The organism is Polaromonas sp., from assembly GCF_029945685.1.
In the GTDB taxonomy this organism is placed as follows: Bacteria; Pseudomonadota; Gammaproteobacteria; order Burkholderiales; family Burkholderiaceae_C; genus Polaromonas.
Window position 1 is genome coordinate 265531 of the sequence record NZ_JAQSDA010000007.1, and the last position, 54144, is coordinate 319674.

Here is a 54144-nt window from a genome sequence, read left to right on the forward strand (position 1 = left end):
TGGTGTTGCCGTCATAGGTCTTGGCCGTCGCGGCCATGCCGGTGACGGTCAGGGCCTTGGCGGTGATCGCTGCATTGGCGCCGGTGTAGCCCAGCGCCGCATAACCCGTCGGGCCAGTCAATGTGCCTTGCGTGATGGCATAACTGCCGACATTGGCTCCGGCAGCGACGGCCAGTGCGCCCGTCAGTGCATCCTGCGTAAACACATTGCCATACGCCGCAGCGTCGATCAGGCCGGTGGTGGCATAAGTTGCAGCGGCCGAGGTGCTGCCGTCGTAGACCTTGGTCTGGGCGTTGGCTGCAACGTTGACGGTGGGTTGCTGGGCAAACACATAGCGGTTGCCGCTGGCAATTGTGGCTGGCGCGTTGCCAGCGTGGGTGGCGTTCCAGATCGCGTTGTTGCCCGAGGCCAGGCCGCCGAAGGTGTTGCCTGCCGGCGCATTGGAGTACACCAGCCAGCGGCCGTTGCCAGCCGTCAGCGCATTGGTGCCCGCGTTGTTGACAAAGGTGGTACCCGACAAAACGATGGCATCGCCCGTTGCGGTGGAGCTGATGGTGCCGCCGGCATTCAGAGTCATTGCGTTGCCGGCCAGCAGGTTCAGCTTGCCCCCCACGGTGACCGCGGAATTGACGGTGATGTTGTTGGTCGCCTGTAATGTCACGGTAGAGCCCGAGCCCGCCGCGTTGGCCAGCAGGGCCGGGTTGACGTTGGCGGTACCGCTGCTGTTGTTGATGGCCGCTGCTGTGTTGCCGGGGTCTGGCATCAGCCAGACGGCACCACGGTTGCCATTGAACGATGGACTGAGCGCCAGGAAATTGCCGTTGTTCAATGCAGCCCCGCCGCTGCCCAGGTTGTCGTTGGTCGTGGTGCCGACCAGCGAGTTGGCGGCCGAGACGGCTCCGCGGACACCCGCTGTACCGCTGCCCCAGGTGAGCGCACCTGCATTGACCGCGCCCGTGTTGTCCCAGCTGCTGCTGCGAACCACATAGTTTCCGTTGCTCAGCAGGGTGACGATATTGCCCACACTGTCGCTGGCCGTCGTGCCTACCAGTGAATTGGCGCTCGTTACGGCACCGCTGATACCGGTGGTGCCGCTGCCCCAGGTAAAGGCACCCGTATTAACGACGCCTGCGTTGTCCCACTGGGGACTGCGCACTAAGTAGTTGCCGTTGCTAAGGCCGAAGATGCTCTCGCCCACCACATCGCCGGCCGTGGTGCCAACCAATGAATTGGCGCTGGAGATGGCCCCACTGACACCGACCGTGCCACTGCCCCAGGTCGCTGCACCGGCGTTGACAACGCCGGCGTTATCCCAAAAAAAACTGCTTACGGCGTAGTTTCCGTTGCTCAAAGCCGTGACCCCACCGGCGCCGACCGAGTCGTTGGCCGTGCTGCCGACCAGCGAGTTGGCCGCCGAGACTGCGCCACTGACACCCGCCGTGCCGCTGCCCCAGGTCACCGCACCTGCACTGAGCGCGCCAGTGTTGCCCCAGCTTCGGCTGATCACCACGTAGTTGGCATTGCTGAGAGCGGTGATGCCGTCGCCCACGCCGTCGTTGGCCTTGGTGCCAACCAACGAGTTGGCAGCTGAGATGGCGCCGCTGATGCCGGTGGCGCCGTTGCCCCAGGTGGCCGCCCCTGCATCAACGACGCCGGCGTTGTCCCAGGACTGGTTTCGAACGACGTAGTTGCCATTGCCCAGTGTGGTGATGGCGTTTTGGCCCACAAGATCCCCGGCCGTTGTGCCGACGAGGGAGTTGGCTGCCGAGACGGCACCGCTCAGGCCTGCCGTCCCGCTGCCCCAGGTCACGGCACCTGCGTTGGCAGCCCCCGTGTTACTCCAGAATGGGCTGCTGACCACATAGTTGCCATTGCTCAGTGCGGCGACGCCATTGGAGCCTATCCGGTCATTGGCCGTGGTACCGACCAGGGAGTTGGCCGCCGAGACAGCGCCGCTGATACCCGTTGCGCCGCTGCCCCAAGTGACCGCACCTGCATTGACAACGCTTATGTTGTCCCAGTTCTGACTGCGAACGACGTAGTTGCCATTGCTGAGTACGGTGATGCCGCTGCCCACCTGGTCGCTGCCAGTGCTACCGACCAGCGAGTTGGCTGCCGAAACAGCACCGACGACACCCGTCGTGCCGTCGCCCCAGGTCACTGCACCTGCATTGACCGCGCCGGATTTGTCCCAATTGGGGCTGCTGACCACATAGTTGCCGTTGCCCAGCGCGTAAACAAAGCCGCTCCCGACCTGGTCGCTGCCTGTCGTGCCGACCAGGGAGTTGACTGCCGAAACTGCGCCGCTGACGCCTCCTGTGCCGCTGCCCCAGGTGACCGCACCTGCACTGGATACGCCGGCGTTGGTCCAGTTTTGGCTGGTCACCACATAGTTGCCATTTCCCAGCGCGGTGACGTTGGTACCTACTCGATCATTGGCTGTGGTGCCCACCAGAGAGTTTGTTGCCGAAACGGCACCGCTGATGCCCGCCGTGCCACTGCCCCAGGTGACAGCACCTGCAGCGGATGCCCCGGCGTTGTTCCAGTTCTGGCTGCTGACCACATAATCGCCATTGCTCAGGGCACTGACGAAATTCCCGCCCACCTGATCGCTGGCCGAGGTGCCGACCAGGGAGTTGGCTGCCGAGACAGCGCCGCTGATACCCGCTGCGCCGCTGCCCCAGGTGACGGCGCCCGCATTGACCGCGCCGGTGTTGTCCCAGTTCTGGCTGCGAACGACATAGTTGCCGTTGCTCAATGCGGTAACGCCGCCGATACCCACCTGGTCGCTGGCAGTGCTGCCGACGAGCGAGTTGGAACCAGATACCGCGCCGCTTATGCCGGCGACGCCACTGCCCCAGGTGACCGCGCCGGCATCGACCACGGCCGCGTTGTCCCAGACACTGCTGCGAACCACATAGTTGCCGTTGTTGAGCGCTGTGATGCCGGCGCTGCCCACCTGGTCATTGGCCGTGGTGCCGTAAAGCGCCGATATCAGCGCCCCGGTCGTGCCGTTGTAGAGGTACACAGCCCCTGCGCCGGTAGCGCCTGAGTTGTCGAGCTGGGACACCACCACGATATTGCCGCCACTGAGCTGGGTCGCCGACAGACCATGCTGGTCATTGGCAGTCGGCGTCGGGTCAGCCAGGTCGATGTAAAACGAAGCCGGTGCGACCGCATCAATCACGATATTGGTCGGGTCATACAGAATTTGCCCGCCTGTGCCCACCTCGGTGGTGCCGCCCAGGTTCAGCGTGCCTTTGGATGAAACCTCGATAAACCCCCGCTCGCCGGCCTGGGCCTTGCCAAAGTAGTTCGTGGTGTCGTCGGACCAGACCACGATGCTGCCATCTTTGCCGTTGGCCTTCAGCGAGGTGGCTCCGCTGACCGTGACCGTGCGGGCGTTGGTGATGTCGGTGTCCAGCCCGTGCGCACCGCCGCCGATACGGATGCGGCCAGCCGAGTCGGCTGCAGACGCTCCGGACGCGTCCAGCCGGGCGGCCGACAGGGTCATGGACTGGCCGGCCACGGTAATGTTGCCGCCGGCCGCCTTGCTGGCGCCACCGCTCGCATCCACGGTGCCCGACAGATACGCATGCTGCCCGCCGTCCAGCCGGATATCACCGCCCTCGGCGCGGATGCGGGCGTCCTGCGTCTGCACCAGTGCATAACTGGCGCTCAGGTTGACGCTGTTCGCCTCCACGGCGCCGGCCTGCAGCACGCTGCGGGCCTGCCCCTCCACCGCTCCGGCTTTCAGGGTGCCGGTGTTGGTGACAATGCCGGCGTTGCTGTCGCCCAGCAGCCGGATCACGCCGTCTTCAGCCTGCACGCCGCGCGCTTCAATCACGCCGCTGTTGTTCACCACCGCGCTGACCAGCCGGTCGGCGGCCTGGGCCGTCATCAGCACCTTGCCGCCTTCGGCCTGGATCAAATGGCTGTTGTCGGCCAGCGCGCCGACCACGCCCTGGTTCACCGTCAAGCCCAGCAGGCTGCCGTTGTTGAGGTTCAGCGTGATGTCACTGCCCGCAGCCAGCGACACATTGCCGAGCCGGGCCTGAATGACGCCTTCGTTTTTGGCTTGCGTCGCGAGCAGTGCCACATAGCCGCCGTCCGCAGCAGTGAGTCGGCCCTGGTTGACCACGGAAGCGGTGCTGCTGCCGCTGAAGCGGTGGTTGCCGGCCATGAAGTCGTCGTTGGACAGGCCCAGGGTTGAGGCCACCAGCCCGCCAACGTTCACCTGCGCTGTGCTGCCGAACAGCACACCGTTCGGGTTGATCAGGAAGACCTGGCCGTTGGACGAGAGCTGCCCCATGATCTGCGACGCGTCCTGGCCCGCCACGCGGTTCAGGGCAATGGCTGCGGCACCGGGCTGATTGAAGGTGACGGACGCCGCGTTGCCGATGTTGAAGCTTTGCCAGTCGATGGCTGCGCGGGCGCTGGCCTGGGTAATGGTCATGCTGGCGCCGGACGCCTGGATGCTGGCCTGCCCGGCACTGACCTGGCCGCCCGCCGGCAGGGCGCCGGGGTCCAGCGCCATTGCGTTGAGGGCGCTCAGCAAGCCGGCGGCCAGCATGGCGCGCTTGACCGTGCCGGAAGTTTTGCCGCGACCGCGGGCGGTTTCACAGACGGCGACCCAGAGTGACAGACGGACGTTCCAGACGAGGCGGTAGGCATGGTTCATGGGAGTCCTCCAGATGTTGGTGTCGCCGGCTTAAGAAAAAAGCGCTCTTTAGTCTAGGAGGAAGGGCTTCTGTAAAGAACCCCATGAACCAGGGATTGCCGCGCCAGGGGTCGGCGCGTACAAACCCTCATACAAGCAGCTTGGATAGCCGCGATGCATGCGTGCTGGCGCGCTCTTGCTGAAACCGCTTCCCCACTTGCTGTTGCACTTATCATCGGCTGCTGTGCAGCCCCTTCCAAAGATTTCACCCATGCCCGAATGGCGCGTACTGATTGTTGAAGACGATGTTCCGACGCGGGACTTCTTCGCGGACAGCGTGTCACGCTGTGGGCAATTGCATCTGGTTGCCGGTGTGGGCACTTTCGATGAGGCGCGGGCTCTGATCGAGGACAAGAGCCAGGCCATTGACATCCTGCTGACCGACCTGGCCTTGCCCGACGGCAACGGGCTGGACCTGATCCGGCTGGCCGGTCGCTTGCGGCCCTCGTGCGAGGCGCTGGTGATTTCGATGTTCGGCGACGAAGACAGCGTGCTGTCCAGCGTCGAAGCCGGGGCGCTCGGTTATATCCAGAAGGATTTCACCCCGGACAACATTGCCCACACCATTCTGGAGATGAAGGACGGCGCCTCGCCGATCTCGCCCATGATTGCGCGCCGGGTGCTGGCCAAGTACCGCGCGCTGCACCTGGTCGATCAGGCGCCGCCTGCCGTCGCGGCCGGGACGCCCGCGGGCGGCCCGGTGCGCACCTTGCTGTCCGTTCGTGAACAGGAGGTCCTGGAGCTGATCGCGCGCGGCTTTTCCTATGCGGAAATTTCAAAACTTAAAAGTGTGAGCGTGCACACCGTCCAGTCCCACATCAAGAACCTCTACACCAAACTTGCGGTGCACTCCAAAAGCGAGGCGGTTTACGAGGCGACCCGGTTGGGCCTGCTGCAGCCGCCGTCGGCGGCTGACCCGCACTGAGCCGTGGGGGCCTGAGTACATGCGTGTCCGCGGTCTCTGGTGCGGGCTGGTGTGCGGCCTGCTTTGGTGGGGCAGCGCCCAGGCCGAGGTGCAGGAGCTGCGCCAGGCCAGGGCCGTGGTCACACTGCAGGGCAGTGCGCCGGTGCAGTCCGGCGTCGACTTGCCCTACCACTGGGACCGGCGCCATCCCGGGCTGGCGGGCACCGCGTCTTTCGAGATCGACTTCGCTGCGCCCGCCACCGCAGCCGATGCCTACGCCATCTACATTCCCAGGCTGGGGAACGCCTATGAGGTCTGGCTCAATGGCAACCTGCTCGACAGGAAAGGCGATCTGTCACGTTATAACGGCAGCGACTTTGCCAAGGTGCCGCGCTTCATTCCGGTGGCGACGGACCTGCTGCGGGCCGAGAACCGCCTGCTGATCCGTGTGCGGACCGACGTTGGCCGGCGCGGCGGACTGGCCGCGTCCGTGCTGGGCCCCGACCAGGAGGTCGAGCTGCTTTTTAAGGACGACTACAACTGGCGCGCGACCGGCACGCTGGTGGTGGTGGTGCTCAGCTTTCTGGTCGCCATGGTGGCGCTGGCCCTGTGGATCACCCAGACCGACCCGACGCGTGCCTTCCGCGCGGTCCGCGACCCGATGTACCTGCTGGGCGGGCTGGCCGAGCTGTTCTGGACGGTGCGCGTCGGCGATGTGCTGATCGAAAACCCGCTGCTGCCGTGGCCGGCCTGGGGCATGGTGACGGTGATGATGACGGGCGGCTGGCTGACCTGCATGGGGAGTTTTTGCGTACGGGTGGCGGGCTGGTCCGAACTCAAGCCAGCGATCTGGTTCAACCGCATGAACTGGACACTGTTTGCCACCGGCCTGCCCTTGATCGCCTGGGCGCTGGTGTTTGCATCGCCGCAGGTGCTGACCGCCTGGTACGGTGCGTATGCCCTGACGTTCACCTGCTTTATCGGCTTTTTCAGCTGGCGCGCGCTTCGCCACGCCACCCCGTCGCACCGGGTGGTGGCCGCGGCGCTTTTTGTCAATGTGCTGGTGGGCCTGCGCGACTGGTTTGTTTTTCGCATCAGCCCGTCCTACGCCGACAACACCTTGCTGCGCTACTCCTCGGTGCTGTTCGGGCTGGCACTGGCCTACATCGTGATCACGCGGTTTCGCGAGGTCAGCGCCCAGGCGCGCGACCTGATGAACAACCTGTCTGCCCGCATCTCGCAGAAAGAGCGCGAACTGGGTCAGTCTTACCAGAAGCTTGAACAGCTCGCCCGCGAGCAGGAGCGCGTCAGTGAGCGCACCCGCATCCTGCGTGACATGCACGACGGTGTGGGCGCCCATTTGAGCGCCGCGATTCGGCAACTGCAGTCGGGCAAGGCCAGCACGGACGACGTGTTGCAGACGCTGCGTTACACGCTGGACCAGCTCAAGCTGTCCATCGACGCCATGCATCTGTTGCCGGGCGACATCGGCTCGCTGCTGGCCAATCTGCGCTACCGGCTGGAGCCGCGTTTTGCGGCGTCGGACATCGAACTGCAGTGGGTGGTCGGCCCCCTGGAGCCGGTGGCCCACATGGACGCCAATGCCATGCGCCAGCTGCAGTTCATGGTGTTCGAGGCGCTGTCCAATGTGCTGCAGCATTCACAGGCCACCACGCTGGCGATCGAGGCGGAGATGGACGGGGCCGGCGTCTGCCTGCGGGTTGTCGACAACGGGCGCGGTTTCGACGCCGCCGCCGCGCCGCGCAAGGGGCTGCTGGCGATGCGTGAGCGGGCAAGCGCGATCGGCGTGGTCATCGCCGTCCAGAGCCGGCCGGGGCGCACGGCGGTCGAAATACGGATTCCGTGACCGGTTTGCCACGCGGGGTGCTATGAAATCAGTAGCTGTCGGCGCACATGCATCAAGGGCCAGGCCCTGATTTGATCAATAAGAACGGGAAGTGGGCTCAGGGCAGCGCCGGTGTGTTGCTCGCCGCAATCACGCCGCCGCCCAGGCAGACCTCGCCCTGGTAAAGCACGGCCGACTGACCCGGGGTGACGGCCCACTGCGGCTCGTCAAAACGCAGCGCGGCATGGGTCAAGGACGGCGCCACCAGCTGGCAGGCTGCGTCGGCCTGCCGGTAACGCGTTTTCGCCGCCAGGGTGCCGGCCGCCGGCGCCGCGCCGGCAACCCAGCTGCAGTCCTGCACCTGCACCTGCGTGGAGAGCAGCCAGGGATGGTCGTGGCCCTGCACCACCCAGAGGGTGTTGGTCGCCATGTCTTTGCGCGCCACAAACCAGGGCTCGTGTTCGCCGACGCCGCGCTGGCCGAGCGCCTGCACCGCCTTGAGCTCGGCGCCGCGCGCCTTCACGCCGCCTATGCCCAGGCCCTGGCGCTGGCCCAGGGTGTAAAAACTCAGGCCCACATGTTCGCCCAGCACCCGGCCCTGGTCGTTTCTGATGGGTCCCGGCGCCTTGGCGATGTAGCGGTTCAGGAACTCGCGGAACGGTCGTTCGCCGATGAAGCAGATGCCGGTCGAGTCCTTTTTCCTCGCGTTCGGCAGGCCGATCTCGTCAGCAATGCGCCGGACCTCGGTCTTCTTCAGTTCACCGACCGGGAACAGTGTTTTGGCCAGCTGCGCCTGGTTCAGCCGGTGCAGAAAATAGCTCTGGTCCTTGGCCGGGTCCAGGCCCTTGAGCAGTTCGTGCAGGCCGGTGCTTTCGTTCTTGCGCACACGCGCGTAGTGACCCGTCGCGATTTTTTCCGCGCCCAGCCGCATCGCATGGTCGAGAAAGGCCTTGAACTTGATTTCGGCGTTGCACAGGATGTCGGGGTTGGGCGTGCGCCCGGCCTGGTACTCGCGCAGGAACTCGGCAAAGACGCGGTCCTTGTAGTCGGCGGCAAAGTTGACATGTTCGATTTCGATGCCGATCACGTCGGCCACCGCCGCGGCGTCCACGAAGTCGATGTTGGACGAACAGAACTCGCTGTCATCGTCATCTTCCCAGTTCTTCATGAAGATGCCGATGACTTCATGGCCCTGCTGTTTGAGCAGGTGCGCGGTCACCGCGGAGTCCACCCCGCCGCTCAAACCGACAACGATACGTTGTTTGTGCATTGCAGCATTTTAGGCGGTGACCCAATTCCGTGAGAGGCTCAGGGCCTGGCGTCGTAGACGCTGGGGTCGGTGGTCAGCAGGTCGACGGGGTAACGCTTGCCGGCCAGGTAGTCTTCCATGCAGGTCAGCAACAAGGGACTGCGGTGCAAGTGAGCGCAAGCCCTGATCTCATCGGGGCTCATCCACAGGGTGCGCACAATGCCTTCGTCCAGCGCCTGCCCCGCCACTTCCTCGCCCAGCGTGCCGCAAAATGCGAACCGCAGGTAGGTGATGTCCAGCGGTGTGTCCTGGCCAGGCACCGGTTTTTCGAAGCGCGACATATAGATACCCACCAGCGCCTGCGGCGTGAAGTGAAACGCGGTTTCCTCCAGCGTTTCCCGCGCGCAGCCCTGGATCGGACTTTCGCCCTCGTCCAGGTGGCCGGCCGGGTTGTTCAGACGCAGGCCATCCTGCGTGTGTTCCTCCACCAGCAAAAACCGGCCCTCGCGCTCGATGATGGCGGCGACCGTGACACTGGGTTTCCATCGTGTATTCATCGCCGCATTATCCGTGGGCAAGCGGTCCGCACGGGAGCCTGCGCGACTTCCAGAGAGCCGCGTCCAGAAAAAGCGCGGGAAACTCATGTAAGCTAGCTGACAGGTAACAATTTCACGTAGAACTACTTACGCAACGAGGAGACACCCATGCGAATCGGGGTACCGGCCGAAATCACGGCGGGGGAAACACGCGTTGCCGTCACGCCCGAGACGGCCAAAAAACTCAAGGGCCTGGGCCACACGGTCGTCATCCAGTCCGGTGCCGGCGTGGCCGCCAGTGTTCCTGACGAGGCCTATGTAGCCGCCGGTGCCGAGATCACCGATGCCGCCGGCGCCTATGCGTCCGACATCGTGCTCAAGGTACGCTGCCCGCTGGACAGCGAGATCGGGCTGGCCCGGGCCGGCACCGTGCTGGTCGGCATGCTCAACCCGTTTGATGCCGCCGGCCTGCAACGCCTGGCGGGTGCCCAGCTGACGTCGTTTGCCCTGGAAGCCGCGCCACGCACCAGCCGCGCGCAAAGCATGGACGTGCTCTCGTCGCAGGCCAACATCGCCGGTTACAAGGCGGTGATGATGGCGGCCGACAAATACCAGCGCTTTTTCCCGATGCTGATGACCGCCGCCGGCACCGTCAAGGCCGCCCGCGTGGTGATCCTGGGCGTCGGTGTGGCCGGCCTGCAGGCGATTGCCACGGCCAAACGCCTGGGCGCGGTGATCGAGGCCAGCGACGTGCGGCCCAGCGTCAAGGAGCAGGTCGAATCGCTGGGCGGCAAGTTCATTGACGTGCCCTACGAGACCGACGAGGAGCGCGAAGCCGCCGTCGGCGTTGGCGGTTATGCCAAACCGATGCCGCCCAGCTGGCTGGAGCGCCAAAAAGCCGAGGTCGCCAAACGCGTGGCCCAGGCCGACGTGGTGATCACCACCGCGCTGATTCCCGGCCGCGCCGCGCCGGTGCTGGTGACCGAGGACATGGTCAAGGCCATGAAGCCGGGCAGCGTGATTGTGGATCTGGCCGCGCCGCAGGGCGGCAACTGCCCGCTGACCGAGGCCGGAAAAACAGTCGTCAAGCATGGCGTCACGCTGATTGGCGAGACCAATCTGCCGGCGCTGGTGGCGGCCGACGCCAGCGCGCTCTACGCACGCAACCTGCTGGACTTCCTCAAGCTGGTCATCAGCAAGGAAGGCACGCTCAACATCGATCTGGAAGACGACATCGTGGCGGCCTGCCTGATGACGCAGGCCGGCGAAGTCAAGAAAAAATAACCAGGGCCGGCTGCTGCGCCGACCGACCAGGAGAAAAGACCATGGATGTCGTGTCCCCCACCATCATCAACCTCATCATCTTCGTGTTGGCCATCTACGTGGGTTACCACGTGGTGTGGACCGTCACGCCTGCGCTGCACACCCCGCTGATGGCCGTGACCAATGCGATTTCGGCGATTGTCATCGTCGGCGCCATGCTGGCTGCCGCGCTGACCGTCACACCGCTGGGCAAAACCATGGGCGTACTGGCCGTGGCGCTGGCCGCCGTCAATGTGTTCGGTGGCTTCCTGGTGACGCGCCGCATGCTCGAGATGTTCCGCAAGAAGGAAAAGAAAACCGTTGCGGCTGACGCAGCGGGCTCGGGAGCTGCCAAATGAGCATGAATGTTGTCACGCTGCTGTACCTGGTGGCCTCCGTCTGTTTCATCCAGGCGCTCAAGGGCCTGTCGCACCCCACGACCTCGATCCGCGGCAACCTGTTCGGCATGGTCGGCATGGGCATCGCCATATTGACCACCGGCGCCCTGATCGTGCAGATTTCCGGGGGCAAGGCCTTCGGCATGGTGTATGTGCTGGGCGCCCTGCTGGCGGGCGGCACCGCCGGCACGATCATGGCCAAACGGGTCGAGATGACCAAGATGCCGGAGCTGGTGGCCTTCATGCACAGCATGATCGGCCTGGCTGCGGTGTTCATCGCGGTGGCCGCCATGGCCGAGCCGGACGCCTTTGGCATCGTGGCTGCGGGCCTGCCCACGGCGGCGATTCCGGCCGGCAACCGGCTCGAGCTTTTCCTCGGTGCGGCCATCGGCGCCATCACCTTTAGTGGCTCGGTGATTGCCTTCGGCAAGCTCAGCGGCAAGTACAAGTTCCGCCTGTTCCAGGGCGCGCCGGTCACCTTTGCCGGCCAGCATATGCTCAACCTGGTGCTGGGCATCGCCACGCTGGCGCTGGGCCTGGTGTTCATGTTCACCGGCAACTGGACCGCATTTTTTGCGATGCTGGCACTGTCCTTCGTGCTCGGCGTGCTGATCATCATTCCGATCGGCGGCGCCGACATGCCGGTGGTGGTGTCCATGCTCAACAGTTATTCCGGCTGGGCCGCGGCCGGCATCGGCTTCTCGCTGAACAATGCCATGCTGATCGTGGCGGGCTCGCTGGTGGGCTCGTCGGGCGCCATCCTGTCCTACATCATGTGCAAGGCGATGAACCGTTCCTTTTTCAACGTGATCCTGGGCGGCTTCGGCGGCGAGGCGGGCACGGCGGCCGCCGGTGCCAAGGAGCAGCGTCCGGTCAAGTCCGGCTCGGCCGACGACGCGGCCTTCATCCTGGGCAATGCCGAAACCGTGATCATCGTGCCGGGTTACGGCCTGGCGGTGGCGCGTGCCCAGCATTCGGTGAAGGAACTCGCGCAGAAACTCACCGAGCGCGGTGTCAACGTCAAGTACGCCATCCATCCGGTGGCGGGGCGCATGCCTGGCCATATGAACGTGCTGCTGGCGGAGGCCGAGGTGCCTTATGACCAGGTCTTCGAAATGGAAGACATCAACGCCGAGTTCGGCCAGGCCGACGTGGCCATCATTCTGGGTGCCAACGACGTCGTCAACCCGGCCGCCCACGTCAAGGGCAGTGCCATCTACGGCATGCCGATTCTCGAGGCCTACAAAGCAAAAACCGTGATCGTCAACAAACGTTCGATGGCCGCCGGTTACGCCGGGCTGGACAACGAACTGTTCTACATGGACAAGACCATGATGGTCTTCGGCGATGCGAAAAAAGTGATTGAGGACATGGGCAAGGCGATTGAGTAATCCGCCGGCCGTTCGCCGCTTTTTCCGTGCAAAAGACGTGAGTTGGAGGGGTTTCCCTTCTGATTTGGCCGTTTCCTAAGGGAAAACGCAATAGCCCCGCAGAGGGTCGCGCCACGACAATCCGTGGCAGTTGTTCAATCGTCATCTGGAGAAGACAAGCATGAATGCATCCACCCTAGACCGCCCCTGGCTGAGCGCCTATCCTCCAGGCGTTCCTGCCGACATCGATGCGTCCCAGTACGCCTCGCTGGTGGCTCTGATGGAAGAGAGCTTCGCGAAAAACGCCGGCGCCGTCGCCTACAGCTTCATGGGCAAGGAGGTCACCTTCGGCCAGACGGACAGCCTGTCGCAGGCGTTCGCGGCTTACCTGCAGGGACTGGGGCTGGTCAAGGGCGACCGTGTGGCCATCATGATGCCCAATGTGCCGCAATACCCGGTGACAGTGGCCGCCATCCTGCGTGCCGGCTTTGTGGTGGTCAATGTCAATCCGCTGTACACCCCGCGCGAACTCGAGCACCAGCTCAAGGATTCGGGCGCCAAGGCGATTGTCATCATCGAAAACTTCGCCAACACGCTGGAACAATGTATTGCGAACACGCCGGTCAAGCATGTGGTGCTCACGGCGATGGGCGATCAGCTCGGCGTGCTCAAGGGCGCGCTGGTCAATTACGTGGTCCGCAACGTCAAGAAAATGGTTCCGGCCTTCAACCTGCCGGGCGCCGTGCGTTTCAATGACGCGGTGGCCCAGGGAACGCGCGGCAGCCTCAAGCGCCCCGACATCAAGCCTGACGACGTGGCGGTGCTGCAGTACACCGGCGGCACCACCGGTGTTTCCAAGGGCGCAGTGCTGCTGCACCGCAATGTGATTGCCAACGTGCTTCAGTCCGAAGCGTGGAATGGCCCGGCCATGGCCGGCATGGCGCCGGGTGTGCAGCCGACTTACGTTTGCGCGCTGCCGCTGTACCACATCTTCGCGTTCACGGTGAACATGATGCTGGGCATGCGTACCGGCGGCAAGAACATCCTGATCCCGAACCCGCGGGACCTTCCGGCCGTGCTCAAGGAACTGTCCAAACACAAGGTGCACAGCTTCCCGGCGGTCAACACGCTGTTCAACGGTCTGGCCAACCACCCGGACTTCAACACCGTGGACTGGTCACACCTGAAGATCTCGCTGGGCGGCGGCATGGCGGTGCAAAGCGCGGTGGCCAAACTGTGGCTTGAAAAAACCGGTTGCCCGATCTGCGAAGGTTACGGCCTGTCGGAAACCTCGCCGTCGGCCAGCTGCAACCCGACCAACAGCAAGGCCTTCACCGGCACCATTGGGGTGCCGATTCCCGGCACCTGGTTCAAGCTGCTTGACGACGACGGTAACGAGGTGCCGAACGGCCAGCCCGGCGAGATTGCCATCAAGGGCCCGCAGGTCATGGCCGGCTACTGGCAGCGGCCCGACGAAACCGCCAAGGTCATGACGCCCGACGGCTACTTCAAGTCCGGTGACATCGGCATTGTCGACGAGCACGGCTTCTTCAAGATCGTGGATCGCAAGAAGGACATGATTCTCGTCAGCGGTTTCAATGTCTACCCCAACGAAGTCGAGGACGTGATCTCCGGCATGGAAGGCGTGATGGAATGCGCCTGCGTCGGGGTGGTGGACGACAAGTCCGGCGAAGCCGTCAAGCTGGTCATCGTCAAGAAGAACCCGGACCTCACGGAAGCCCAGGTGCGCGAGTTCTGCAAGACCAACCTGACCGGCTACAAGCAGCCCAAGGTGGTCGAGTTCCGCACCGAGCTGCCGAAAACCCCGGTCGGCAAGATCCTGCGCAGGGAGTTGCGCGACAAGAAGTAAGACAGAGTCCTGCTTCTTTCAGCGCAGGCTGACCACTGTCCCGCTGGCAGGGCTGGTCATGCCGGAGCGACAGGGAGCGAGACACAGGCCGGAAACGGCGGCGGACAAAAGGCGACTCAGGTCGCCTTTTTTGTTTCATGTCGGGGTTCGGGCACACTCGGGTGATGAAACCTACCGCCATTCTGAGCGCGCTGGCTGAAGAGCAGCATGGCTTGATCGACCTGTTGCGCGGCGCGCACAAGACCCGTCACGCCGGCCGCGACTTCTGGCAGGGGGAACTGCATGGCCAGCCGGTGGTGTTGGCCTTGTCGAAAATCGGCAAGGTGGCCGCGGCCACCACGGCGACGGCACTGATCGAGCGGTTTTCCGTGGGACGCATGGTGTTTACCGGCGTCGCGGGAGGTGTGGGCAAGGGTGTGCAGGTCGGCGATGTGGTGGTGGCGACCGATTTTCTCCAGCACGACCTGGATGTCTCGCCGCTGTTTCCCCGGTATGAGGTGCCGTTTTACGGCAAAGCCCGTTTCGACGGCGATGTCGAGCTCACCGCGCAGCTTCATGCGGCGGCCTGCGCGGCGCTGGCTTCGGCCGACGCGCGCCAGCCGATGCAGCGATTTCCGCAGGCCCGCGTGCACCAGGGGCTGCTGGCCAGCGGCGACCGTTTTGTTTCGGGCGCGCAGGAATCGCGCGCGCTGCAGGCCACGCTGGCCGGGGCCGGACATGCGGTGCTCGCCGTCGAGATGGAGGGCGCCGCCGTGGCCCAGGTCTGCCTGGATTACGGCGTGCCCTTTGCCGCCATGCGCACCATTTCAGACCGCGCCGACGACAGTGCGCATGTCGACTTTGCCCGCTTTGTGGACGAGGTGGCCAGCCACTACGCGCAGGCCATTGTTGAGCGGTTTTTACTGTCGCTATCAATAAGGTAGCTGCTGGCGTCCGCCACATAAGTGCTGGAGATCGATTTGACTCACAAACACAGGGCGAACGGGCTACCGCGGGCAGCCGTGGGGACTCTTCATGCCGGCCCGCAGGCGCAGCGGCCCCCCGGTGGCAGGGAGTTACAGACAGTGAACGACCGTGGGGGCTACTTCAACCAGCCACGGCGCCGGAAGTACCACATCGGTACCACCGCACTCGCTGCCATCAGAGCCAGCGCATACGGATAGCCCAGCGCCCAGTCGAGTTCCGGCATCAGCTTGAAGTTCATGCCGTACACGCTGGCGATCAGCGTGGGCGGAAGCAAGGCAACGCTGGCCACCGAGAAGATCTTGATGATCTTGTTCTGGTTGATGTTGATGAAACCGACCGTGGCGTCCATCAGGAAGTTGATCTTATCAAAGAGAAAAGCCGTGTGCGAGTCCAGCGAGTCGATGTCGCGCAGAATCTGGCGCGCCTCCTCGAACTGCTCGCTGTTGAGCATCTTGCTGCGCATCATGAAGCTCACGGCACGGCGCGTGTCCATCACGTTGCGGCGGATGCGTCCGCTCAGGTCCTCGTGGCGGGCAATGGCGCCCAGCACCTCGCCGGCCATCACGTCCGTCACATCGCCCGACAGCACCTTGGTGCTGACCTTTTCGAGGTCGATGTAAATGCCTTCCAGGGTATCGGCCGAGTATTCAGCGTCGGCGTCGAACAGCTTGAGCAACACCTCCTTGGCGTCTTCGATCAGACCCGGCGCGCGGCGCGCGCGCATGCGCAGCAGGCGGAATACCGGCACGTCCTCGTCGTGAATCGAAAACAGCACACCCTTGCTCTTGAGGTTGTCATTGACCAGGTTCAGGATGAAAGCGACCCGCACGGTGCGGGGTTCTTCATCGTCGGCGATCAGGAAGTCGGAGCGGATGTGCAGCTCGCCGTTGTCTTCCTCGTAAAAACGCGCGGACTCCTCGATGTCCTCGTCCATCACGTCTTCGGGAATCGACAGGCCGTAATACTGCTTGATCCAGCGTTTTTCTTCGAGTGTCGGTGATTCCAGGTCGACCCAGATGGGCTGGAACCGGGAGAGTTCTTCGAGCGACTCGATCTCTTCCTGGAACAGGCGCCCGTTGGCGAGCGTGAAAATATTGAGCATGACTGGCTCCCAATCGGTTTGGGGGCGCCGGCACCGGGCAGGCGTCTGCCCGGCGTTGGCGGGGTTGTGGATGGTGGCATCGCTTTCAACCCCGGGATGACGCTGGCGTCAGTCTGCGGTGCTGAAAGCTAGCGACTGGGGCTGCTTTCCAAGGATTTCTCCGTATTGACCAAGCTGCGATTATGGCATTTTGGCCCGGAATTCACTACCTCTTCCGGCCCGGCGCCAGGTTCCCGGCGCGGGGGTCAAGGACCTTTTCCGACCGTTTCATTTTTTGTTGCGATGCACGGTTGCGTTTGCTCCGGTTCGGGCGCATAGTGAAAACAAGAGAGTTGTCCGTCCGCCGCCCGGCAGGCCTGCCAGGGCGGTGTTTTTAACCCCCCTCCAGCCATGGAAAAGGAGTCTCTTTATGAATTTGACGATCAGCGGTCACCACCTTGAAGTTACCCCCGCCTTGCGCGGCTACGTGACCAGCAAGCTGGATCGGATCACGCGGCATTTTGACCAGGTGGTGGATGTCAAGGTTCTTTTGACGGTGGATAACATGAAGGAAAAGGAGTTGCGCCAGAGAGCCGAGTGCAATGTGCATGTCAAGGGACGCGACCTGTTCGCCGAAAGCTCGCATGCTGACCTGTATGCAGCGGTGGATGACCTCGCGGACAAGCTGGACCGTCAGGTCGGCCGCTACAAGACCAAAACCCAGGATCACCACCACGTGACTGCCAAGCGGGAGATGTAAGCGACAAGGCAGGCGGCGGCCGGCGAACGAGCCACCCCGCTCTGCCGCCAGCGCCCTCCCCGAAAGCCGCCTCTGCCCTCAGGCGGCTTTTTTATGGCCCGGATGGCCGCCATGCACACGAAAGTGCATAATCCGGCGACCCCCACCTTGTTATGAACCGTCTTTCGCAAATATTGCCCCCTACCCAGGTTCTGGTCAGTGTCGAGGCCACCAGCAAAAAGCGTGCTTTTGAAGAAGCCGGCCTGCTGTTCGAAAACCTGCACGGACTGAACCGGGCGCTGATCACCGACAGCCTCTTCGCGCGTGAGCGGCTGGGCTCGACCGGGCTGGGCCATGGCGTGGCGATTCCGCACGGACGCATCAAGGGACTGAAGGCCCCGATGGCGGCGGTGTTCCAGCTGCACGCCCCGATCGGCTTTGATGCGCCTGACGAACAGGCCGTGGGCCTGCTGATTTTCCTGCTGGTGCCGGAGGCGGCCACCCAGAAACACCTTGAGATCCTGTCCGAAATCGCCGAACTGCTCAGCGACAGCGCCCTGCGCGAGCGGATCAAGGCCAGCACCGACGCGGCTGCGCTGCACCAGCTGATTGCCTCCTGGCAGTCCAGCCACGCCGTCAGCCCCTGACCCCGCGCGCGTGACCGTGATCGTGACGCAGACCCCTTCTCGCCCCCTGGCATGAAGCCCACCGTCGTCAGCGCCGACGTCCTGTTTGAGGACCATCGCGCCGCGCTGAAGTGGGAATGGGTGGCCGGGCTGGGCGCCTCGGAGAGGCGCTTCGACGAGGTCGCCGTGCGTGCGGCCCGTTCCGGCGCCGACCTGGTCGGTTACCTCAACTACATCCATCCCTACCGCGTGCAGCTGCTCGGAGAGCGCGAAGTCGCTTACCTGAGCAACGGCAGCCCGGAGGACTGCGCCCGCCGCATTTCGCGCATTGTCACGCTGGAGCCGCCGGTGCTGATCATTGCCGACGGCCAGGTGGCGCCCGACACGCTGCTGTCGATGTGTGAGCGCGCCCAGATTCCGATGTTCGCCACCCAGGAGTCGGCGGCGTTTGTGATTGACGTGCTGCGCGCCTACCTGTCCAAACATTTTGCCGACCGCACCTCCATGCACGGCGTGTTCATGGACATCCTCGGCGTCGGCCTGATGATCACCGGCGAATCGGGCCTGGGCAAAAGCGAGCTGGGCCTGGAGCTGATCTCGCGCGGACATGGCCTGGTGGCCGACGACGCGGTAGACCTGTACCGCATCAACCAGACCACCATCGAAGGGCGTTGTCCGGAGCTGCTGCAGAACCTGCTCGAAGTGCGTGGCATCGGCCTGCTCGACATCAAGGCGATTTTTGGCGAGACGGCGGTGCGGCGCAAGATGCGGCTCAAGCTCATCGTGCACCTGGTGCGGCGCGAAACGCTGGAGCGCGAGTACGAACGCATCCCCTATGAGCCGCTGACCCAGGACGTCCTGGGCATTCCGGTACGCAAGGTGATCATCCAGGTGGTGGCTGGCCGCAACATCGCGGTGCTGGTCGAGGCGGCGGTGCGCAATGTCATCCTGCAGCTGCGCGGCATCGACACCTACCAGGAGTTTGTCGAACGGCATCGCCAGGCCATGGAGCGGGGCGGCTGACTTGGGCCCCCAAGGTCGCTCACTTCGTGTAGCTCCCGAGGCCTTGCAGGCCGCGGCTCGCGAGACGCTTCGCCTCTGTCGCCTGTCCAAACCTGCTCAAGCAGGTATGGAGCCGCAGGCTCCAGCCCCTCGGGGGCCGCTGCGCCTGCGGCCCGGCGAAGCCGGTTCCGCGGCCCCTGCTTGAATTGAGAGCACCTTCGCTCGCCCACGTCGTGAGCGGTCCGGTGCGAAACCCTTGCTTCATATGTTGCTATTGAATTAATAGCTGTTTGCGCCCGTCAGTCAATGGTTCTCGCCCATTTCTATCAAAAATCAGCCGTGATGCGGATGCCGTGGCGACACGGGACGGTTCGGGCATTTGTCCTTGGTGCAGTTGGCATACATCGACAGCGAATGGTCGGCGATCGCAAACCCCTTGGCCTTGGCGACGGCGTGCTGGCGTTTCTCGATTTCGGCGTCGTAAAACTCCTCGACCTTGCCGCAGTCGAGGCACACCAGGTGGTCATGGTGCTGGCCTTCGTTGATTTCGTAGACCGCCTTGCCGGATTCGAAATTGCTGCGGTTGAGCAGGCCGGCCTGCTCGAACTGGGTCAACACGCGGTACACCGTGGCCAGCCCGATGTCGGACCGGTCTTCCAGCAACACCCGGAAAACATCTTCTGCCGTCATGTGCCGCTGCTTGCCGGCCTGGAAAATCTCCAGGATCTTCAGGCGCGGCAGGGTGGCTTTCAGTCCGGTGTTCTTGAGTTCGTCGATGTTGCTCATGGAGGAGACTTCCTGAGGAAAAGGGGCCGCAGTCGGGGCCTGTGCAGGCCCGGCATTCGGGGGCCGAAGGCGCGTACGCAGCGGCACCCAGCCGCTACAATGGCCAATCATATCGCTACACCCCCCTACTATGTCAGCCATGCGTGCAAATTACCGTCGCGGCCTCCAAACCGCTTTCGCCGTCCTGGCCTGCGCCGGACTGGCTGCCTGCGGCAGCGGCAAAGGCCTGACCGGGGGTTTGAGCGAAAGCAGGATCAACCCCGTCAACTGGATCACGCCGTACAAGATCGAGGTTGTCCAGGGCAACTTCGTCTCCAGGGAGCAGGTCGAACTGCTCAAGCCCGGCATGTCCCGGGAACAGGTGCGCCAGGTGCTGGGCACGCCGCTGCTGGCCAGTCTGTTCCATGCAGATCGATGGGACTATGTCTTCACCCTGAAGCGCCAGGGTGTGGAGCCGCAGGCGCTCAGGCTCACGGTTTTTTTCAAGGGTGATGCCCTTGAGCGGTTTGAGGGCGATGACATGCCCAGCGAATCGGACTTCGTCGCCAAGCTCGACTCGCGTCGCAAGCTCGGCAAGGTGCCTGTGCTTGAGCTGACCGAAGAGCAGCTCAAGGCCGCCGAAAAGAAACCGGCTGCGACAGCCGCCACCCCGACGGTGACGTCCCCCGTGTCCGCGCCTTCGGCTGCCAGCTACCCGCCGCTGGAAAGCCCGGCCCGGTGAGCACGCTGCAGCAGGCTCCTCTCTGTGTCGCGGTGGCCGGTGCCGGCGGCCGCATGGGCCAGATGCTGGTCGAGGCCGTGCGCAGCAGTGGCGACTGCCAGCTGACCGGCGCGCTGGATGTGGCCACCAGCCCGGGGCTGGGAAGCGACGCCGCAGGTTTTCTCGGACAGGCCAGCGGTGTGGTGATCACCGCCGACCTGGCCGCCGGCCTGGCCGGCGCCCAGGTATTGATCGACTTCACCCGTCCTGAAGGAACGATGGCACACCTGGCCAGATGCCGCGAGCTGGGCGTCAAGCTGGTGATTGGCACCACGGGTTTTTCCGATGCGCAAAAGGCTGAGATCGCCGCTGCCGCCAAAGACATCGCCATCGTCATGGCGCCCAACATGAGTGTCGGCGTCAATGTCACGCTGAAACTGCTTGAAATGGCGGCCAAAGCCCTGAACACCGGTTACGACATCGAAATCATCGAGGCCCATCACCGCCACAAGGTCGATGCGCCTTCCGGCACCGCGCTGAAAATGGGCGAGGTGATCGCTGGCGCGCTGGGTCGTGACCTCAAGGATTGCGCGGTGTATGCCCGGGAAGGCGTGACCGGCGAGCGCGACCCCTCGTCCATCGGTTTTGCGACGATTCGCGGCGGCGACATTGTCGGTGACCACACCGTGCTGTTTGCCGGCACCGGCGAACGTATTGAAATCACCCACAAATCCTCCAGCCGCGTCACCTACGCCCAGGGCAGCCTGCGGGCCGCGCGTTTTCTGGCCGGCAAACCCGCCGGCCTGTACGACATGTTCGATGTGCTGAACCTGAAGTGAGCGACTGAATGAACGTGCTCGCGTTGATGACTCAGGGCGACGCCGTGACCGGGCTGGTGGCGGCGCTGCTGCTGCTGATGTCGGTGGCCAGCTGGGTCGTGATTGTCTGGAAGGCCTGGCTGCTCAAACGCGCGGTCGGCGATGTGGCCCGCAGCACGGCCGTGTTCTGGCAGTCCGCTTCCGTCGAGGAGGCCCAGCCCAAGGTGGCTGCCTTCGACCGCGAGGCACTGGTGCTGCCGCTGATCGCCGCCACCAGGCTGCAGGCCGGCGGCACGCTGGCCTCGGCCGGCGACCGGTCCCAGCAGCTGACGCGGGTTCTGCGCGATGCGTTGCATGCGGTGCTGCACAAGTTGCAGTACGGCCAGGTGCTGCTGGCCACCGTCGGTTCGACCGCACCCTTTGTCGGCCTGCTGGGCACGGTCTGGGGCATCTACCACGCGCTGGTGGGCATTTCGGCGGCCGGCCAGATCACCATCGACAAGGTGTCCGGCCCCGTCGGCGAGGCGCTGATCATGACGGCCGCCGGCCTGGCCGTGGCCATTCCCGCCGTGCTGGCCTACAACATCTTTGGCCGCAACATCGGCCGCATCGAGGCGGACCTGGAAGGGTTTGCCTACGATGTTCGCGAACTGCTGGTGGCCCCCGATTCGCGCCCCCGGCCCGCGAATCGGGCCGCGGACGAGCAGGGCGCAAGCCCCGCCAGGCCATGAGTTTCGGCCGGCTTGAGCGCAGTGTTGGCGCGCAGCCCATGAGCGAGATCAATGTCACCCCGCTGGTGGACGTGATGCTGGTGCTGGTGGTGATCTTCATCATCACCGCGCCCCTGCTGGCCAGCTCGATCAAGCTGGACTTGCCCAAAAGTGATGCCGCCCGGCCGAACGAGGCGCCGCAATTCGTCACGCTGGCGGTCGACAGGGCCGGCCAGGCCTTCCTCAACGACCAGCCGGTTTCCGGCGAGCAACTGGACCAGCGCCTGCGGCAAAACGCGGCGCTGAACCCCGACACCGAAGTGCAGCTGCGTGCCGACGAGGCCGTGCCTTATGGCCGCATCGTCGAGGTCATGGGCATCGCGCAAAAAGCCGGCCTGAACCGCATCGGCTTCGTTGCCAACGCCCCCGCCACCACCACGCCTGCCCCTGCGACCCGGCCCTGAAGGCGCTCCGGCGCGGCAGGCCCGGCCCAGCGCCTAAAATCCCTGCAAGCGGCAGCCAGGGGCTGCTTCATTTTTCTTTCCATCTTCCGTGCGCCATGCAAGACAAATACAACCACCTCGACGTTGAGCGCAGTGCGCAAACCCACTGGACCGCGGCCGACGCCTACCGCGTCACCGAAGACACGTCCCGAAAGAAGTATTACGCCTGCTCCATGCTGCCTTACCCCAGCGGCAAGCTGCACATGGGCCATGTGCGCAACTACACCATCAACGACATGCTCACGCGCTACCTTCGCATGAAGGGCTACAACGTGCTCATGCCCATGGGCTGGGACGCCTTCGGCCTGCCGGCGGAAAACGCCGCGATGAAAAACGGCGTTCCGCCGGCGCAGTGGACGTACGACAACATCGCTTACATGAAAAAGCAGATGCAGGCGATGGGGCTGGCCATCGACTGGAGCCGCGAGGTCGCCACTTGTGACCCGAGTTATTACAAGTGGAACCAGTGGCTGTTCCTGAAGATGCTGGACAAGGGCATCGCCTACCGCAAGACCCAGGTCGTCAACTGGGACCCGGTGGACCAGACCGTGCTGGCCAACGAGCAGGTGATCGACGGCAAGGGCTGGCGCACCGGCGCCGTGGTGGAAAAGCGCGAGATTCCGGGCTACTACCTGAAGATCACCGATTACGCCGAAGAACTGCTCGACAGCGTCAGCCACAAGCTGCCGGGCTGGCCCGAACGCGTCAAGCTGATGCAGGAAAACTGGATAGGCAAAAGCGAAGGTGTTCGTTTCGCGTTTCCGCATGAGATCCGGGATGGCGCCGGCGACCTGATCGGCGACGGGAAGATGTACGTCTTCACCACCCGCGCCGACACCATCATGGGCGTGACCTTCTGCGCCGTGGCGCCCGAACACCCGCTGGCAGTCCATGCGGCGGCGTCGAATCCGAAGCTTGCCGCCTTCATCGAGGACTGCAAGTCCGGCGGCACCACCGAAGCCGAACTCGCGACGCAGGAGAAAAAAGGCGAGCGCACCGGACTGTCCGTCACGCACCCGCTGACCGGCGAGGCTGTGGAGGTCTGGGTCGGCAACTACGTGCTGATGAGTTACGGCGACGGCGCGGTCATGGGCGTGCCCGCGCACGACGAGCGCGACTTCGAATTCGCGAAGAAATACGCCTTGCCGATCAAGCAGGTCACGGACGTGAGCGGCAAGACCTACAGTGACGCCGCCTGGGCCGACTGGTACGGCGACAAGCAGCAGGGCGTCGCCATCAACTCCGGCAAATACGATGGCCTGGCCTTCAAGGCCGCGGTCGATGCGGTGGCCGCCGACCTCGCCGCGCTGGGACTTGGCGAGAAAAAAACCACCTGGCGCCTGCGCGACTGGGGCGTGAGCCGCCAGCGTTACTGGGGCACGCCGATTCCCATCATCCACTGCGAGGAGCACGGCGCGGTGCCGGTGCCGGAGAAGGATTTGCCGGTGGTGTTGCCGCAGGACTGCGTGCCCGACGGCTCCGGCAATCCGCTGCACAAGCACGAAGGTTTTCACGCCGGGGTGGTGTGTCCCGTCTGCGGCAAGCCGGCGCGGCGCGAGACCGACACCATGGACACCTTTGTCGATTCGTCCTGGTATTACATGCGGTACTGCGATCCGAAGAACGACGACAAAATGGTCGCGGAGGGCGCCAGCTACTGGATGCCGATGGACCAGTACATCGGCGGCATTGAACACGCCATCCTGCACCTGCTGTATGCGCGCTTCTGGACCAAGGTCATGCGCGACATGGGTCTGGTCCAGGTGGATGAACCCTTCACCAAGCTGCTGACGCAGGGCATGGTGCTCAACCACATCTACTCGCGCAAGGGCGAAAAAGGCGGCGTCGAATACTTCTGGCCGGCCGATGTGGACGACGTGCACGACGAAAACGGCAAGGTCACCGGCGCCAGACTCAGGAAAGACGGCTCCATGGTCAGCTACGAAGGCGTGGGCACCATGAGCAAGAGCAAGAACAACGGTGTCGATCCGCAGGACCTGATCGAGAAATACGGCGCCGACACCGCGCGCCTGTACACCATGTTCACCTCGCCGCCGGAAGCCACGCTGGAGTGGAACGACGCGGGCGTGGAAGGCTCCTACCGTTTCCTGCGCCGGGTCTGGAACTTCGGTGTCAAGCTGGATGCTATGAATTTAGGAGCTGCTGGCGCTCGTCCACTAAGGGCGGGGGCCGTATTTGACAAGGAAACGCAGGCGCTGCGCCGCGAGATCCACACGGTGCTCAAGCAGATCGACTACGACTACCAGCGCATGCAGTACAACACCGTGGTGTCGGGCGCCATGAAGCTGCTCAACGCACTCGAAGATTTCAAAGGCCAGACCTCGACAGGCGCAGCGTTTGCCCTGCGCGAAGGCATGGGCATCCTGCTGCGCTGCCTTTACCCCGCCACGCCGCATGTGGCGCACGCGCTGTGGGACGAGCTCGGTTTTGCCAGAGACCATGGCGAGCTGCTCGACGCACCCTGGCCGGAGGTGGATGCTTCTGCCCTGGTGCAGGACGAAATCGAGCTGGTGCTGCAGATCAATGGCAAGCTGCGCGGGTCGGTCACCGTGCCCGCCGGCGCCGACAAGGCCGCGATCGAGGCGGCGGCGCTGGCCTCGGACGCGTTTGTCAGGCAGGCCGACGGCGCCGCGGCCAAAAAAGTCATCGTTGTCCCGGGCCGCCTGGTCAACATCGTCGTCTGAAGGAAACCACCATGCAACGTCGCGTCTTCCTGCTGTCCGCCCTGTCGGCCTCGGTCCTGAGTGCCTGCGGCTTTGCCTTGCGCAAGGCGCCCAACTACGCGTTCAAGACCATTTACAGCGGTGCGGCTGAGACCTCGACACTGGGCACCGAGCTCAACCGCAACCTCGAAGCGGGCGGCACGGTGAAGGTGATCCGCGACCCGCGCCTGATCGGCGAGGCGGACGTGATTCTCGATGTGTTGCTCGACCAGCGGGAAAAAACCGTGGTCGGCATCAACGCCTCGGGCCAGGTGCGCGAGTTCCAGCTGCGCACACGTTTCAGGTTCCAGCTGCGCACGCTCAAGGGCAAGTTGCTGATCCCGCCGGCCGAGATCGTGCTGCAGCGCGACATCAGTTTCAACGAGTCCGCGGTGCTGGCCAAGGAAACCGAGGAGGCGCTGCTGTACCGCGACATGCAGAGCGACATCGTGCAGCAGATCCTGCGCCGGCTGGCCGCCGTCAAGGAGATCTGACGCTGCCGCCTGCGCTGCAGGCCGGAATACATGATGAAATCGGGCGTAAGCCCAATAGGGGCGGGCGCCAACAGCTATTAATTGAGTAGCATCGATTGGCCCCTGTCTTGTGAAGCTCAGCGCATCAGCGTGCTTTTGCCGAACAGGCTTTCGACCAGCTCCAGCACCACTTCGGCCGTGCCGTTGCGCACGTCCAGGGCCGGGTTGAGTTCCATCACGTCCAGCGAGGCCATGCGGCCGGTGTCGGCGATCATTTCCATGCACAACTGGGCTTCGCGGTAAGTCGGCCCGCCCTTGACGGCTGTGCCGACACCGGGCGCAATCATCGCATCGAGGAAATCAACGTCGAAGCTCACATGCAGGTGGGTCTGCGCATCCACGCCGGCCAGCGCCGCCGCCATGGTCTGCCGCATGCCCCACTCGTCGATGTAACGCATGTCGAACACTTCCATGCCCGACTGCCTGAGGAGATGTTTTTCGCCCTCGTCAACGCTGCGAATGCCAACCTGCCGGACGGCCGAGGCCTGGATCGCCGGAACCACAGCGCCGATGCCGGTCAGCTCGGCCGGGCCGTGGCCGCACAACACGGCCACAGGCATGCCGTGGGTGTTGCCGGTGGGGGTCAGGTGGTTGGTGTTGAAGTCGGCATGCGCGTCCAGCCACAACACACGTAGGGTCTGGCCGGTCTGGCGGCAGCGGCGCGCCACCGCGCTGATGGAGCCGATCGACAGGCAGTGGTCGCCGCCCAGCAGGAGGGGCAAGTCGCCCGCGCTCAGGGCCGAGAACACAGCCTCATGCACCGAGCGGTTCCAGGCGGCCACCTCGGCCAGATGGCGGTAACCCTGAACGGGCGGCTGCCACGGGTTGGGCGGGCCGCCCAGGTTGCCCTCGTCCTTCACCTGCAGGCCACGGCCTTCCAGCGTGGCCTGCAGGCCGGCCACGCGCAGCGCCTCGGGGCCCATCGACGCGCCGCGGGTGCCGGCGCCGATGTCGGTGGGCGCGCCAATCAGGCGAATAGCTTGTGTCATGGCAAGCAGTATGCCGTCAGCAGTCCGCGTCTGCCAGTGCGGCCGGGTCAGGAGGGCTTGATGCAAAACTCCCAGCCGCTAAACTGGGGCACCATGAACCTGGCGCCCGCCCAACTTTCCGACCATCTCCAGCGCGGGCTCAGGAGCCTGTACACCCTGCACGGCGACGAGCCGCTGCTGGTGCAGGAATTCGCCGACGCGCTGCGCGCCGCCGCGCGCGAGCGGGGTTACACCGAACGCACGGTGCACACCGTGGCCGGGGCCCATTTTGACTGGAGCGAGGTGCTGGCCAGCGGCGGCTCCCTGAGCCTGTTTGCCGACAAGCAGATTGTGGAGATCCGCATCCCCAGCGGCAAGCCCGGCAAGGACGGCTCGTTGGCGCTGCAGCAGATTGCCGAACGCGCGCAGGGCGACGACAGCACGCTGACCCTGGTGCTGCTGCCGCGCCTGGACAGCATGACGACCAAGGGCGCCTGGTTTGGTGCGCTGGAGAGTTTTGGCACCACGGTCAAGTTCGACGCGATTGACCGCCGCAACCTGCCGCAGTGGATCGCGCAGCGCCTGCAGCAGCAGGGCCAGCGGGTGGCGCAGGGCGAGGAGGGCCAGCGAACACTGCAGTTTTTTGCCGACCGGGTCGAAGGCAACCTGCTGGCCGCGCACCAGGAGATCCAGAAGCTGGGCCTGCTGTATCCCACCGGCCCGGGAGCGTCGGCGGAACTGGGTTTCGACCAGGTCGAAAACGCCGTGCTCAACGTCGCGCGTTACGACGTGTTCAAGCTTTCCGAGGCGGTGCTGGGCGGCCATGCCCTGCGCGTGCAGCGCATGCTTGACGGCCTGCAGTCCGAAGGTGAATCCGAGGTGCTTGTGCACTGGGCCCTGAGCGAGGACATCCGCAGCTTGAAACGCGTCAAGGACGCCCTGGGCGCGGGTCGGCCCATGCCGATGGCGTTGCGTGAAAACCGCGTCTGGGGTGTCAAGGAAAAACTGTTCGAGCGGGTGTTGCCCCAGATGGGTGAGACCACACTGGCCAATTTGCTGCATGCTGCGCACAAGGTTGACGGCATCGTCAAGGGTCTGAAGCAGCCCGACTGGCCGGCCGACGGCTGGCAGGCGCTGCAGCGCCTGGCCGGCATGGTGTGCAGCGCCTGCCAGCCATCGGCCGTTGCCCGCGGCGTGCGCCAGCCTCTGGGTGGCGCGCGGGGCTAGCGGCATGCAGTACACCGCCTCGCTCTCCAAAAAGTTCATGCGCATCGGGGCCAGCCTGCTGTTGGTGGCGCTGGTTTCCATCGGGCTGACCCTGTGGGTCACCTGGCAACTCGAAGGCGGCGCCGCAGCCGTCAACGAAGCCGGGCGCATGCGCATGCAGACCTGGCGACTGGCCAGCGCGGTGCAGGCCGGCGTCGAGCGCGCCGAACTGCAGGCGCTGGTGGACCGGTTCGACGAGAGCCTGGTCCTGCTGCGCGAAGGCGACCCTTCCCGGCCGCTGTTCGTGCCCTGGGACGACCAGGTGCGGGCGCGTTTTAACGATGTCGAGTCTCTCTGGCGTGTCGAGCGTCCGCTGTGGCTGGCTGTGCCAGCGGCGCCGGCACAGGACCTGATGAAGGCCGGGGCTGCGTTTGTGGACGCCAGCGACCGGCTGGTTCTGGTGATCGAGCAGCACCTGTCCCGGCTGACCGCCGTCCTGAACCTGTTCCAGTTGCTGATGATGTTGCTGGCCATCGGCGGGGCGGTCATCATGCTTTTCACCGGTTACATGTACGTGATCAATCCCCTGGCACAGCTCAGGCAGGGCTTGCGCAAGCTGGAGTCCGGGGATTTCAGGACACGCATCGAGGTCGACACCGTGGACGAGTTCGGCCAGGTGGCAGCCGGCTTCAACCACATGACGGCGACCCTGCAGTCGCTGTATGAAGGGCTGGAGGCCAAGGTCGAGGCCAAGACGCGCCGCATCGAGGCGCAACGCGCGCGGCTGGAGGCGCTGTACAAGGTCAGCGCCTTTCTGGCCCAGGCCGGCAGCATTGACGAGCTGGCACGCGGCTTTGCCCAGCGCGTACGCGCCGTGATGAAGGCCGACGCTGCCGCCGTCCGCTGGTCCGATGACGCCAACCAGCGCTACCTGATGCTGGCTTCCGATTGTTTCCCGCAGGAGCTGGTGGAGGAAGAGCGCAGCCTGCTGGCTGGCGCCTGTGCCTGCGGCAACCTGCGGCCGGACGCGCGCACCCGCGTGATTCCCATCCTCAGCCACGATGAAGCGCCGGTGCGCCACTGCGCCAAGGTCGGGTACGAAAGTGTGGTGGCGGTACCGATACGCCTGCAGCAACGCCTGCTCGGCGAGTTCAACCTGTTCTTCCGCACGCCCGTTCTGCTGAGCGCCGACGAGATCGAACTGCTCGATGCGCTGGCCAGCCACCTGGCCAGTTCGCTGGAAGGGCTGCGTGCCGACGCCCTGGACCGGGAGGCGGCGGTGGCGGAGGAGCGCGCGCTGCTGGCGCGCAACCTGCATGACTCGATCGCGCAATCCCTGGCCTTTCTCAAGATCCAGGTCCAGCTGCTGCGGGCAGCCGTGCAGAAGGGGCAACCGCTGCAGATGCAGGGCGCGCTGGATGAGCTGGACATCGGGCTGCGCGAAAGCATCAGCGATGTCCGGGAGCTGCTGGTGCATTTCCGTACCCGCACCAACACCGACGACATCGAACAGGCCTTGCAGGAGACCCTGCAGAAGTTCCAGAGCCAGACTGGTTTGTCGGCACAGTTGCAGGTCCACGGCCAGGGGTTGCCCCTGCCTTCGGACGTACAGGTGCAGGTGTTGCATGTGCTCCAGGAAGCGCTGTCAAATATACGAAAACATGCGGGCGCCACGCAGGTCGGCCTTGAAGTGAGCAAGGGTGCGCGCTGGCGTTTTGTGGTGCACGACAACGGCGCCGGCTTCGACACCGGCAAGCATCCCGGACAGTCCCATGTCGGCCTGAACATCATGCGCGAGCGCGCAGGACGCATAGGCGCCGAGGTGGAGATCGTTTCCAGGGCCGGCGAGGGAACCACCGTGACACTGACGCTGCCGCCGCATCCGGAGGTCAGCGGCACCGTCGCCGCGAGGTCCTCGGGGGTTGCGGCCGCGACCGCCGGTGCGCACGGTGGCTGAGGACCAGACATGACGATGCCCATTGCCCTGCTGGTGGTCGACGACCACACCCTGTTTCGTCGCGGTCTCGTCGCGCTGCTCTCGCAGGACGGGCGTTTCACGGTGGCGGGCGAGGCCGGCGACATCGGCGAGGCGCTGCGCTGCGTGAAGCGCAGCAAGCCGGACCTGATCCTGCTGGACAACCACCTGCCGGGCGTTCTGGGCGTGGACGGCATCGCGACGCTCAAGGAAGCGGCACCCGGCACCCGCATCCTGATGCTGACGGTGAGTGAAAACGAGGACGACCTGTCTGCGGCGCTGCAGGCCGGTGCCGACGGTTACCTGCTGAAAACCGTGGAGCTGGACAGCCTGTCGGAGTCCATCATCAAGGTGCTGGATGGGGAATCGGTGGTCAGCCCGGAAATGATGACCAAGCTGGTAGCCGCTTTCCGTTCCAAGGCTCCCCCGACCGCCAATGGCGATGTCGCGGCGGGCAATGGCGATCGCAATGGAGTCGCCCCCTTGCCGGGTCTGCAGGTTGATTCGGCCATTGCGCTGCTCTCGGCGCGCGAGCGCGAGGTCCTGGCACTGATCGCACGCGGCGACAGCAACAAGGTGATTGCCCGCAAGCTCGACATCGCGGAGACGACGGTGAAGATTCATGTCCAGCACATCCTGCGCAAGCTGCAGCTCAGTTCGCGGGTCCAGGCAGCCGTATACGCGGCTGGCCGGGAGCTTGGTTGACAAAGATCAAGTCCGCAGCAGCTTGACCCGGCCCTAGTTCTTCAGAACGATGTTGGCGCCGGCCATCATCGCTTTTGCGGCCCTGTCACCACGTTCCAAAGGAGGATATTCAAGACGGCCGGAAAGGCCGACAGTCATGCCATGTGTCTGGAGAAACAACATGGCCTCTGAACTGGGCAATTCAAGAAAAGCGTGGTCGGTGCTGATTGTCAGCACGCTGGCGTTCACCGTGTGTTTCATGGTCTGGATGATGTTCGGCGTGATCGGCATCCCGATCAAGAAGATGCTCAACCTCAACGCCACCGAGTTCGGCCTGCTCGCGGCCACGCCGGTGCTGACCGGCTCCCTGATTCGCGTGCCGCTGGGCATCTGGACCGACCGCTACGGCGGCCGCATCGTCATGACGATCCTGATGGCCATCACCGTGCCCGCGATCTGGCTCATGAGTTACGCCACGGCCTACTGGCACTTCCTGGTGATCGGCCTGTTTGTCGGCCTGGCCGGCGGCTCGTTTTCGGTGGGGACGCCTTACGTCGCGCGCTGGTTCCCGAAAAGCCGCCAGGGCATGGCGATGGGTGTGTACGGCGCCGGCAACTCGGGTGCCGCCGTCAACAAGTTTGTGGCACCGGTGCTGCTGGTGGCCTTTGGCTGGGCCATGGTTCCTCAGGTGTACGCGGTCATCATGCTGGCTGCGCTGGTGCTGTTCTGGCTGTTCAGCTACAGCGACCCTTCGCACCTGGTACCCAGCCATGTCAAATTCAGCGACCAGCTCAAGGCCCTGAAGGACCCGAAAGTCCTCAAGTATTGCCAGTACTACAGCATCGTGTTCGGCGGTTATGTGGCCCTGTCGCTCTGGATGGTCCAGTATTACGTGGGCGAGTTCGGCCTCGACATCCGAGTGGCAGCGCTGCTGGCGGCGTGTTTCTCGCTGCCCGGTGGCGTGCTGCGCGCCTTCGGCGGCATTTTGTCCGACAAGTACGGCGCACACAGCGTGACCTGGTGGGTGATGTGGGTGAGCTGGGTCTGCCTGTTCCTCCTGTCCTATCCGCAGACCGACTTCACGATTCTGACGGTCAATGGCCCGGCGACCTTTCACCTCGGCCTGAACGTCTACACCTTCACCGCGCTGATGTTCCTCCTCGGCATCGCCTTTGCCTTCGGCAAGGCCAGCGTCTTCAAGTACATCAGCGACGACTACGGCGCCAACATCGGCGCGATCAGCGGCATTGTCGGGCTGGCCGGCGGGCTGGGCGGCTTTGTGTTGCCCATCATCTTCGGCGGCCTGATGGACCTGACGGGCATCCGCTCCAGCGCCTTCATGTTCATGTACGGCATCGTCTGGGTCTCGCTGATCTGGATGTACTGGACAGAGGTGCGCCGCACTGAAGTCATGGGCAAGAACGCGGCCGGCGCACAGGCCTGAAACAGACCTTTTTTTGAGGAATCACCATGAATACCCAAACAAGTTCCAGCGCCGACATCACCGACTGGCGTCCCGAAGATGAGCAGTTCTGGGAAAGCACCGGCAAGCGCATTGCCTACCGCAATCTCTGGATCTCCGTGCCAAGCCTGCTGTGCGGCTTTGCCGTTTGGGGCATGTGGGGCATCATCACCGTGCAGATGCTCAACCTGGGTTTTCCCTTCACCCAGGCCGAGCTGTTCACACTGACGGCCATTGCAGGCCTGGCCGGCGCCACCATGCGTATTCCGGCCTCCTTCCTGATCCGGCTGGCCGGCGGGCGCAACACCATCTTCCTGACGACGTCCATGCTGCTGGCACCGGCCATCGGCACCGGCATCGTGCTGCAGCACCCCGAATGGCCGCTGTGGTCCTTCCAGTTGATGGCGCTGTGGTCGGGCGTAGGCGGCGGCAACTTCGCCAGTTCGATGTCCAACATCAGCACCTTTTTCCCCAAGCGTCTGCAGGGCACGGCGCTCGGCCTCAATGCGGGCCTGGGTAACTTTGGCGTCACCGCCATGCAGGTCGTCATTCCCCTGGTGATGACCGTCGGCATCTTCGGCAGTTTCGGCGGCGAATCAATGACGCTGGTCAAGGACAGCGGCTGGATCCTCGGGAAAATCACGGCCGGAACACCCACCTGGATCCAGAACGCCGGCTTCGCCTGGCTGCTGTCGCTGGTGCCGCTGTCGGTCATCTGCTTCTTCGGCATGAACAACCTGACCACCGTCTCGCCCGCCATCGGCGGCACGATCCCGGCCTTCCTCAAGATCATCTGGCTGTACACCCTGTCGTTTGTGCCGGCCGGTGTCGGGCTGTACCTCTACCTGCCCAAACCCACGGGGCTGGGCCTGCTCAACATGTGGATCGCCATGCCATTGATTGTGGTGAGCACCCTGATGGTGCTGAAGGTGACCGCCTTTGGCCCGATGAAGGAAGCCATTGCCAAACAGTTCTCCATTTTCAGCAACAAGCACACCTGGTCGCTGACGCTGCTCTACATCGTGACCTTCGGTTCCTTCATCGGGTTTTCGATGGCCCTGCCGCTGGCCATCACGGTGATCTTCGGCATCAGCCACGTGCCGGACGCCGCCGGCGTCATGCAGCACACGCTGAAAAATCCGAACGCACCGTCGGCGCTCACCTTTGCCTGGATAGGCCCGTTTGTCGGCGCACTGATCCGCCCCGTGGGCGGCTGGGTTTCGGACAAGGTCGGCGGGTCCATCGTGACGCAGATCATTTCCGCCATCATGGTGGTGGCCTCCGTGGCGGTGGGGTACGTGATGCTGCTGGCCTACAAGTCGGCCGCACCGGAGCAGTATTTCCTGATCTTCATGGTGCTGTTCGTCGTGCTGTTTGCCGCCAGCGGCATCGGCAACGGTTCCACCTTCCGCACGATTGGTGTCATCTTCGACCGCCAGCAGGCCGGTCCTGTGCTGGGCTGGACCTCGGCCATTGCTGCCTACGGCGCCTTCATCGCCCCGGTGGTCATCGGTGCGCAGATCAAGGCCGGCACCCCGGAAAACGCCATGTACGGCTTTGCCATCTTCTATGCCCTGTGCCTGGTGCTGAACTGGTGGTTTTACCTGCGCCGCGGCGCCGAGATCAAAAACCCCTGACCCGTTGCAGAACCCGAATTTGCCGCTTTACCGGAGAATCAAATGAGTCATTTTCTCGATCGACTGAGCCACTTTTCCAACCCCAGGGAGTCCTTCTCCGGGGCGCACGGCGTCACCACCGCCGAGGACCGGACCTGGGAAGACGCCTACCGCAACCGCTGGGCGCACGACAAGATTGTGCGCAGCACCCATGGTGTGAACTGCACCGGGTCGTGCTCCTGGAAGATTTATGTCAAGGGCGGCATCGTCACTTGGGAAACCCAGCAGACCGACTACCCGCGCACGCGCTGGGACATGCCCAACCACGAGCCGCGCGGCTGCTCGCGCGGTGCCAGCTACAGCTGGTACCTGTACAGCGCCAACCGCGTCAAGTACCCCATGGTGCGCGCGCGCCTGCTCAAACACTGGCGCGAAGCGCGCCTGACGCTGGCGCCGGTCGAGGCCTGGGCGGCCGTTGTGCAGGACGACGCCAAGCGGCGCGACTACCAGAGCGTGCGCGGCCTTGGCGGGTTCGTGCGTTCCAGCTGGGACGAGGTCAACGAGATCATTGCGGCCTCGAACGTCCACACGATCAAGAAGCACGGCGCCGACCGCATTATCGGTTTCTCGCCGATCCCGGCGATGTCCATGGTCAGTTATGCCTCCGGCTCGCGCTACCTGTCACTGATAGGCGGCGTGTGCATGAGTTTCTACGACTGGTACTGCGACCTGCCTCCGTCCAGCCCCCAGGTCTGGGGTGAGCAGACCGACGTGCCGGAGTCGGCCGACTGGTACAACTCCGGCTTCATCATTGCGTGGGGCTCGAACGTGCCGCAGACGCGCACCCCCGATGCGCACTTCTTCACCGAGGTCCGTTACAAGGGCACCAAGACGGTGGCGATCACGCCCGACTATTCCGAGGTCGCCAAACTCTCCGACCTGTGGTTGCACCCCAAGCAGGGCACCGATGCGGCGGTCGCCATGGCGATGGGCCACGTGATTCTGAAAGACTTCTACTTCGGTGGCAACGGCAAACCGCGTTCGGCCTACTTCGACCACTACGCCCGCCGCTATACCGACTTGCCCATGCTGGTGATGCTGAAAGAGCACCAGCTGGAAAACGGTGAAACCGTCATGGTGCCGGACCGTTACGTGCGCGCGTCCGACTTCAACGGCAAGCTGGGCCAGGCGAACAACCCCGAGTGGAAAACCGTGGCTTTCGACGCGCAGGGCAAGGTTGTGCTGCCGCACGGCGCCATTGGGTTTCGCTGGGGTCCGGACGGCCGTGCCGACGCCGGGCAGTGGAACCTGGAGTCCAAAGAGGCACGCCAGGGTGACGAGGTCACGCTCAAGCTGTCGGTGATGGAAGGCGATGCGCCCAGTGCTGACAGCGCCAAGGTTGGGTTTCCGTATTTCGGCGGCATCCCCCATGAGCACTTCCAGAACAACGAGCAGAGCGATGTGCTGGTGCGTACAGTGCCCGTGCAACGCATTTCACTCGGCAAGGCTGGCGAAGAGCGTTCGGCCCTGGTGGCCACGGTGTTCGACCTGCAGGTTGCGCAATACGGCATTTCCCGCGGTTTGCCCGGTGAGCTGGCTGCCGCCGACTTTGACGACAATACCCCCTACACGCCGGCCTGGCAAGAACAGATCACCGGGGTGCCGCGCGACCAGGTGATCGCCGTCGCACGCCAGTTTGCCGACAATGCCGAGAAGACCGAAGGCCGGTCCATGGTCATCATCGGTGCGGGGATGAACCACTGGTACCACAGTGACATGAACTACCGCAGCGTCATCAACATGCTGATGATGTGCGGCTGCATCGGCAAGAGCGGCGGTGGCTGGGCGCACTACGTGGGCCAGGAAAAACTGCGGCCGCAGACCGGCTGGACGCCGCTGGCCTTCGCGCTCGACTGGATCCGCCCCCCCCGGCAGATGAACTCCACCAGTTTCTTTTATGCGCACACCGACCAGTGGCGCTACGAGAAACTCGGTGTGGACGAGGTGTTGTCGCCGTTGGCGGACAAAAAACTCTACGGCGGCAGCATGATCGACTACAACGTGCGCGCCGAGCGCATGGGTTGGTTGCCAAGCGCGCCGCAATTGCAGACCCATCCCATGCAGGTCGTCAAGGACGCGCAGGCCGCGGGTCTGGATGCCAAGGACTATGTCGTCAAGGCGCTCAAGGACGGCTCGCTCAGGATGAGCTGCGAGGACCCGGACCATCCGGACAACTGGCCGCGCAACATGTTTGTCTGGCGCTCCAACATCATCGGTTCGTCAGGCAAGGGCCATGAATATTTCCTCAAACATCTGCTCGGTACGGACAACGGGGTGCAGGGCAAGGATCTGGGTGCCGAAGAGGGCAAACCCGAAGAAGTGGTCTGGCACGACAAGGCACCCGAGGGCAAGCTGGACCTGCTGGTCACGCTCGACTTCCGCATGAGCACGACCTGCCTGTACTCGGACATCGTGTTGCCGACGGCAACCTGGTACGAAAAGAACGACCTCAACACCAGCGACATGCACCCCTTTATCCATCCGCTGTCCACCGCGGTGGACCCGGTGTGGCAGTCGAAAAGCGACTGGGAAATCTACAAGGGCTTCGCGAAAAAATTCAGTGAACTGTGCGAAGGCCATCTCGGCGTCGAGAAGGAGATGGTGTTGACTCCGGTGATGCACGATACCCCGGGTGAGCTGGCCCAGCCTTTTGAAGTCAAGGACTGGAAGCGTGGCGAGTGCGAGCTGGTGCCCGGCAAGACGGCGCCGCAGATGCAGGTGGTCGAACGGGACTACCCCAATGTCTACAAACGTTTCACGGCCGTCGGCCCGCTGCTCAACAAGATCGGCAACGGCGGCAAGGGTATTTCGTGGAATACCGAAACCGAGGTGAAACAGCTCGGTCAGCTCAACGGCCTGGTGACCGAACCGGGCGTGACCCAGGGCATGCCGCGCATCAACAGCGACATCGACGCCTGCGAGATGGTGCTGCAGCTGGCGCCTGAAACCAACGGCCATGTGGCAGTCAAGGCCTGGGCGGCACTGGGCAAGCAGACCGGCCGCGAGCACACCCATCTGGCGCTGCACCGCGAGGACGAGAAGATCCGCTTTCGCGACATCCAGGCGCAACCGCGCAAGATCATCAGCTCGCCGACCTGGAGCGGCATCGAGTCTGAAACCGTGTCGTACAACGCCGGCTACACCAATGTGCATGAACTGATCCCATGGCGCACCCTCACGGGCCGCCAGCAGTTCTATCAGGACCATCCGTGGATGCTGGCGTTCGGCGAGGGCCTGGCCAGCTACCGGCCGCCGGTGAACCTCAAGGCAACGGCCGGGGTGCACGGCATCCGTACCAACGGCAACACCGAAATATTGCTGAACTTCATCACGCCGCACCAGAAGTGGGGCATTCACTCGACCTACACCGACAACCTGTTGATGCTGACGCTGAGCCGGGGCGGGCCCATCATCTGGCTCAGTGAAGACGACGCGAAGTTGATCGGGGTTGAGGACAACGACTGGATCGAGGCCTACAACGTCAACGGCGCGATTGCCGCGCGGGCTGTCGTCAGCCAGCGCGTCAAGCCCGGCATGGTGATGATGTACCACGCTCAGGAAAAAATCGTCAACACCCCGGGTTCGGAGATCACCGGCCAGCGTGGCGGCATCCACAACTCGGTGACGCGCATCGTGCTCAAGCCGACCCACATGATTGGTGGTTATGCGCAGCTTTCCTACGGCTTCAACTACTACGGAACCATAGGCACCAACCGTGATGAGTTCGTTGTGGTGCGCAAGATGGACAAAGTGGACTGGCTGGACACGCCGCGCGATGACGAAAAAGCGTTTGCCGTGCAACAAATGGGAGAAGCAGCATGAAGGTCCGCGCACAAATCGGCATGGTGTTGAACCTGGACAAGTGCATTGGCTGCCACACCTGTTCGGTCACCTGCAAAAACGTCTGGACCAGCCGGCCCGGCATGGAATACGCCTGGTTCAACAACGTCGAAACCAAGCCCGGCATCGGTTACCCCAAGGAATGGGAGAACCAGGATAAATGGAACGGCGGCTGGGTGCGCAAGGCCGACGGTTCGATCGAGCCACGCCAGGGCGGCAAGTGGAAGCTGCTGATGCGCATCTTCTCCAACCCGAACATGCCGCAGATTGACGACTATTACGAACCTTTCACCTTCGACTACGACCACCTGCAGTCGGCGCCCGAGATGCAGGCCACGCCGACGGCGCGGCCACGCAGCCTGATCACCGGCAAGCGCATGGAGAAAATCGAGTGGGGACCGAATTGGGAAGAGATCCTCGGCGGCGAGTTCTCCAAGCGCAGCAAGGACGCCAACCTGGCGAACTTCGACCAGGTCCAGAAAGACATGGTGGGCCAGTTCGAAAACACCTTCATGATGTATTTGCCGCGCCTGTGCGAGCACTGCCTGAACCCGGCCTGCGTGGCGTCTTGTCCGTCGGGCTCGATCTACAAGCGAGAGGAAGACGGCATCGTGCTGATCGACCAGGACAAGTGCCGCGGCTGGCGCATGTGTGTGTCGGGCTGCCCCTACAAGAAGATCTATTACAACTGGAAAAGCGGCAAGGCCGAAAAATGCACCTTCTGCTACCCGCGCATTGAAGCCGGCCAGCCGACCGTCTGCAGCGAAACCTGCGTAGGCCGCATCCGCTATCTTGGTGTGGTGCTGTACGACGCCGACCGCATCCAGGAAGCGGCCAGCGTGGAAGACGACAAGGACCTGTACCAGGCCCAGCTCGACATCTTCCTGGACCCGAACGATCCGAAAGTGATAGCCCAGGCACGCCTGGACGGCATCCCGGAAGCCTGGCTGGAAGGCGCGCGCCGCAGCCCGGTCTACAAGATGGCGGTGGAGTGGAAGGTGGCATTGCCGCTGCACCCCGAGTACCGCACGCTGCCCATGGTCTGGTACGTGCCGCCGCTGTCGCCCATCACCTCGGCGGCCAACGCCGGCCAGATCGGCGTCAATGGCGAGTTGCCCGACATCGCCCAGATGCGCATTCCTGTGCAGTACCTGGCCAATCTGCTGACTGCCGGCGACACGGCACCGGTGATCCGTTCACTGCAGCGCATGCTTGCCATGCGGTCCTACCAGCGCAGCAAACATGTGGACCAGGTGCAGAACCTGGCTGTGCTGGAGCAGGCCGGTCTGACGGTGGCCGAGGTCGAGGAGATGTACCACATCATGGCGATCGCCAACTACGAAGACCGCTTCGTGATCCCGACGACCCACCGCGAATATGCCGAGAACGCGTTTGACATGCGTGGCGGCTGCGGCTTCACCTTCGGCAATGGTTGCTCCGACGGCGCCAGCGACGTCAGCCTGTTCGGCGGCAACAAGAAACGCACTATTCCCATCAAGGTGGAGGTCTGAACCATGGCACTTTTCAACAATACCCCCGCTGTGGCTTCAAGGAGCCTGCGTGTGCTGGCCCGGCTGCTGGGTTACCCCGACGCCGAGCTGCGCAGCCATCTGGACGTGCTGCGCGAGGCACTGCACGAAGAGCGTGCCCTGGAGCCGCAAAGGCTGGCCGAGCTGAACGCCCTGATCGATGCACTTGCGCTGGCGCCGGCGCTTGAGACCGAGGCCGCTTATGTCGAACTGTTCGACCGGGGCCGCGCCACCTCGCTGCACCTGTTCGAGCACGTGCACGGCGATTCGCGCGATCGCGGGCCGGCCATGATTGACCTGGCGCAAACCTACGAGAAAGCAGGGATGTACCTGGCAGAAGGCGAGATGCCGGACTTCCTGCCGGTGGTGCTCGAATTCACCTCGACCCAGCCGCCGCGCGAGGCGCGCGAGTTTCTGGCCGAGATGGCGCACATTTTCAATGCGATTTTCGCGGCGCTGCAGCAGCGCGAAAGTGCCTACGCCTCCGTGCTGGGTGCCTTGCTGGAGCTGGCCGGTGAGAAGGCCCAGCCGGTACAGATTGCTGTGGAAGAACCCATCGACGCGGTCTGGGAAGAGCCAGTTGTCTTTGACGGCTGCTCCTCCAAAGGCCAGTCCAGACCGGACCAGCCGCAACCGATCCACATCGTGCCTCACGTGCGCAAGGCACGCCCCACCCAAGGAGTACAAGCATGAGCCCCGGACTTCACGGATTTCTTTTTGGGGTCTATCCCTACATCTGCCTGACCGTGTTCCTGCTCGGCAGCCTGATCCGCTTCGACCGCGACCAGTACACCTGGAAAAGCGACTCCTCGCAGCTGCTGCGAACCGGCCTGCTGCGCTGGGGCAGCAACCTGTTCCACGTGGGCATCCTGTTCCTGTTCTTCGGCCATCTGGTCGGCCTGCTGACACCCCACGCGGTGTATGGCTTTTTCATGGACGCCGCCACCAAGCAGCGCATGGCAATCTTCGCGGGAGGCATTGCCGGTGTCATCTGTTTCATCGGACTGTCGATGCTGATTTACCGCCGCGTGTTTGATCCGCGAATCCGCTACACCAGCCACAAGACCGATCTTGCGATCCTGCTGATTCTGTGGACGCAGCTGGTGGTGGGCCTGATCACCTTGCCGTACTCGTGGGGCCACGCCGATGGCAGCGTGATGCTGATCCTGGCGGAATGGGCGCAGCGCATTCTCACCCTGCGTGAGGTGGACTCTGCCGCGCTGGCTGTCCTGCCCTGGCCCTACCGTTTCCATATCGTGTTCGGGATGACCATCTTCCTGCTGTTCCCCTTCAGCCGCCTGGTGCATGTGTGGAGCGGCTTTGGATCAGTCGCCTACATCTTCCGTCCCTACCAGGTGGTGCGCAGCCGCCGGCTTGGCGTTCCCGGGGCCAAGTCGCCCGGTGCCCGTTAAGCCGCTCACCCGTCAGGCAATGCAAGAAACGAGGCTCCCTCCATGACTACCCAGACGTTTTCTCCACCCCCTGCAGCCCAGGGCTGCGGCAGCGGTTCCTGCCAGTGCGGTCCTGCAGCCGCCGCGCCGGTTGCGCCCACTGCCTGCGTCAACGGCATCGCGCTGCATGCGAGCGGTCAGCGTCCGGACACGGCGACGCTGCGCGAGCTGGCCTACACCGAACTGCTGCGCCAGCAGGCGGTGTCGCAGGGCCTGCTGCCGCGCCACACCGGCCTGACCACCCCGGAACTGGGCCAGGCCGAACGCGAGATCATCGAAGCCATGGTCGACCGGCAGGTGGTCAGCCCCCAACCGAGCGACGAGGAAGGCCGGCGGTATTACGAGGCCCACAAGGCGCAGTTTCTGGTGGGCCAGGCGCTGCATGTGCGCCACATCCTGTTTGCCGTCACCCCCGGTGTCAACGTCCAGGCACTCACCGTGCACGCCGAACGCGCCTTGCTGGAGCTGTCGCACAAGGGAGTCTCGCCTGAGCGGTTTGCCCAGTTGGCCGCTGAACTCTCCAACTGCCCGAGCAGCGCGCAGGGCGGCGACCTTGGCTGGATCACACCGGACGACTGCGCGCCTGAACTGGCGACGGAACTGTTTCATCTCCAGCACGCGCAAACCGGCACTGGCGTGCATCCACGCCTGTTTCATACGCGTTTCGGCTTTCACATCATCGACGTGCTGGAACGTCGCAGCGGCGCCCAGCCCGCCTATGAGGAAGTGCGCGAGCGCATTGCGGCCCTGCTGACCATGCAGTCGCGCGCCCGGGCCCTGCACCAGTTCATGACCCTGCTGGTGGGGGAGGCAGAAGTCGAAGGCATTGCCCTGGAAGGGGCTGATTCGCCGCTGGTCCAATGACCGAGGACGTTGCAAGCGCGGACGAGTTGTTGCTTCGCTTGCGGCGTTTTCACTCCGACTATTTCCCGCTGCACCAGCAGCGCTTCCAGGACCTGGTGGCGCAGGGGCAGCACCCCAAGACCCTGTTCATTGGCTGCTCGGATTCGCGGGTGGTGCCCTACCTGCTGACCGGCGCCGGTCCGGGTGAGCTTTTCATCGTGCGAAACGTAGGAGCCTTCGTTCCGCCGTACGACGGTTCGCACGGATTGCACGGCACCACCGCGGCGATCGAGTTCGCGGTGCTCAGCCTGCATGTCGAGCGCATCATCGTCTGCGGCCACAGCCACTGCGGCGCCGTCCGCGCTGCCTATGAAGGTGTGCCCGAGGAAGCCGTGGCCCTGCAGGCCTGGCTCAAGCTCGCCAGCGAAGCCCTGCTGCCGGTCCAGTCCAGCCCCGAAGCCCTGCGTCGCACCGAGCAGCGCATCGTGGTGCTGCAGCTCGAACGCCTGATGGACTACCCCATGGTGCGGCGTGAGGTCGAGAAGGGCGCCTTGACGCTGCATGGCTGGCATTACGTGATTGAGGACGGCGAAATCCACATCTTTGATGTACGGCAAGGAAGTTTTGTGCCCGCTGCGATAGCCTCCAACAGCGGCACGGGACCGTACCAACCTTACGTGGAATACGATGGACAAATCATTAGCGACTGACCTGGCTACCCAGGCAAGTGTCGACTCGGCGGGCGCCGCCGCGATACTGCAGACACTGGCCCGTGACTCGGGCCTGCGGCCCTGGCGGCTGGGCGAAAGAAACCTGGTACCGGTGGTGCAGGGCGGCATGGGCGTGTGTGTGTCGGCCGGTGGCCTGGCCGGCGCAGTGGCCCGTCTGGACGGGGTGGGCACGGTGTCTTCCGTGGACCTGCGCCGCCTGCATCCGGACCTGATGGCCAAAACCGGTCACCTGGACAAGGAGCCCGATGCAAAAGCCGTGATCAATGCGGCCAACCTCGAGGCGCTGGACCGCGAAATACGCAAGGCTCGCCAGCTGGCGCAGGGTCGCGGACTGATTGCCGTCAACATCATGAAGGCACTCGGCGCCTATGAAGACTATGTGCACCAGGCGCTGGCCAGCGGCGCCGATGCGCTGGTGGTCGGTGCGGGCCTGCCACTGGATTTGCCGGAGCTGGCGCGAGATTACCCCAAGGTTGCGCTGATCCCCATCCTGTCGGATGCCCGGGGCGTGCAATTGCTGGTGCGCAAGTGGCAGAAAAAGGGCCGCCTGCCGGATGCCATCGTGATCGAGCACCCGGGTCTGGCGGGCGGTCACCTGGGCGCGGCGAAGGTCGCGGACCTGCATGATCCGCGCTTCGATTTCGAGGTGGTCATCCCGCAGGTGCGGGAATTCTTCAAGACGGCGGGCATCGAGCGCGAGATTCCGCTGATTGCCGCCGGCGGCATCAATTGCCGGGATGACATCCTGCGCCTGCAGGCCCTCGGTGCTTCGGCTGTGCAGCTGGGCACGGCGTTTGCCGTCACCCAGGAGTGCGATGCCGATCCTGCCTTCAAAAAAGTACTGGCCGAAGCCAGGCCGGAAGACATGGTGGAGTTCATCAGTGTGGCCGGTCTGCCGGCGCGCGCGGTGCGCACGCCCTGGCTGGACAAATACATCCGGCTCGAACCCAAACTCCAGGCGGCGGCCCATGTCAAGACCAAATGCAACATGTCGTTTGACTGCCTCGCCCACTGCGGCCTGCGCGACGGCGTGGCCAGCATGGGCCAGTTCTGCATCGACCAGCAGCTTGGCCACGCGTTTGACGGCAACATGCGCAAAGGCCTCTTCTTCCGTGGTGCCGCCCGTCTGCCGTTTGGCGACCAGATCCGTTCGGTGCAAGAATTGATGCAATGGCTGCTCGGCGGAATCCGGCCGGTGGCGCCCATCGCAGGAGCACAAGCATGAAACGCGATCAGTTTGGCCGGCCTCAGGACCTGACGGCCACCCAACCCATCAGTCACGACGTGCTGAAGGAGAAATACCTCAAACCCGGTGAGTCGGGTGTGGAAGACCTGTACCGGCGTGTGGCGCGGGCCCTGGCCTCGGTTGAGCCGGAAGCGGAACGCGCCCGACACGAGGCCCAGTTTCTCGAAAACCTTCACGCAGGTGCCATAGGCGCAGGCCGCATCATGAGTGCGGCCGGCACGGCCATCCAGGCGACCCTCATCAACTGCTTCGTGCAGCCTGTGGGCGACTGCATCCAGGGTGTGGATGACGGAGGTTATCCCGGCATCTATGAAGCCCTGCGCGAGGCGGCCGAAACCATGCGCCGCGGCGGTGGCGTGGGTTACGATTTTTCCCGTATCCGGCCGCGCGGCGCCGAGGTCAAGGGCACGGCCTCCATGGCTTCCGGTCCCTGCAGTTACATCAACGTCTTTGACCAGTCCTGCTCCACGGTGGAAAGCGCGGGTGCACGGCGTGGCGCGCAGATGGGCGTGCTGCGCATCGACCACCCCGACGTGCACGAGTTCATCACTGCCAAGCGCACACCCGGGCGATGGAACAACTTCAACGTGTCGGTCGGCATGCCGGATGCGTTCATGCATGCGCTGGCCGAAGACCAGCCCTGGGAGCTTGTACACAAGGCCAAACCCGGCGCGCCCTTGATGGCGCAGGGGGCGTTCCAGCGCGCCGACGGCCTGTGGGTCTACCAGACAGTGGCCGCGCGCGAGTTGTGGGACACCGTGATGCACTCGGCCTACGATTTTGCCGAGCCCGGCATCCTGTTTCTGGACCACATCAACCAGGACAACAACCTGCGTTATTGCGAGGACATTGCGGCGACCAATCCCTGCGGCGAGCAACCGTTGCCGCCTTACGGATGCTGCGACCTCGGGCCCATCATCCTCACGCGTTTTGTGCGACATCCTTTCGGCTTCAATGGCGAGCCGGGCTTTGATTTCGAGGCGTTTGAGAAATCGGTGACCACCCAGGTGCGTGCGCTCGACAACGTGCTGGACGTGACCTTCTGGCCGTTGCCGCAGCAGCAGGCCGAGTCGACTGCCAAGCGCCGCATCGGCGTCGGGTTCACCGGCCTGGGCAATGCCTTGGCCATGTTGCGTCTGCGTTACGACGCGCCCGAGGGGCGCGAGATGGCGGCGCGTATCGCCGTCGCCATGCGCGATGCGGCCTACACCGCCTCGGTGGCGCTGGCGAAGGAAAAAGGCGCGTTCCCGAAGTTCGACGCCGACGGTTATCTCGCCGCAGGCACCTTTGCCAGCCGCTTGCCGGCCGCCCTGCAGCAGTCCATCCGTGCCAACGGCATCCGCAACAGCCACCTGCTGTCGATTGCACCGACCGGCACGGTCAGCCTGGCATTTGCCGACAACGCGTCCAACGGCATCGAGCCGCCATTTTCCTGGATGTACCGGCGCAAGAAACGCGAGTCCGACGGCAGCACCACGGAATACGCGGTGGAAGACCATGCCTGGCGCCTGTACCGCGAGCTCGGCGGGGACGTGGACAAACTGCCTGCTTACTTTGTGTCGGCGCTCGAGATGTCGGCAGACAGCCACATTGGCATGATGGAAGCGGTGCAGCCCTTTGTGGACACGGCGATCTCCAAAACCGTCAACGTGCCGGCCGACTATGCCTACGAGGACTTCAAGAACCTGTACCAGCAGGCCTGGCGCGCCAAGCTCAAGGGCCTGGCCACCTACCGGCCCAATGCGATTCTGGGCTCGGTGCTGGAAACCCATGCGCCCGCCGCCGCGCCGGCCGTCCCGGTGCCCATGGATCCGATGCGCACGGTGATCGAGAGCCGTCCCAAGGGCGCCTTGTCCGCCGTGGCCGAAAAGGTCGACTACTGGACGCAGGAAGGGCACAAGACGCTGTACATCGTGGTGTCTTTCCTGCCGGTGCCCTCGGCCAGCGGCGAGGGCACGGTTGAACGAGCCATCGAATTTTTCATGCCGGTGGGGCAAAGCGGCGAGTCGCAGCAGTGGATCACCTCCAGCATGCGTATGCTCTCGCTGGCGGCGCGCGGCGGCTTCCTCGAGCGAGCACTCAGCGACATGCGCAAGGTTGCCTGGGACCGGGGCCCGGTGCGGCTGGGCACCTACGAGAAAGCCGATGGCACCCGTGTGCCCCTGTGGCACGACTCGGAAGTTGCCGCCATTGCCTATGCGGTGCAGAACATCATCGCGCGGCGCGCCCGGCAGGGCGTTGCCAGCGCAGCGCCCGTGGTGGAGCCCCATGTCGACATGGCACTGGCGCCGCCGGTGATGGCGGGCAAGAAGTGCAGCGAATGTGGCGCCCACGCGGTGATCCGCAAGGACGGTTGCGACTACTGCACCCAGTGCGGCCACCTGGGCGTTTGCGGATGAATGAGCGCCCGGTCATCCCCCTGCGGGTGAGGCCGGGCAAACCCACGGCCAGCGAGCGGGCCAGGGTGGACCGCCGCTGGCGCGCCCGCCATCTGCTGCTGGCGCCGCACCGATCGGGTTTTTTCCTGGCGATGGTGGTGCTGGTGGCCGCAGGTATCTGGTGGGCGCTGGTGCAGCTGGACCGCATCAGTCCGGTGCTGAGCCTGCCGTATGCGCTGTCGCCCTCTCTGGCCCATGGCGCGGTCATGACCTTTGGCTTCATTGCGCTGTTCTTCTCGGGTTTCATGTTCACGGCCGGGCCGAAATGGCTGGGTGTGCAGCCCCTGGTGGCCCGCCGGTTGCGCGTGCCGCTGCTGCTGCAGGCCACGGGCTGGCTGTTGTGCCTGGCCGGTGCGCACCTGCATGGCCTGACGGCCCTGGCCGGGCTGGTGCTGGCCGGCGCAGGTCTGGCGTGGGTCACGGCGCTGTTCTGGGGGCTGATCCGGCGCAGTCGGGCTGAGGACCAGGTGCATGCGCGCACGGTGGGCGTCGCCTGCATCGTGGGCTGCTTCAGTCTGGGCGGTCTGGCGCTCAGTATGCTGCTGGGGTCGCCTGATGTGGCGCGCGCCTGTGTGCTCACCGGCTTGTGGGGCTTTGTGGTGGTGGTCTACGTCGCGGTGGCGCACCGCATGATTCCGTTTTTCACCTCCAGTGCCCTGCCGCGCATCGACGCCTGGCGCCCGTTCTGGGTGTTGTGGCTGATGCTGGCCGTCGCAGCGGCCGAGGTCGTGGCCGTGTGGGTCGAGCTGGACGGTCCGCTGCAAGGTACGGCGGGCACGGTCTGGATGGCCGCGCGCGGTGCTTTCGAGCTGGCCGCGGGCGGCGTGCTGCTCTGGCTCGCTGTGCTCTGGGGGCTGCTGCAAAGCCTCAAAAACCGTTTGCTGGCCATGCTGCATATTGGTTTTCTCTGGCTCGGCCTGGCGCTGATGCTCGGAGGGCTCTCGCAGTGGCTGGGCCTGCTGCAGGACGCGCCGGTGCTGGCCCTCGGCTCGCTGCATGCGCTGACCATGGGTTGCCTGGCCTCGCTGATGCTGGCCATGGTCACGCGGGTGTCCTGTGGGCACAGTGGTCGCGCGCTGGTGGCCGACAACCTGATCTGGACGCTGTTCTGGCTGCTGCAGGCCGCGACTTTGCTGCGCATTGCTGCGGCTGCGCAAACGGCACTCGCGGGCTGGCTGCTGCTGGCGGCCGCCCTTGTGTGGGCCGGCGTCATGGGGGTGTGGGGTGTGCGGCTGGGCAGCTGGTATGGCCGTCTGCGTGCTGACGCACGCCCCGGGTGAGTGGTGCAGTGATGAACCTGCTTGCCGTCCCGGCCCCCCTGCCCGTCTCCAGCACGCCTGACAGCGATCCGGCGAGTTTGGCGGCGACGCTGATGCAGTCGCGCCAGACCATTTTGCCCAAACGCCTGCTGGCGCCCGGTCCCGACGCGAAGCAGCTCGGCATGATCCTGAACGCGGCGGCCACGGCGCCCGACCACGGGCAACTGCAACCCTGGCGCCTGGTGCTCGTGCCGCAGGCGGCGCGCGCGCGGCTGGCCGAGGTGTTTGGCGCCGCGCTGATGGCGCGTGATGCCCGGGCTACTGCGGAACAGCTGGCGCAGGCGCGCGAAAAAGCGCACCGTGCCCCCTTGTTGATGCTGGTGGTGGTTGATGGCGAGCGCGGCGATGCGGAGATTGACCTGGCCGAACGCATCGTGTCCGCGGGTTGCGCGATCCAGAACATGCTGCTCATGGCCACCGCATTGGGGTATGGTTCGGCATTGACCAGCGGCAAGGCGCTGAAGTCCGCCGGCTTGCGCTCCCTGTTTGGGCTGGCGGCCGGCGAACAGGCGCTGTGTTTTGTCAGTATCGGCACGGCCCAGTCGCGCAAGCCCGCGCGCCTGCGACCGGCGCCGCCGGATTTTGCAAGCAGCCTGTCTGCCGACGGGTGCGCGCCGGGGCGCGAACCGGCGGATTCCTTTTATTCCCTGTGACTGGATCGACCCATGGACATTCTGAGTTTTGACGATTTGCTGCAGGCGGCCCGGGCCCAGCCCGAGCCGCAGCGCCTGCTGTTTGTGTTTACCGGCGTGGAGCTGCCCGAGGACAGCACGCCGGTGCAGCGCGAACGGTTTGAAGCCGGCCAGGGCGGTGCGCTGGTGCCGCTGATGTGTGTGGACAAGCGGCCGGAAGAACTGAGCTCGTTTGCGGCGCTGGTGCAGGAGTCCAGCCAGTTCGGCCACAACTGGGGCCTGGTGTTTGCGGCTGCGCTGGGCGGCTCGGTGAACCGCGCGCCCACCACCGAAGATGCCGAGGAGCCGCTGCAGCGCATGGTCGAGTCCATCAAGCAGGGCCAGATTGGCGCTTTCATTCCGTTTGACCCGCAGGGCCAACCGGTGCAGTTCGGCTGACATGGGCATCGTGCGCCGCAGTGCGCCTACGCAGGCCCTGCCGGGCTTTCATGCGCCCGGCGCTGGTTTTGAAGCGCCGTTCGAGATGCTGGGGGCCTGCCACGAACGGGTCGAGCGCATGCTGGCCTTGCTGGCACGCCTGCAGCAGCACCTGCTGGCGCAAGGCTGCGACGACGCCGCGCGGCAGGCCGCGCGTGACGTGATGCGTTACTTCGACCTCGCCGCGCCGCTGCACCACCAGGACGAGGAGATGCACGTGTTCCCGCCGCTGCTGGCAGGGCCGGACCCCGCCCTGCGCGCCCTGGTGCAGCGCCTGCTGCAGGACCACCGCGAGATGGAGGCCGCCTGGCCCCTGGCGCGCAGCGTGCTGCAGGCCGTCAGCGACAACCCGGCCGCGGACTGGATGCCGCTGGCGCCCGCCGGGACCGAGGCGCTGAACCGGTTTGCCGCACTGTACGTGCGCCACCTGGCAGACGAGGACGACCTGGCCTACCCTGCGGCGCAGGCGGTGCTGACGGCCGACGCCCTGCAGGCCATGAGCCAGGACATGATGCAGCGCCGGGGCGTGCCCGCCCGGAAGCAGGAGCGGTGCCCCGCCGCATGAATACGGGCAAAATAGGGGCATGAACGCGCCTGATCTTTCCAACACCCTGGCCCGAAGTGGCCAAGCCGACGCCGACGCCGAGCTGGCCCGCCTGATGGCGACCATGGGTTCCAGGGCAAAAGTGGCTTCGGCCCATATGGCGCGTGCGCCGGCAGCTATTAAAAACAGAGCACTTTTGACGCTGGCCGGCCTGTTGCGCCAAAACGTTGCGCCTTTGCAGGCGGCCAACCAGCGGGATCTCGAACGGGCGGCCGCAGCCGGCCTGGCCGGCCCCCTGCTGGACCGCCTCAAGCTCGGGACCAGGGACATCGCCACGGTGGCCACGGGTTGTGAGCAGCTCGCCGCCATGCCCGACGTGATCGGCGAGATCATCGGCATGAAGCAGCAGCCCAGCGGCATCCGCGTCGGCCAGATGCGGGTGCCCATCGGCGTGTTCGGCATGATTTATGAAAGCCGGCCCAACGTCACGATTGAAGCCGCGTCGCTGGCCATCAAGAGTGGCAACGCCTGCATCCTGCGCGGCGGCTCCGAGGCGGTCGAGTCGAACAAGGCGCTGGCCGCCCTGGTGCACCAGGCGCTGCTGGACGCCGGCCTGCCGGCCGAGGCCGTGCAGCTGGTGCCCACCACCGACCGTGCGGCGGTGGGCCTCCTGATCACCATGCCGCAGTACGTGGACGTGATCATCCCACGCGGCGGCAAAGGCCTGATTGAGCGCATCAGCCGCGACGCGAAAGTGCCGGTCATCAAACACCTGGACGGCAATTGCCATGTCTATGTGGACGACCCCTGCGACCTGGCCATGGCCGTGGCCGTGGCTGACAACGCCAAGACCAGCAAGTACAGCCCCTGCAACGCCAGCGAAGGGCTGCTGGTGGCGCGCGGCATCGCGGCTGACTTTCTGCCGGAAATCGGCGCCATCTACGCCGCCAAGGGGGTGGAGATGCGTTGTGATGCCGAAGCCCTGGCCCTGTTGTCCGCCGTGCCGGGTGCCGTCGTCCAGCCGGCCACTGAGCAGGACTGGTACGAGGAATACCTGGCGCCCGTCATCAGCATCAAGGTGGTGGCCGGTGTGGACGAAGCGATAACCCACATCAACCAGTACTCCAGCCACCACACCGATGCCATCCTCACGCGCGACCACATGCACGCCCAGCAGTTTCTGCGCGAGGTCGATTCGGCGAGCGTCATGGTGAATGCGAGCACCCGCTTCGCTGACGGTTTCGAGTTTGGCCTGGGCGCCGAAATCGGCATCAGCACCGACAAATTCCATGCCCGCGGCCCGGTCGGCATCGAAGGCCTGACCTCGCTGAAATACGTGGTGCTGGGCAACGGCGAGGTGCGACGGTGAGGGCCGCGCTCCTTGTGGCCATGCTCGCCCTGCCGATGGTCAGTCAGGCCGGTTCCGCGCTGGCGGTCGACATGGGCTGCTACAGCTGCCACGGGGCCTACCCCCGCGGCGAGGCCCTCGGTTTCGGGCAGCTGGCCGGGAAGTACGCGGGGCTCAAGGGCGATGCCTCCGCGGAGCAGAAGCGGGTGGACAAGTGGCGGCAGGGAGAATGGCTGGAGCACATCGATGCCCATGAGCGGCTCAGCCCGGAAACCGCCAGGGCGCTGTTTCACTGGCTGGTCGAGGGCGCAAAATAGCGCTGGCAGGGTCCGGCGGTCGCCCCCGGGGGTGACGACCAGGCGCTCGCCTTGAAGGCGGCATGATCGCCTCCATTTCCTAGAATTCGCTTCCCATAATTCACAAAAAAGAGGGCCGCATGGTTCCGCATCTGATTACTGCCCTGAACGGCCCCATCAACGAACTCGAGCAGCGCATCCTGGATACCACGCCGGCGATCGAGCGCTGGTTCCGCCTCGAGTGGATGGAGCACACGCCGCCCTTTTACAGCTCGGTCGACGTGCGCAACGCCGGCTTCAAGCTGGCACCGGTGGACACCAACCTCTACCCCGGCGGCTGGAACAACCTGACGCCCGAGATGCTGCCGCTGGCCGTGCAGGCGGCGATGGCGGCGATCGAGAAGATCTGCCCTGAGGCGCGCAACCTGCTGGTGATTCCCGAAAACCACACGCGCAACACCTTCTACCTGTCAAACGTTCTGCAGCTCAAGCGGATCTTCCACCAGGCCGGGCTGAACGTGCGTTTCGGCTCGCTGAGCCCCGACATCACCGAGCCGACCACGCTGACCTTGCCCACCGGCGAGCAGATCACGCTGGAGCCGCTGGTGCGCACCGAACGGCGCCTGGGGCTGAAAAACTTCGACCCCTGCACCATTTTGCTCAACAACGATCTGTCGGCCGGCATTCCCGGCATGCTGGAAGACCTGCACGAGCAGTATCTGCTGCCGCCGCTGCATGCGGGCTGGTCGGTGCGGCGCAAGTCGCGCCATTTCCAGGCCTATGAAGAGGTGTCCAAGCGTTTCGGCAAGCTGCTGGGCGTGGACCCCTGGCTGATCAACCCGATGTTTGCCAAGTGTGGCGAGGTCAACTTCGCCGAAGGCACGGGCATGGACTGCCTGACCACCAATGTCGATGCGCTGCTGACCAAGATCAAGCGCAAGTACAAGGAATACGGCATCAACGAAAAGCCGTTTGTCATCGTCAAGGCCGACAACGGCACCTACGGCATGGGCATCATGACGGTGCGCGATGTGAAAGACCTCGACGAGCTCAACCGCAAGACGAAAAACAAGATGAGTACCACCAAGGACGGGCAGCAGCTGTCCGAGGTGATCATCCAGGAAGGGGTGCAGACCCACGAGCGCATCAACGACGCGGTGGCCGAACCCGTCGTCTACATGATGGACCGCTACGTGGTGGGCGGCTTTTACCGCGTGCACGCCGACCGCGGCATCGACGAGAACCTCAACGCCCCGGGCGCCAGCTTTGTCCCGCTGGCCTTTGCCGACAGCGGCCGCCTGCCGCAGCCGGGTGTGCCGCCCGGCGCCAGCGGGCCCAACCGCTTCTACATGTACGGCGTGATCGGCCGGCTGGCCATGCTGGCCGCCAGTTACGAGCTGGAAGCCACCGATCCGGATGCCGAAGTCTACGATTAGAGCCTGGCACACCCCTGTCGTTCTCACTTCGCTGCGCTTGGTGTCGTGCCTTTTCCCCCTGCAGGGGTCGCGGCGAGGCATCCGGTAAAGCCGGCAAAGCCGGCCTGGCCGCGGTGCTGATCAAGCCGGGAAGGCGTTGCGTACCCTGGGCGCTACAAATCGTTCAGTTGTGGGTCTTTTTGGCCTTTAGCCCTTGATGGAAGGGCGCCGGCAGCTATCAAAAAAAGAGCGATTTCTGGACCCTTTCCACCCGAGAAGAAAACCGGCCGCTTCGCGACATTGTTACAAGTTGTTGCGGTGCAACAAAATACCGGATTCTCGCGATTAGGGGTCTGCGCTGACTTGCCGAATGCGGGACCGGGCGCAAAATAGCACTCCCCAAGACAACCTTTCTCGTCGTTGCGGCCAGCATGACCCCGGCCGCCGCGAGAATTTTTTTGTGTCCAGAAAAAAATCATCTCTTGCGGCGCTCACCCTGGGCGCCATCGGCATTGTTTACGGCGACATTGGCACCAGCGTTCTGTATGCCCTGAAGGTCGTCTTCGAATCCGGTTACGTGCCCCTGACGCCGGACAATATCTATGGTTTGCTGTCGATGGTGTTCTGGACCATCACGGTGATTGTTTCACTCAAGTACGTCACGCTGATCCTGCGCGCCGACAACAACGGCGAAGGCGGGCTGATCGCCATGCTGGCGCTGGCCACCAATGCCGTCAACGACAAGCCCAAACTGCGGCGCTGGTTGCTGGCTGTGGGCATTTTCGGCACCGCGATTTTTTATGGGGACGGTGTCATCACGCCGGCGATTTCGGTGCTTTCCGCGGTTGAGGGCCTGGAGCTGCTCTCGCCGGCTTTCAAGCCCTACGTCATGCCGCTCGCCCTGGTGGTGATCTTCGGCCTGTTTTATGTGCAGAAGAACGGCACCGCCGGCATAGGGCGTTTTTTCGGTCCGATCTGCGCCGTCTGGTTTGTCACCATCGCGGTGCTGGGCATCCCGCACATCTGGGCCCACCCCGAGGTGCTGGGAGCCGTCAGCCCGCACCATGCGTTGCGTTTCATCTTCCAGCACCCCGGCACCACCTTTGTGCTGCTGGGTGCGCTGGTGCTGTGTGTCACCGGCGCGGAGGCGCTGTATGCCGATCTCGGCCACTTTGGCAAGAAGCCGATACGCATGGCCTGGTTTGCCCTGGTCATGCCGGCGTTGCTGATCAACTATTTCGGCCAGGGGGCCATGCTGATCTACACCCCCGAATCGGTCGCCAACCCGTTTTACCTGATGGCGCCCAAGTGGGCGCTGGTGCCGCTGGTGATCCTGGCGACCGCGGCCACGGTGATTGCCTCCCAGGCGCTGCTGTCGGCTGCCTTTTCGGTCAGCAAGCAGGCCATCCAGCTGGGCTACCTGCCGCGCATGCAGATCCGCCACACCTCGGTGCATGAAACCGGTCAGGTCTACATTCCGGCGGTGAACTGGTCGCTGTTTGCGGCCATTGTGGTGGCGGTGGCCCTGTTCAAGAACTCGACCAACCTGGCGTCCGCCTACGGCATCGCGGTGACCACCGACATGCTGATCACGACCGTCCTGACCTTCTTCGTGATCCGCTACCGATGGAAGCTGCCGCTGGCCCTGTGTGTCGGCGCAACCGGCATCTTCTTCGTCGTGGACCTGATGTTCTTTGCTTCCAATGCATTGAAGTTCATCGCCGGCGGCTGGTTCCCGGTGCTGATCGGCGTGGTCATGTTCACCATCATGATGACGTGGAAGCAGGGCCGTGCGCTGCTCAATCAGAAGCTCCGGGCCGATGCCATCGACCTGCCGGGTTTTCTGGAAGCGGTGTTTGTCAGCCCGCCGGCGCGCGTTGAGGGCACGGCCGTGTTCCTGACCGCCGAGCCGGGCGCCGTGCCCAATGCGCTGCTGCACAACCTCAAGCACAACAAGGTGCTGCATGCGCAGAACCTGTTTGTCACGGTGCGCAGCCACGAGGTGCCCTGGATAGGGCTGGACAAACGCCTGTCCATCGAGTCGCTGGGCCACAACTGCTGGCAGGTGGTGATCCACTACGGGTTCAAGAACGACCCGGACCTGCCCAAGGCGCTTGAGCAGATGCGCACACGCGGCTGCGAACTGGAAGTCATGACGACCAGCTACTTCCTCTCGCGCGACGTGGTGGTGCCCACCATAGGCAGCGGCATGGCGCCGTGGCGCGAGAAGCTGTTCGCGCAGATGCACCACAACGCCAGCGGCGCGGCGGACTTCCTCAACCTGCCGAACAACTCGGTGGTGGAGCTGGGCAGCAAGATCGAGATTTGAGCCTGGTGTTTTGTGGCTGTAGCCCTTGTCCCATAAGCGCAAACAGCTATTGAATTTATAGCTAAATTCTCCCCGTGCCTGTCATCCCGGACTTGAGGAGCCTGCCCCGGACTCCGATTCGGGGGGATCCATGCTTCCATGCCCCTGAAGCACCGTTCGGGCTGAGCTTGTCGAAGCCGTTTTTTCGTCCTGAGTATGAGGTTTGCCTGCAAGCCGGGGGTTGCCCGGCGGCAACTCACTTTCTTTTTGCGTCGCCAAAAAGAAAGTAAGCAAAGAAAAAGGCGACCCTACTGTCTGCGTCCCTCCGCTTCGCTGCGGGCAACCTGCGGTGCTCGGCAAAAGCGGGGTCTCGC

Annotated in this window: 43 protein-coding genes; 37 read left to right on the forward strand and 6 right to left on the reverse strand. The window is 64.3% G+C overall.

Annotation, left to right across the window (positions count from 1 at the left end; genetic code table 11):
• Positions 1–4681, reverse strand: a 4681-nt coding sequence (locus PSV26_RS05270) for a filamentous hemagglutinin N-terminal domain-containing protein (protein WP_300568565.1), incomplete at its 3' end; no start/stop codon positions are given.
• A 250-nt stretch (positions 4682–4931) separates the two neighbouring features.
• Between PSV26_RS05270 and PSV26_RS05275 the strand changes: the two genes are divergently transcribed.
• A complete protein-coding gene (locus PSV26_RS05275; RefSeq protein ID WP_300568566.1) occupies positions 4932–5645 on the forward strand; it encodes a response regulator transcription factor in 714 nt (237 codons plus the stop codon).
• 19 nt (positions 5646–5664) lie between these two features.
• Complete coding sequence (locus PSV26_RS05280) at positions 5665–7491, forward strand: sensor histidine kinase (RefSeq protein ID WP_300568567.1); 1827 nt, start codon at positions 5665–5667, stop codon at positions 7489–7491.
• Positions 7492–7588: 97 nt separating this feature from the next.
• Here PSV26_RS05280 and mnmA read toward each other — a convergent pair whose 3' ends face one another.
• The gene (gene mnmA / locus PSV26_RS05285; protein ID WP_300568568.1) at positions 7589–8740 is read right to left on the reverse strand and encodes a tRNA 2-thiouridine(34) synthase MnmA; all 1152 of its coding nucleotides are present in this window, start codon (positions 8738–8740) and stop codon (positions 7589–7591) included.
• Positions 8741–8778: 38 nt separating this feature from the next.
• The gene (locus PSV26_RS05290) at positions 8779–9276 is read right to left on the reverse strand and encodes an NUDIX hydrolase (RefSeq protein ID WP_300568569.1); all 498 of its coding nucleotides are present in this window, start codon (positions 9274–9276) and stop codon (positions 8779–8781) included.
• A gap of 147 nt (positions 9277–9423) precedes the next feature.
• Between PSV26_RS05290 and PSV26_RS05295 the strand changes: the two genes are divergently transcribed.
• From PSV26_RS05295 to PSV26_RS05315, 5 genes are all read left to right on the forward strand, one after another.
• Positions 9424–10539, forward strand: coding sequence for a Re/Si-specific NAD(P)(+) transhydrogenase subunit alpha (locus PSV26_RS05295; RefSeq protein WP_300568571.1), 1116 nt, complete (start codon positions 9424–9426; stop codon positions 10537–10539).
• A gap of 41 nt (positions 10540–10580) precedes the next feature.
• Positions 10581–10916: an NAD(P) transhydrogenase subunit alpha gene (locus PSV26_RS05300; RefSeq protein ID WP_300568573.1), complete on the forward strand. Its 336-nt coding sequence runs from the start codon at positions 10581–10583 to the stop codon at positions 10914–10916.
• A complete protein-coding gene (locus PSV26_RS05305) occupies positions 10913–12346 on the forward strand; it encodes an NAD(P)(+) transhydrogenase (Re/Si-specific) subunit beta (RefSeq protein WP_300568575.1) in 1434 nt (477 codons plus the stop codon). The genes PSV26_RS05300 and PSV26_RS05305 overlap by 4 nt, the downstream gene beginning before the upstream one ends.
• 160 nt (positions 12347–12506) lie before the next feature.
• Positions 12507–14195, forward strand: a complete 1689-nt coding sequence (locus PSV26_RS05310; RefSeq protein ID WP_300568577.1) for a long-chain-fatty-acid--CoA ligase — start codon at positions 12507–12509, stop codon at positions 14193–14195.
• Positions 14196–14359: 164 nt separating this feature from the next.
• Positions 14360–15118, forward strand: a complete 759-nt coding sequence (locus PSV26_RS05315; protein ID WP_300568578.1) for a 5'-methylthioadenosine/adenosylhomocysteine nucleosidase — start codon at positions 14360–14362, stop codon at positions 15116–15118.
• Positions 15119–15276: 158 nt separating this feature from the next.
• On the opposite strand, the gene corA is transcribed toward PSV26_RS05315, so the two are convergent.
• Positions 15277–16263: a magnesium/cobalt transporter CorA gene (gene corA / locus PSV26_RS05320; RefSeq protein WP_300559225.1), complete on the reverse strand. Its 987-nt coding sequence runs from the start codon at positions 16261–16263 to the stop codon at positions 15277–15279.
• A 409-nt stretch (positions 16264–16672) separates the two neighbouring features.
• On the opposite strand from corA, the gene raiA reads away from it, so the two are divergent.
• The 3 genes from raiA (at position 16673) to hprK (ending at position 18630) form a co-directional block, all read left to right on the forward strand.
• A complete protein-coding gene (gene raiA, locus PSV26_RS05325; protein WP_300515881.1) occupies positions 16673–17002 on the forward strand; it encodes a ribosome-associated translation inhibitor RaiA in 330 nt (109 codons plus the stop codon).
• Between the two features lie 152 nt (positions 17003–17154).
• The gene (locus tag PSV26_RS05330) at positions 17155–17628 is read left to right on the forward strand and encodes a PTS sugar transporter subunit IIA (protein WP_300515884.1); all 474 of its coding nucleotides are present in this window, start codon (positions 17155–17157) and stop codon (positions 17626–17628) included.
• 51 nt (positions 17629–17679) lie between these two features.
• Positions 17680–18630 (forward strand): HPr(Ser) kinase/phosphatase, encoded by a 951-nt coding sequence (hprK, locus tag PSV26_RS05335; protein ID WP_300515887.1) that lies wholly within the window; start codon positions 17680–17682, stop codon positions 18628–18630.
• A gap of 312 nt (positions 18631–18942) precedes the next feature.
• Here hprK and fur read toward each other — a convergent pair whose 3' ends face one another.
• Positions 18943–19395 (reverse strand): ferric iron uptake transcriptional regulator, encoded by a 453-nt coding sequence (fur, locus tag PSV26_RS05340; RefSeq protein WP_096696523.1) that lies wholly within the window; start codon positions 19393–19395, stop codon positions 18943–18945.
• A gap of 139 nt (positions 19396–19534) precedes the next feature.
• On the opposite strand from fur, the gene PSV26_RS05345 reads away from it, so the two are divergent.
• The 6 genes from PSV26_RS05345 (at position 19535) to lptE (ending at position 25343) form a co-directional block, all read left to right on the forward strand.
• Entirely contained in the window at positions 19535–20116 is a 582-nt protein-coding gene (locus PSV26_RS05345) for an outer membrane protein assembly factor BamE (protein ID WP_300568580.1), read from the forward strand.
• Complete coding sequence (dapB, locus tag PSV26_RS05350) at positions 20113–20934, forward strand: 4-hydroxy-tetrahydrodipicolinate reductase (protein WP_300568585.1); 822 nt, start codon at positions 20113–20115, stop codon at positions 20932–20934. The genes PSV26_RS05345 and dapB overlap by 4 nt, the downstream gene beginning before the upstream one ends.
• Positions 20935–20942: 8 nt before the next feature.
• Positions 20943–21644, forward strand: a complete 702-nt coding sequence (locus tag PSV26_RS05355; RefSeq protein WP_300515893.1) for a MotA/TolQ/ExbB proton channel family protein — start codon at positions 20943–20945, stop codon at positions 21642–21644.
• The gene (locus PSV26_RS05360) at positions 21641–22087 is read left to right on the forward strand and encodes a biopolymer transporter ExbD (RefSeq protein ID WP_300568586.1); all 447 of its coding nucleotides are present in this window, start codon (positions 21641–21643) and stop codon (positions 22085–22087) included. The genes PSV26_RS05355 and PSV26_RS05360 overlap by 4 nt, the downstream gene beginning before the upstream one ends.
• Before the next feature lie 95 nt (positions 22088–22182).
• Positions 22183–24831: a leucine--tRNA ligase gene (gene leuS / locus PSV26_RS05365; protein WP_300568588.1), complete on the forward strand. Its 2649-nt coding sequence runs from the start codon at positions 22183–22185 to the stop codon at positions 24829–24831.
• An 11-nt stretch (positions 24832–24842) separates the two neighbouring features.
• Positions 24843–25343 (forward strand): LPS assembly lipoprotein LptE, encoded by a 501-nt coding sequence (gene lptE, locus PSV26_RS05370; RefSeq protein ID WP_300568590.1) that lies wholly within the window; start codon positions 24843–24845, stop codon positions 25341–25343.
• 116 nt (positions 25344–25459) lie between these two features.
• Here lptE and rocF read toward each other — a convergent pair whose 3' ends face one another.
• The gene (gene rocF / locus PSV26_RS05375) at positions 25460–26371 is read right to left on the reverse strand and encodes an arginase (RefSeq protein ID WP_300568592.1); all 912 of its coding nucleotides are present in this window, start codon (positions 26369–26371) and stop codon (positions 25460–25462) included.
• Between the two features lie 93 nt (positions 26372–26464).
• Here rocF and holA point away from each other — a divergent pair, with 93 nt between their 5' ends.
• The 21 genes from holA (at position 26465) to PSV26_RS05480 (ending at position 53791) form a co-directional block, all read left to right on the forward strand.
• Positions 26465–27577, forward strand: coding sequence for a DNA polymerase III subunit delta (gene holA / locus PSV26_RS05380; RefSeq protein WP_300515978.1), 1113 nt, complete (start codon positions 26465–26467; stop codon positions 27575–27577).
• 4 nt (positions 27578–27581) lie between these two features.
• Positions 27582–29513 (forward strand): type IV pili methyl-accepting chemotaxis transducer N-terminal domain-containing protein, encoded by a 1932-nt coding sequence (locus tag PSV26_RS05385; protein WP_300568594.1) that lies wholly within the window; start codon positions 27582–27584, stop codon positions 29511–29513.
• Between the two features lie 9 nt (positions 29514–29522).
• Entirely contained in the window at positions 29523–30236 is a 714-nt protein-coding gene (locus tag PSV26_RS05390) for a response regulator (RefSeq protein WP_300568596.1), read from the forward strand.
• A 160-nt stretch (positions 30237–30396) separates the two neighbouring features.
• Positions 30397–31659, forward strand: a complete 1263-nt coding sequence (locus PSV26_RS05395) for a nitrate/nitrite transporter (protein WP_300515913.1) — start codon at positions 30397–30399, stop codon at positions 31657–31659.
• Between the two features lie 26 nt (positions 31660–31685).
• On the forward strand, positions 31686–33314 hold the full coding sequence (locus PSV26_RS05400) for an MFS transporter (RefSeq protein WP_300515916.1): 1629 nt from the start codon (positions 31686–31688) through the stop codon (positions 33312–33314).
• A gap of 42 nt (positions 33315–33356) precedes the next feature.
• Positions 33357–37175: a nitrate reductase subunit alpha gene (locus PSV26_RS05405; protein ID WP_300515919.1), complete on the forward strand. Its 3819-nt coding sequence runs from the start codon at positions 33357–33359 to the stop codon at positions 37173–37175.
• A complete protein-coding gene (gene narH, locus PSV26_RS05410; protein ID WP_300515921.1) occupies positions 37172–38704 on the forward strand; it encodes a nitrate reductase subunit beta in 1533 nt (510 codons plus the stop codon). The genes PSV26_RS05405 and narH overlap by 4 nt, the downstream gene beginning before the upstream one ends.
• Before the next feature lie 3 nt (positions 38705–38707).
• Positions 38708–39415, forward strand: coding sequence for a nitrate reductase molybdenum cofactor assembly chaperone (gene narJ, locus PSV26_RS05415; protein ID WP_300515923.1), 708 nt, complete (start codon positions 38708–38710; stop codon positions 39413–39415).
• Positions 39412–40134, forward strand: coding sequence for a respiratory nitrate reductase subunit gamma (gene narI, locus PSV26_RS05420; protein WP_300515926.1), 723 nt, complete (start codon positions 39412–39414; stop codon positions 40132–40134). Before narJ ends, narI begins: the two co-directional genes overlap by 4 nt.
• Positions 40135–40176: 42 nt before the next feature.
• Positions 40177–41037, forward strand: coding sequence for a peptidylprolyl isomerase (locus PSV26_RS05425; RefSeq protein ID WP_300568598.1), 861 nt, complete (start codon positions 40177–40179; stop codon positions 41035–41037).
• Complete coding sequence (locus PSV26_RS05430) at positions 41034–41726, forward strand: carbonic anhydrase (RefSeq protein WP_300515932.1); 693 nt, start codon at positions 41034–41036, stop codon at positions 41724–41726. The genes PSV26_RS05425 and PSV26_RS05430 overlap by 4 nt, the downstream gene beginning before the upstream one ends.
• Positions 41704–42972: a nitronate monooxygenase family protein gene (locus PSV26_RS05435; protein WP_300568600.1), complete on the forward strand. Its 1269-nt coding sequence runs from the start codon at positions 41704–41706 to the stop codon at positions 42970–42972. The genes PSV26_RS05430 and PSV26_RS05435 overlap by 23 nt, the downstream gene beginning before the upstream one ends.
• Positions 42969–45392 (forward strand): adenosylcobalamin-dependent ribonucleoside-diphosphate reductase, encoded by a 2424-nt coding sequence (locus tag PSV26_RS05440; protein ID WP_300568602.1) that lies wholly within the window; start codon positions 42969–42971, stop codon positions 45390–45392. Before PSV26_RS05435 ends, PSV26_RS05440 begins: the two co-directional genes overlap by 4 nt.
• Entirely contained in the window at positions 45389–46711 is a 1323-nt protein-coding gene (locus PSV26_RS05445; RefSeq protein ID WP_300568604.1) for an NnrS family protein, read from the forward strand. The genes PSV26_RS05440 and PSV26_RS05445 overlap by 4 nt, the downstream gene beginning before the upstream one ends.
• An 11-nt stretch (positions 46712–46722) precedes the next feature.
• Positions 46723–47403 (forward strand): nitroreductase, encoded by a 681-nt coding sequence (locus tag PSV26_RS05450; RefSeq protein ID WP_300568606.1) that lies wholly within the window; start codon positions 46723–46725, stop codon positions 47401–47403.
• Positions 47404–47415: 12 nt separating this feature from the next.
• Entirely contained in the window at positions 47416–47820 is a 405-nt protein-coding gene (locus PSV26_RS05455; protein WP_096696502.1) for a ribonucleotide reductase subunit alpha, read from the forward strand.
• Between the two features lie 85 nt (positions 47821–47905).
• Positions 47906–48424 (forward strand): hemerythrin domain-containing protein, encoded by a 519-nt coding sequence (locus PSV26_RS05460; RefSeq protein ID WP_300568640.1) that lies wholly within the window; start codon positions 47906–47908, stop codon positions 48422–48424.
• A gap of 94 nt (positions 48425–48518) precedes the next feature.
• A complete protein-coding gene (locus PSV26_RS05465; RefSeq protein ID WP_300568642.1) occupies positions 48519–49772 on the forward strand; it encodes a glutamate-5-semialdehyde dehydrogenase in 1254 nt (417 codons plus the stop codon).
• Positions 49769–50068 carry a c-type cytochrome gene (locus PSV26_RS05470; protein ID WP_300568608.1) on the forward strand — a complete coding sequence of 100 codons (300 nt, stop codon included), beginning with the start codon at positions 49769–49771 and terminating at the stop codon, positions 50066–50068. The genes PSV26_RS05465 and PSV26_RS05470 overlap by 4 nt, the downstream gene beginning before the upstream one ends.
• Before the next feature lie 119 nt (positions 50069–50187).
• A complete protein-coding gene (gene gshA / locus PSV26_RS05475) occupies positions 50188–51483 on the forward strand; it encodes a glutamate--cysteine ligase (protein ID WP_300515947.1) in 1296 nt (431 codons plus the stop codon).
• Between the two features lie 439 nt (positions 51484–51922).
• Positions 51923–53791, forward strand: a complete 1869-nt coding sequence (locus PSV26_RS05480) for a potassium transporter Kup (RefSeq protein WP_300568610.1) — start codon at positions 51923–51925, stop codon at positions 53789–53791.
• The last annotated feature ends 353 nt before the right edge of the window (positions 53792–54144 follow it).

Coding starts and splice junctions, on each gene's coding strand:
- PSV26_RS05385 (WP_300568594.1), top strand. CDS start 27,582: ATGCAGTACACCGCCTCGCTCTCCAAAAAGTTCATGCGCATCGGGGCC.
- PSV26_RS05445 (WP_300568604.1), top strand. CDS start 45,389: ATGAATGAGCGCCCGGTCATCCCCCTGCGGGTGAGGCCGGGCAAACCC.
- PSV26_RS05435 (WP_300568600.1), top strand. CDS start 41,704: ATGGACAAATCATTAGCGACTGACCTGGCTACCCAGGCAAGTGTCGAC.
- PSV26_RS05465 (WP_300568642.1), top strand. CDS start 48,519: ATGGCGACCATGGGTTCCAGGGCAAAAGTGGCTTCGGCCCATATGGCG.
- PSV26_RS05360 (WP_300568586.1), top strand. CDS start 21,641: ATGAGTTTCGGCCGGCTTGAGCGCAGTGTTGGCGCGCAGCCCATGAGC.
- hprK (WP_300515887.1), top strand. CDS start 17,680: ATGAAGCCCACCGTCGTCAGCGCCGACGTCCTGTTTGAGGACCATCGC.
- PSV26_RS05315 (WP_300568578.1), top strand. CDS start 14,360: ATGAAACCTACCGCCATTCTGAGCGCGCTGGCTGAAGAGCAGCATGGC.
- holA (WP_300515978.1), top strand. CDS start 26,465: ATGAACCTGGCGCCCGCCCAACTTTCCGACCATCTCCAGCGCGGGCTC.
- PSV26_RS05395 (WP_300515913.1), top strand. CDS start 30,397: ATGGCCTCTGAACTGGGCAATTCAAGAAAAGCGTGGTCGGTGCTGATT.
- fur (WP_096696523.1), bottom strand. CDS start 19,395: ATGAGCAACATCGACGAACTCAAGAACACCGGACTGAAAGCCACCCTG.
- PSV26_RS05430 (WP_300515932.1), top strand. CDS start 41,034: ATGACCGAGGACGTTGCAAGCGCGGACGAGTTGTTGCTTCGCTTGCGG.
- PSV26_RS05440 (WP_300568602.1), top strand. CDS start 42,969: ATGAAACGCGATCAGTTTGGCCGGCCTCAGGACCTGACGGCCACCCAA.
- PSV26_RS05405 (WP_300515919.1), top strand. CDS start 33,357: ATGAGTCATTTTCTCGATCGACTGAGCCACTTTTCCAACCCCAGGGAG.
- gshA (WP_300515947.1), top strand. CDS start 50,188: ATGGTTCCGCATCTGATTACTGCCCTGAACGGCCCCATCAACGAACTC.
- lptE (WP_300568590.1), top strand. CDS start 24,843: ATGCAACGTCGCGTCTTCCTGCTGTCCGCCCTGTCGGCCTCGGTCCTG.
- PSV26_RS05305 (WP_300568575.1), top strand. CDS start 10,913: ATGAGCATGAATGTTGTCACGCTGCTGTACCTGGTGGCCTCCGTCTGT.
- raiA (WP_300515881.1), top strand. CDS start 16,673: ATGAATTTGACGATCAGCGGTCACCACCTTGAAGTTACCCCCGCCTTG.
- narI (WP_300515926.1), top strand. CDS start 39,412: ATGAGCCCCGGACTTCACGGATTTCTTTTTGGGGTCTATCCCTACATC.
- rocF (WP_300568592.1), bottom strand. CDS start 26,371: ATGACACAAGCTATTCGCCTGATTGGCGCGCCCACCGACATCGGCGCC.
- PSV26_RS05345 (WP_300568580.1), top strand. CDS start 19,535: ATGCGTGCAAATTACCGTCGCGGCCTCCAAACCGCTTTCGCCGTCCTG.
- mnmA (WP_300568568.1), bottom strand. CDS start 8,740: ATGCACAAACAACGTATCGTTGTCGGTTTGAGCGGCGGGGTGGACTCC.
- narH (WP_300515921.1), top strand. CDS start 37,172: ATGAAGGTCCGCGCACAAATCGGCATGGTGTTGAACCTGGACAAGTGC.
- PSV26_RS05450 (WP_300568606.1), top strand. CDS start 46,723: ATGAACCTGCTTGCCGTCCCGGCCCCCCTGCCCGTCTCCAGCACGCCT.
- PSV26_RS05300 (WP_300568573.1), top strand. CDS start 10,581: ATGGATGTCGTGTCCCCCACCATCATCAACCTCATCATCTTCGTGTTG.
- PSV26_RS05390 (WP_300568596.1), top strand. CDS start 29,523: ATGACGATGCCCATTGCCCTGCTGGTGGTCGACGACCACACCCTGTTT.
- PSV26_RS05310 (WP_300568577.1), top strand. CDS start 12,507: ATGAATGCATCCACCCTAGACCGCCCCTGGCTGAGCGCCTATCCTCCA.
- PSV26_RS05400 (WP_300515916.1), top strand. CDS start 31,686: ATGAATACCCAAACAAGTTCCAGCGCCGACATCACCGACTGGCGTCCC.
- PSV26_RS05355 (WP_300515893.1), top strand. CDS start 20,943: ATGAACGTGCTCGCGTTGATGACTCAGGGCGACGCCGTGACCGGGCTG.
- narJ (WP_300515923.1), top strand. CDS start 38,708: ATGGCACTTTTCAACAATACCCCCGCTGTGGCTTCAAGGAGCCTGCGT.
- PSV26_RS05290 (WP_300568569.1), bottom strand. CDS start 9,276: ATGAATACACGATGGAAACCCAGTGTCACGGTCGCCGCCATCATCGAG.
- corA (WP_300559225.1), bottom strand. CDS start 16,263: ATGCTCAATATTTTCACGCTCGCCAACGGGCGCCTGTTCCAGGAAGAG.
- PSV26_RS05330 (WP_300515884.1), top strand. CDS start 17,155: ATGAACCGTCTTTCGCAAATATTGCCCCCTACCCAGGTTCTGGTCAGT.
- PSV26_RS05425 (WP_300568598.1), top strand. CDS start 40,177: ATGACTACCCAGACGTTTTCTCCACCCCCTGCAGCCCAGGGCTGCGGC.
- leuS (WP_300568588.1), top strand. CDS start 22,183: ATGCAAGACAAATACAACCACCTCGACGTTGAGCGCAGTGCGCAAACC.
- PSV26_RS05455 (WP_096696502.1), top strand. CDS start 47,416: ATGGACATTCTGAGTTTTGACGATTTGCTGCAGGCGGCCCGGGCCCAG.
- PSV26_RS05275 (WP_300568566.1), top strand. CDS start 4,932: ATGCCCGAATGGCGCGTACTGATTGTTGAAGACGATGTTCCGACGCGG.
- PSV26_RS05295 (WP_300568571.1), top strand. CDS start 9,424: ATGCGAATCGGGGTACCGGCCGAAATCACGGCGGGGGAAACACGCGTT.
- PSV26_RS05280 (WP_300568567.1), top strand. CDS start 5,665: ATGCGTGTCCGCGGTCTCTGGTGCGGGCTGGTGTGCGGCCTGCTTTGG.
- PSV26_RS05460 (WP_300568640.1), top strand. CDS start 47,906: ATGCTGGGGGCCTGCCACGAACGGGTCGAGCGCATGCTGGCCTTGCTG.